Annotated in this window: 64 protein-coding genes and 1 tRNA gene (2 of these 65 cut by a window edge); 42 read left to right on the top strand and 23 right to left on the bottom strand. The window is 29.4% G+C overall.

The annotated features are described in order from the left end of the window. The 6 genes in view from L8V82_RS01830 to mog are tightly spaced (at most 7 nt apart) and all read left to right on the top strand, a layout consistent with a single transcriptional unit that may run on beyond the window. A protein-coding gene (locus L8V82_RS01830; protein ID WP_263690480.1) for a COG3400 family protein crosses the window boundary here: on the top strand, positions 1-753 show its 3' portion. 654 nt of this gene lie to the left of the window's left edge; 753 of the gene's 1,407 nt are visible here — the last part of the coding sequence; the start codon falls outside the window, past its left edge; the stop codon is at positions 751-753. Positions 754-760: 7 nt separating this feature from the next. Next, complete coding sequence (gene aroB / locus L8V82_RS01825) at positions 761-1,819, top strand: 3-dehydroquinate synthase (protein WP_257938721.1); 1,059 nt, start codon at positions 761-763, stop codon at positions 1,817-1,819. Next, complete coding sequence (locus tag L8V82_RS01820; RefSeq protein WP_318529665.1) at positions 1,816-3,345, top strand: mechanosensitive ion channel domain-containing protein; 1,530 nt, start codon at positions 1,816-1,818, stop codon at positions 3,343-3,345. Before aroB ends, L8V82_RS01820 begins: the two co-directional genes overlap by 4 nt. Beyond that, entirely contained in the window at positions 3,342-4,598 is a 1,257-nt protein-coding gene (mtaB, locus tag L8V82_RS01815; RefSeq protein ID WP_263723796.1) for a tRNA (N(6)-L-threonylcarbamoyladenosine(37)-C(2))-methylthiotransferase MtaB, read from the top strand. The genes L8V82_RS01820 and mtaB overlap by 4 nt, the downstream gene beginning before the upstream one ends. After that, a complete protein-coding gene (locus tag L8V82_RS01810) occupies positions 4,588-6,186 on the top strand; it encodes an AAA family ATPase (RefSeq protein ID WP_047208242.1) in 1,599 nt (532 codons plus the stop codon). Before mtaB ends, L8V82_RS01810 begins: the two co-directional genes overlap by 11 nt. Positions 6,187-6,188: 2 nt before the next feature. Further along, positions 6,189-6,716 carry a molybdopterin adenylyltransferase gene (gene mog / locus L8V82_RS01805; protein ID WP_047208243.1) on the top strand — a complete coding sequence of 176 codons (528 nt, stop codon included), beginning with the start codon at positions 6,189-6,191 and terminating at the stop codon, positions 6,714-6,716. 12 nt (positions 6,717-6,728) lie between these two features. Here the strand turns inward: mog and L8V82_RS01800 are convergent, their stop codons facing one another. Genes L8V82_RS01800 through L8V82_RS01755 form a run of 10 tightly spaced genes read right to left on the bottom strand, consistent with a single transcriptional unit; the run spans position 6,729 to position 14,430 of the window. After that, positions 6,729-7,103, bottom strand: a complete 375-nt coding sequence (locus L8V82_RS01800) for a rhodanese-like domain-containing protein (protein WP_039618177.1) — start codon at positions 7,101-7,103, stop codon at positions 6,729-6,731. A 2-nt stretch (positions 7,104-7,105) separates the two neighbouring features. Further along, positions 7,106-7,438, bottom strand: a complete 333-nt coding sequence (locus tag L8V82_RS01795) for a rhodanese-like domain-containing protein (RefSeq protein ID WP_039628276.1) — start codon at positions 7,436-7,438, stop codon at positions 7,106-7,108. After that, positions 7,435-9,264 carry a molecular chaperone HtpG gene (gene htpG / locus L8V82_RS01790; RefSeq protein ID WP_263723795.1) on the bottom strand — a complete coding sequence of 610 codons (1,830 nt, stop codon included), beginning with the start codon at positions 9,262-9,264 and terminating at the stop codon, positions 7,435-7,437. Before htpG ends, L8V82_RS01795 begins: the two co-directional genes overlap by 4 nt. Before the next feature lie 11 nt (positions 9,265-9,275). Next, entirely contained in the window at positions 9,276-9,644 is a 369-nt protein-coding gene (gene crcB, locus L8V82_RS01785; protein WP_263723794.1) for a fluoride efflux transporter CrcB, read from the bottom strand. After that, positions 9,641-10,330, bottom strand: a complete 690-nt coding sequence (locus L8V82_RS01780) for a lysophospholipid acyltransferase family protein (protein WP_263723793.1) — start codon at positions 10,328-10,330, stop codon at positions 9,641-9,643. The genes crcB and L8V82_RS01780 overlap by 4 nt, the downstream gene beginning before the upstream one ends. Continuing rightward, complete coding sequence (locus L8V82_RS01775) at positions 10,308-11,513, bottom strand: hypothetical protein (protein WP_263723792.1); 1,206 nt, start codon at positions 11,511-11,513, stop codon at positions 10,308-10,310. The genes L8V82_RS01780 and L8V82_RS01775 overlap by 23 nt, the downstream gene beginning before the upstream one ends. Further along, positions 11,507-12,157: a phosphoribosylformylglycinamidine synthase subunit PurQ gene (gene purQ, locus L8V82_RS01770; RefSeq protein ID WP_257396888.1), complete on the bottom strand. Its 651-nt coding sequence runs from the start codon at positions 12,155-12,157 to the stop codon at positions 11,507-11,509. The genes L8V82_RS01775 and purQ overlap by 7 nt, the downstream gene beginning before the upstream one ends. Further along, positions 12,154-12,390 carry a phosphoribosylformylglycinamidine synthase subunit PurS gene (gene purS / locus L8V82_RS01765; RefSeq protein ID WP_039618190.1) on the bottom strand — a complete coding sequence of 79 codons (237 nt, stop codon included), beginning with the start codon at positions 12,388-12,390 and terminating at the stop codon, positions 12,154-12,156. The genes purQ and purS overlap by 4 nt, the downstream gene beginning before the upstream one ends. 8 nt (positions 12,391-12,398) lie before the next feature. Beyond that, complete coding sequence (purC, locus tag L8V82_RS01760) at positions 12,399-13,112, bottom strand: phosphoribosylaminoimidazolesuccinocarboxamide synthase (RefSeq protein WP_039618192.1); 714 nt, start codon at positions 13,110-13,112, stop codon at positions 12,399-12,401. A 1-nt stretch (position 13,113) separates the two neighbouring features. Next, positions 13,114-14,430 (bottom strand): S41 family peptidase, encoded by a 1,317-nt coding sequence (locus L8V82_RS01755; RefSeq protein ID WP_047208249.1) that lies wholly within the window; start codon positions 14,428-14,430, stop codon positions 13,114-13,116. A 207-nt stretch (positions 14,431-14,637) separates the two neighbouring features. Between L8V82_RS01755 and L8V82_RS01750 the strand changes: the two genes are divergently transcribed. From L8V82_RS01750 to L8V82_RS01730, 5 genes are all read left to right on the top strand, one after another. Next, positions 14,638-17,211 (top strand): ATP-dependent Clp protease ATP-binding subunit, encoded by a 2,574-nt coding sequence (locus L8V82_RS01750; RefSeq protein WP_263723791.1) that lies wholly within the window; start codon positions 14,638-14,640, stop codon positions 17,209-17,211. A gap of 161 nt (positions 17,212-17,372) precedes the next feature. Then, entirely contained in the window at positions 17,373-18,512 is a 1,140-nt protein-coding gene (locus L8V82_RS01745; protein ID WP_039628286.1) for a [NiFe] hydrogenase, small subunit, read from the top strand. A 2-nt stretch (positions 18,513-18,514) separates the two neighbouring features. After that, complete coding sequence (locus tag L8V82_RS01740) at positions 18,515-20,230, top strand: nickel-dependent hydrogenase large subunit (protein ID WP_263723790.1); 1,716 nt, start codon at positions 18,515-18,517, stop codon at positions 20,228-20,230. Positions 20,231-20,245: 15 nt separating this feature from the next. Further along, on the top strand, positions 20,246-20,938 hold the full coding sequence (gene cybH, locus L8V82_RS01735) for a Ni/Fe-hydrogenase, b-type cytochrome subunit (RefSeq protein ID WP_263723789.1): 693 nt from the start codon (positions 20,246-20,248) through the stop codon (positions 20,936-20,938). Then, positions 20,935-21,468 (top strand): HyaD/HybD family hydrogenase maturation endopeptidase, encoded by a 534-nt coding sequence (locus L8V82_RS01730; protein WP_263723788.1) that lies wholly within the window; start codon positions 20,935-20,937, stop codon positions 21,466-21,468. The genes cybH and L8V82_RS01730 overlap by 4 nt, the downstream gene beginning before the upstream one ends. 21 nt (positions 21,469-21,489) lie before the next feature. On the opposite strand, the gene L8V82_RS01725 is transcribed toward L8V82_RS01730, so the two are convergent. Beyond that, positions 21,490-21,912, bottom strand: coding sequence for a PepSY-like domain-containing protein (locus L8V82_RS01725; protein WP_263723787.1), 423 nt, complete (start codon positions 21,910-21,912; stop codon positions 21,490-21,492). A gap of 133 nt (positions 21,913-22,045) precedes the next feature. Here L8V82_RS01725 and gltX point away from each other — a divergent pair, with 133 nt between their 5' ends. Genes gltX through L8V82_RS01710 form a run of 3 tightly spaced genes read left to right on the top strand, consistent with a single transcriptional unit; the run spans position 22,046 to position 25,268 of the window. Continuing rightward, positions 22,046-23,341, top strand: a complete 1,296-nt coding sequence (gene gltX / locus L8V82_RS01720; RefSeq protein WP_263723786.1) for a glutamate--tRNA ligase — start codon at positions 22,046-22,048, stop codon at positions 23,339-23,341. A 1-nt stretch (position 23,342) separates the two neighbouring features. Further along, positions 23,343-23,630 (top strand): YggT family protein, encoded by a 288-nt coding sequence (locus L8V82_RS01715; protein WP_012661430.1) that lies wholly within the window; start codon positions 23,343-23,345, stop codon positions 23,628-23,630. Continuing rightward, positions 23,631-25,268, top strand: a complete 1,638-nt coding sequence (locus L8V82_RS01710) for a lytic transglycosylase domain-containing protein (RefSeq protein ID WP_263723785.1) — start codon at positions 23,631-23,633, stop codon at positions 25,266-25,268. Here L8V82_RS01710 and L8V82_RS01705 read toward each other — a convergent pair. Continuing rightward, a complete protein-coding gene (locus tag L8V82_RS01705; RefSeq protein ID WP_263723784.1) occupies positions 25,156-25,650 on the bottom strand; it encodes a hypothetical protein in 495 nt (164 codons plus the stop codon). The genes L8V82_RS01710 and L8V82_RS01705 overlap by 113 nt on opposite strands. Before the next feature lie 86 nt (positions 25,651-25,736). Here L8V82_RS01705 and mobB point away from each other — a divergent pair, with 86 nt between their 5' ends. Genes mobB through L8V82_RS01680 form a run of 5 tightly spaced genes read left to right on the top strand, consistent with a single transcriptional unit; the run spans position 25,737 to position 30,110 of the window. Further along, on the top strand, positions 25,737-26,216 hold the full coding sequence (mobB, locus tag L8V82_RS01700) for a molybdopterin-guanine dinucleotide biosynthesis protein B (RefSeq protein ID WP_263723783.1): 480 nt from the start codon (positions 25,737-25,739) through the stop codon (positions 26,214-26,216). A 9-nt stretch (positions 26,217-26,225) separates the two neighbouring features. Then, positions 26,226-27,074, top strand: coding sequence for a class 1 fructose-bisphosphatase (locus L8V82_RS01695; RefSeq protein WP_263723782.1), 849 nt, complete (start codon positions 26,226-26,228; stop codon positions 27,072-27,074). After that, a complete protein-coding gene (locus L8V82_RS01690; protein WP_263723781.1) occupies positions 27,074-27,268 on the top strand; it encodes a hypothetical protein in 195 nt (64 codons plus the stop codon). The genes L8V82_RS01695 and L8V82_RS01690 overlap by 1 nt, the downstream gene beginning before the upstream one ends. A 13-nt stretch (positions 27,269-27,281) precedes the next feature. Further along, positions 27,282-29,168 (top strand): methionine--tRNA ligase, encoded by a 1,887-nt coding sequence (gene metG / locus L8V82_RS01685; RefSeq protein ID WP_263723780.1) that lies wholly within the window; start codon positions 27,282-27,284, stop codon positions 29,166-29,168. Beyond that, complete coding sequence (locus L8V82_RS01680) at positions 29,169-30,110, top strand: hypothetical protein (RefSeq protein ID WP_263723779.1); 942 nt, start codon at positions 29,169-29,171, stop codon at positions 30,108-30,110. Positions 30,111-30,171: 61 nt separating this feature from the next. On the opposite strand, the gene L8V82_RS01675 is transcribed toward L8V82_RS01680, so the two are convergent. Continuing rightward, complete coding sequence (locus L8V82_RS01675) at positions 30,172-30,744, bottom strand: YceI family protein (protein WP_263723778.1); 573 nt, start codon at positions 30,742-30,744, stop codon at positions 30,172-30,174. Positions 30,745-30,807: 63 nt separating this feature from the next. Further along, positions 30,808-31,473, bottom strand: coding sequence for a 7-cyano-7-deazaguanine synthase QueC (gene queC, locus L8V82_RS01670; RefSeq protein ID WP_263723777.1), 666 nt, complete (start codon positions 31,471-31,473; stop codon positions 30,808-30,810). A gap of 52 nt (positions 31,474-31,525) precedes the next feature. On the opposite strand from queC, the gene ybeY reads away from it, so the two are divergent. Together ybeY and L8V82_RS01660 are read left to right on the top strand one after the other, a co-directional pair. Beyond that, complete coding sequence (gene ybeY / locus L8V82_RS01665; protein WP_263723776.1) at positions 31,526-31,936, top strand: rRNA maturation RNase YbeY; 411 nt, start codon at positions 31,526-31,528, stop codon at positions 31,934-31,936. Beyond that, positions 31,937-32,905 carry a DUF3298 and DUF4163 domain-containing protein gene (locus L8V82_RS01660; RefSeq protein ID WP_263723775.1) on the top strand — a complete coding sequence of 323 codons (969 nt, stop codon included), beginning with the start codon at positions 31,937-31,939 and terminating at the stop codon, positions 32,903-32,905. Positions 32,906-32,909: 4 nt separating this feature from the next. Here L8V82_RS01660 and L8V82_RS01655 read toward each other — a convergent pair whose 3' ends face one another. Further along, positions 32,910-33,320 carry a PepSY-like domain-containing protein gene (locus tag L8V82_RS01655; protein WP_074692021.1) on the bottom strand — a complete coding sequence of 137 codons (411 nt, stop codon included), beginning with the start codon at positions 33,318-33,320 and terminating at the stop codon, positions 32,910-32,912. Between the two features lie 114 nt (positions 33,321-33,434). Here L8V82_RS01655 and L8V82_RS01650 point away from each other — a divergent pair, with 114 nt between their 5' ends. Further along, the gene (locus L8V82_RS01650) at positions 33,435-33,965 is read left to right on the top strand and encodes a rhomboid family intramembrane serine protease (RefSeq protein WP_263723774.1); all 531 of its coding nucleotides are present in this window, start codon (positions 33,435-33,437) and stop codon (positions 33,963-33,965) included. Next, positions 33,962-34,453: a SixA phosphatase family protein gene (locus tag L8V82_RS01645; protein ID WP_263723773.1), complete on the top strand. Its 492-nt coding sequence runs from the start codon at positions 33,962-33,964 to the stop codon at positions 34,451-34,453. Before L8V82_RS01650 ends, L8V82_RS01645 begins: the two co-directional genes overlap by 4 nt. A 421-nt stretch (positions 34,454-34,874) precedes the next feature. On the opposite strand, the gene L8V82_RS01640 is transcribed toward L8V82_RS01645, so the two are convergent. Next, the gene (locus L8V82_RS01640; RefSeq protein ID WP_263723772.1) at positions 34,875-35,075 is read right to left on the bottom strand and encodes a molybdenum cofactor biosynthesis protein; all 201 of its coding nucleotides are present in this window, start codon (positions 35,073-35,075) and stop codon (positions 34,875-34,877) included. 100 nt (positions 35,076-35,175) lie between these two features. Between L8V82_RS01640 and L8V82_RS01635 the strand changes: the two genes are divergently transcribed. Together L8V82_RS01635 and L8V82_RS01630 are read left to right on the top strand one after the other, a co-directional pair. Then, positions 35,176-36,243, top strand: a complete 1,068-nt coding sequence (locus L8V82_RS01635; protein WP_263723771.1) for a tyrosine-type recombinase/integrase — start codon at positions 35,176-35,178, stop codon at positions 36,241-36,243. 46 nt (positions 36,244-36,289) lie between these two features. Then, on the top strand, positions 36,290-36,658 hold the full coding sequence (locus L8V82_RS01630; RefSeq protein WP_263723770.1) for a hypothetical protein: 369 nt from the start codon (positions 36,290-36,292) through the stop codon (positions 36,656-36,658). A gap of 2 nt (positions 36,659-36,660) precedes the next feature. Here the strand turns inward: L8V82_RS01630 and L8V82_RS01625 are convergent, their stop codons facing one another. Continuing rightward, positions 36,661-37,518: a DMT family transporter gene (locus L8V82_RS01625; protein ID WP_263723769.1), complete on the bottom strand. Its 858-nt coding sequence runs from the start codon at positions 37,516-37,518 to the stop codon at positions 36,661-36,663. Between the two features lie 84 nt (positions 37,519-37,602). Here L8V82_RS01625 and murA point away from each other — a divergent pair, with 84 nt between their 5' ends. After that, the gene (murA, locus tag L8V82_RS01620; RefSeq protein WP_263661344.1) at positions 37,603-38,859 is read left to right on the top strand and encodes a UDP-N-acetylglucosamine 1-carboxyvinyltransferase; all 1,257 of its coding nucleotides are present in this window, start codon (positions 37,603-37,605) and stop codon (positions 38,857-38,859) included. Next, positions 38,856-40,016 (top strand): molybdopterin molybdotransferase MoeA, encoded by a 1,161-nt coding sequence (locus L8V82_RS01615; RefSeq protein WP_263723768.1) that lies wholly within the window; start codon positions 38,856-38,858, stop codon positions 40,014-40,016. The genes murA and L8V82_RS01615 overlap by 4 nt, the downstream gene beginning before the upstream one ends. 30 nt (positions 40,017-40,046) lie before the next feature. On the opposite strand, the gene L8V82_RS01610 is transcribed toward L8V82_RS01615, so the two are convergent. After that, complete coding sequence (locus L8V82_RS01610; protein WP_039668370.1) at positions 40,047-40,343, bottom strand: invasion antigen C; 297 nt, start codon at positions 40,341-40,343, stop codon at positions 40,047-40,049. Between the two features lie 108 nt (positions 40,344-40,451). On the opposite strand from L8V82_RS01610, the gene L8V82_RS01605 reads away from it, so the two are divergent. The 9 genes from L8V82_RS01605 (at position 40,452) to murG (ending at position 47,570) form a co-directional block, all read left to right on the top strand. Continuing rightward, positions 40,452-40,526, top strand: a tRNA-Gly gene (locus L8V82_RS01605). Between the two features lie 71 nt (positions 40,527-40,597). Then, entirely contained in the window at positions 40,598-41,266 is a 669-nt protein-coding gene (gene flgA / locus L8V82_RS01600; RefSeq protein ID WP_263723767.1) for a flagellar basal body P-ring formation chaperone FlgA, read from the top strand. Next, a complete protein-coding gene (locus L8V82_RS01595) occupies positions 41,263-41,841 on the top strand; it encodes a UbiX family flavin prenyltransferase (protein ID WP_263723766.1) in 579 nt (192 codons plus the stop codon). The genes flgA and L8V82_RS01595 overlap by 4 nt, the downstream gene beginning before the upstream one ends. Beyond that, the gene (coaD, locus tag L8V82_RS01590) at positions 41,841-42,320 is read left to right on the top strand and encodes a pantetheine-phosphate adenylyltransferase (protein ID WP_263676756.1); all 480 of its coding nucleotides are present in this window, start codon (positions 41,841-41,843) and stop codon (positions 42,318-42,320) included. The genes L8V82_RS01595 and coaD overlap by 1 nt, the downstream gene beginning before the upstream one ends. Next, the gene (tmk, locus tag L8V82_RS01585; RefSeq protein ID WP_263723765.1) at positions 42,311-42,895 is read left to right on the top strand and encodes a dTMP kinase; all 585 of its coding nucleotides are present in this window, start codon (positions 42,311-42,313) and stop codon (positions 42,893-42,895) included. Before coaD ends, tmk begins: the two co-directional genes overlap by 10 nt. Beyond that, positions 42,888-44,114: a histidine--tRNA ligase gene (hisS, locus tag L8V82_RS01580; protein WP_263723764.1), complete on the top strand. Its 1,227-nt coding sequence runs from the start codon at positions 42,888-42,890 to the stop codon at positions 44,112-44,114. The genes tmk and hisS overlap by 8 nt, the downstream gene beginning before the upstream one ends. Next, a complete protein-coding gene (gene speA / locus L8V82_RS01575; protein WP_263723763.1) occupies positions 44,111-45,940 on the top strand; it encodes a biosynthetic arginine decarboxylase in 1,830 nt (609 codons plus the stop codon). Before hisS ends, speA begins: the two co-directional genes overlap by 4 nt. Then, positions 45,937-46,542: a serine O-acetyltransferase gene (gene cysE / locus L8V82_RS01570; RefSeq protein ID WP_263723762.1), complete on the top strand. Its 606-nt coding sequence runs from the start codon at positions 45,937-45,939 to the stop codon at positions 46,540-46,542. The genes speA and cysE overlap by 4 nt, the downstream gene beginning before the upstream one ends. Further along, positions 46,539-47,570 (top strand): undecaprenyldiphospho-muramoylpentapeptide beta-N-acetylglucosaminyltransferase, encoded by a 1,032-nt coding sequence (gene murG / locus L8V82_RS01565; protein ID WP_263723761.1) that lies wholly within the window; start codon positions 46,539-46,541, stop codon positions 47,568-47,570. Before cysE ends, murG begins: the two co-directional genes overlap by 4 nt. Here the strand turns inward: murG and L8V82_RS01560 are convergent. The 5 genes from L8V82_RS01560 to L8V82_RS01540 are packed head-to-tail and all read right to left on the bottom strand — an operon-like array spanning position 47,563 to position 50,804. Further along, positions 47,563-48,180 carry a YggS family pyridoxal phosphate-dependent enzyme gene (locus L8V82_RS01560; protein WP_263723760.1) on the bottom strand — a complete coding sequence of 206 codons (618 nt, stop codon included), beginning with the start codon at positions 48,178-48,180 and terminating at the stop codon, positions 47,563-47,565. The genes murG and L8V82_RS01560 overlap by 8 nt on opposite strands. 6 nt (positions 48,181-48,186) lie before the next feature. Then, positions 48,187-49,434: an RNA polymerase factor sigma-54 gene (locus L8V82_RS01555; protein WP_263675274.1), complete on the bottom strand. Its 1,248-nt coding sequence runs from the start codon at positions 49,432-49,434 to the stop codon at positions 48,187-48,189. Beyond that, the gene (gene lptB, locus L8V82_RS01550; RefSeq protein WP_039618272.1) at positions 49,434-50,159 is read right to left on the bottom strand and encodes an LPS export ABC transporter ATP-binding protein; all 726 of its coding nucleotides are present in this window, start codon (positions 50,157-50,159) and stop codon (positions 49,434-49,436) included. The genes L8V82_RS01555 and lptB overlap by 1 nt, the downstream gene beginning before the upstream one ends. Next, complete coding sequence (gene tsaE, locus L8V82_RS01545; RefSeq protein WP_263723759.1) at positions 50,152-50,559, bottom strand: tRNA (adenosine(37)-N6)-threonylcarbamoyltransferase complex ATPase subunit type 1 TsaE; 408 nt, start codon at positions 50,557-50,559, stop codon at positions 50,152-50,154. The genes lptB and tsaE overlap by 8 nt, the downstream gene beginning before the upstream one ends. Continuing rightward, positions 50,556-50,804, bottom strand: coding sequence for an RNA-binding S4 domain-containing protein (locus tag L8V82_RS01540; RefSeq protein WP_039618276.1), 249 nt, complete (start codon positions 50,802-50,804; stop codon positions 50,556-50,558). Before L8V82_RS01540 ends, tsaE begins: the two co-directional genes overlap by 4 nt. 114 nt (positions 50,805-50,918) lie before the next feature. Here L8V82_RS01540 and L8V82_RS01535 point away from each other — a divergent pair, with 114 nt between their 5' ends. The 6 genes in view from L8V82_RS01535 to L8V82_RS01510 are tightly spaced (at most 11 nt apart) and all read left to right on the top strand, a layout consistent with a single transcriptional unit that may run on beyond the window. Continuing rightward, the gene (locus L8V82_RS01535) at positions 50,919-52,139 is read left to right on the top strand and encodes an argininosuccinate synthase (protein ID WP_214100654.1); all 1,221 of its coding nucleotides are present in this window, start codon (positions 50,919-50,921) and stop codon (positions 52,137-52,139) included. A gap of 11 nt (positions 52,140-52,150) precedes the next feature. Then, positions 52,151-52,594: a 50S ribosomal protein L9 gene (gene rplI / locus L8V82_RS01530; protein WP_263723757.1), complete on the top strand. Its 444-nt coding sequence runs from the start codon at positions 52,151-52,153 to the stop codon at positions 52,592-52,594. Continuing rightward, positions 52,594-53,136, top strand: a complete 543-nt coding sequence (gene hslV, locus L8V82_RS01525) for an ATP-dependent protease subunit HslV (protein WP_039618282.1) — start codon at positions 52,594-52,596, stop codon at positions 53,134-53,136. The genes rplI and hslV overlap by 1 nt, the downstream gene beginning before the upstream one ends. Further along, positions 53,133-54,452 (top strand): ATP-dependent protease ATPase subunit HslU, encoded by a 1,320-nt coding sequence (gene hslU, locus L8V82_RS01520; protein ID WP_263663317.1) that lies wholly within the window; start codon positions 53,133-53,135, stop codon positions 54,450-54,452. The genes hslV and hslU overlap by 4 nt, the downstream gene beginning before the upstream one ends. Next, positions 54,449-55,321: a GTPase Era gene (era, locus tag L8V82_RS01515; protein ID WP_263706158.1), complete on the top strand. Its 873-nt coding sequence runs from the start codon at positions 54,449-54,451 to the stop codon at positions 55,319-55,321. The genes hslU and era overlap by 4 nt, the downstream gene beginning before the upstream one ends. Then, positions 55,311-56,102 carry the 5' portion of a hypothetical protein gene (locus L8V82_RS01510; protein ID WP_263723756.1) on the top strand. It continues 219 nt past the right edge of the window, so the window shows 792 of its 1,011 coding nt (coding positions 1-792); its start codon is at positions 55,311-55,313; its stop codon lies off the right edge, out of view. The genes era and L8V82_RS01510 overlap by 11 nt, the downstream gene beginning before the upstream one ends.

The following is a 56,102-nucleotide window of genomic DNA, read 5'->3' as shown; positions in this document are numbered from 1 at the left end:
GGACGCTTTCCATCGCCTTTTGGGGATAATATACTTTGTATTATAGATATGAAAAAAATGAGTGAGTTTGCTATAGAAAAGCTTATTTTTGCAAGCTTGCTTTTGCATATAAGGATTAATAGTAAAAAGCTTTATTTTAAAGTGATTAATCCTACTTTAAATCCTATGTATTATAAACTTAAAGCCTTACATAAAAATAGTACTGAAGTGATATTTGACTTTGAAAGTACAAATATAAAAAACATTAAACCTTTTGTGGAAAATACTAGCATAGGTTTGCTGGTGATGGAGGATTATCTTTTTGAAAAAGAAAAAAGTTTTCTTTTTACTTTAAAAATTCCTGTGTTAAAAGCAGGTAAAGGGGATTTTGCGGACTTAAAATCATCAGTAGTTTTAAGCTCAAATTTTGAAGATGTAGAGGGTATTGCTTCTATTGTGCTTGATTTAAATAAGCAAATTCAACTAGGACTTGCTTTGTATTATTATGCTTTAAAATTAAATAAAGCAGAAATTTTTGAATATCATCAATATTTTGAAAGTCTTTCAAAGCTTCATGATGAAAAATTACTTTTGATAGAAGAAAAAGAACACAATCCTATCAATAAATTTTCTTACAAGCAAAATGTATTGCATTTTGTACCATTTAATGAAAAAATTTTAGGTAGTAATTTTAATAAAATTTTAAAAACAGATTTAAATACGATATATTATAAGATGAATAAAAATTATCAATTATTTATACCATCGCTGTGAGAAAATAATGCAAGTTAAGGTAAATTTAGATAAAAATACAAGTTATAATGTCTATATAAATGAACTAGAAGAGTTGAATTTTGATACTAAAGTAGTGATTTTAACTAATGAATTAGTTGCAAAATTACATTTAGATACACTTTTGAAAAAAATCCATGCTAAAGAGCTTTTTGTTATAAAAATCAAAGATGGTGAAGAGTATAAAAATTTACAAACTATAGAATACATCTTAGATCAAATGTGTACTTATAAGCTAGATAGAAAAAGCTTGCTTATAAGCTTTGGTGGTGGTGTGATCTCTGATATGGGTGGTTTTGTAGCAAGCATATATCAAAGAGGGATAGAATTTATTAATATCCCTACAACTTTACTAGCTTGCGTGGATGCAAGTGTGGGTGGTAAAACCGGAGTAAATAATAAATTTGGCAAAAACTTAATAGGCGCATTTTATCAGCCAAAAGCAGTCTATTGTGAGAGTAAGTTTTTGAAAACTTTACCTTCAAGAGAATTAGCTGCTGGTATGGCTGAATTTATTAAAATGGCTGTGGTTTTTGATGAGGAAATTTTATCTTTTTTGGAAAATTTAGACGAGAATAAATTTTTAAACGCTAAATTAGATGATATTGTCTTGGCTCAAATCATTCAAAAAAGCATAGAACTTAAAGCTAATGTGGTTTCGCAAGATGAAAAAGAAAATGGTTTAAGAATGCTTTTAAATTACGGTCATACCTTTGCTCATGTTATAGAAAATCAAACAGAGTATAAAAAATATTTACATGGTGAAGCCGTGGCTATAGGTATGAATATGGCAAATATTTTAGCATTAAATTTAGGGTTATTAAATGAGCAAGAATATCAAAGGGTGCAAAATTTACTTGTGAGATTTAAATTGCCCGTATCTTATAAAATTCCAAATATACACGATTTTTATAATGCTTTTTTCTTGGATAAAAAAACGCATTATCAAAAGATCAATTTCATTTTAGCTTGCGGCTTGGGAAAAGCTTGCATAAAAAATGATATATCTAAAGAAGATATTTTACACGCTTTAGAGGTGTTTGCATGAAAAAGTTTTTTTTGATTTTATGTTTGCCTTTTGTGTTGCTTTTAGCGCAAGATGATGTAAAACATTTAGAGCAAAAATTAAATGAGCTACATAATAATCTAGCATACAATACTTGGGTGATTAAATATAATAATTTTAATATTTATAAAAAAACCCAAGATGAGATTTTAGCTTTAGAAAAAGAAAGTTTAAAGGCTAATGAACGCAATAAAAGCATTATAGAAAGGCAAATTTTAATCTTAAAAGAAAGATTAGAGCTTTTAAGTGAGTATAAAAGTGCAAATTTTTCTAAGATGGTTTTAGCACCTGAAGAAGTCGATAAGATAGACAAGCTTACCAATCCTTTAGCTATTATTTCAGCATATTCGCACATAAAAAAACTAAGACGTGATAAGGAAGAGTATATTAATCTTTTAAATAGTTTTAAGCAAACCTTAGATGAGCTTATAAAAGAAAATGTTTTGGTAGCTGAGATAGCTAAGTTAGCTCCTAGTAAAGAATATGATGAGTACTTGAAAGCTTCTAATCAAATGGTAAGGGATTTCTCGCAAACCTTACGTTTTGGAGAAATTTCTTATTCTGTGTATGAGAAAAAAATCCAAGAAGAGATTGAAAAAACAACTGCTTCTATTAAAATTCAAGGTGTAAGAGCTTTTAATATAGTTTTGGCTATTATTATTGTTATAGCTATAGCATTTTTACTCAAATTTATAGCTAGAAAATACATAGGCGATAACGATCGTTTTTATACAGCAAATAAAATTATTAATTTTATTAATATTAATGTGATTATTTTAATTTTGCTTTTTGGTTATATTGAAAATATCAGTTATTTGGTTACTGTACTTGGGTTTGCTTCTGCTGGTTTGGCTATTGCTATGAAAGATATGTTTATGTCTATGCTTGGTTGGTGTGTGATAGTTTTTGGTGGGAGTTTTAGAGTAGGTGATAGAGTTAGAGTTTTTCAAAATAACACGCATTATATTGGTGATATAATTGATATTTCATTTTTGAGAATAACTTTATATGAAGATATTTCTTTGCTAACTTATACAGATAATAGAAGAAGTGGTAGGATAATTTTTATACCAAATAATTTTATTTTTACTAATCTCATATCAAATTATACCCATCATGGAATGAAGACAGTTTGGGATGGACTTGATATTACTTTGACTTTTGATTCAAATCATCAAAAAGCTTTAGAGATAGTAGAAGAAATTGTCACAAAAGCTTCTAAAGGCTATACAAAGTTAGCTAAAGAATCCATGAGTAAATTAAGAAATGAATATAGCATTAGAAATCCTAAAGTAGAGCCTAGATTTTTTACATTTTTAGAAGGTTATGGTATGAGAATTTCTGCTTGGTATATGACAAATTCTTATGCGGCTTTGATTTTAAGAAGTAATATTAGCAAAGAAATAATTAATGAATTTAATAAACATCATGATATAAAAATAGCTTATCCATCGCAAAATTTATATATGGCAAAACATGAATTTATAGAAAATAAGGAAGATATTTGAAAAAAAAGGTATTTTTTAAAACTTTTGGTTGTAGAACCAATATTTATGATACGCAATTGTTAAAAACCTACATTAAGGATCATGATATCACACAAAATGAGCAAGAAGCTGATGTGATAGTGATAAATTCTTGCACAGTTACAAATGGTGCTGATAGTGGGCTTAGAAGTTATATTAATGGTGTAAAGAAAAATGGAGTTAAGGTTATACTTACAGGTTGTGGTGCTGTAAGCAAGGGAAAGGATTTTTTTGATAAAAAAGAAATTTTTGGAGTTTTAGGAGCTTCTAATAAAGATAAAATTAACGAGTTAATCTCACAGGATAAAGCCTTTTATGAGCTTGGAAATTTACGCTTTATTGATACAAAAATCGTAAGTAATTATGAAAATCACACTAAAGCTTTTGTAAAAATTCAAGAAGGATGTGACTTTGCTTGTAGTTATTGCATAATCCCAAGTGTTAGGGGTAAATCAAGAAGCATGCCAAGTGAGGAAATAATAAAACAAATCAAACTTTTGGCTCAAAATGGTTATAGTGAAGTAGTTTTAACGGGTACTAATATAGGAAGCTATGGTTTAAAAGATAAAACTACACTTGGAAAATTATTACAAGAAATAGGTAAGATTAATGGCATAAAAAGAGTAAGGCTTGGGAGTTTGGAGCCTGCTCAAATTGATGAGAGTTTTAAAGAAATTTTAGATGAGCCTTGGCTTGAAAAGCATTTACATATTGCTCTGCAACATACTCATGAGAAAATGCTACGTATAATGCGCAGAAGATCACATACACAAAATGATTTAGCATTGTTTAATGAGTTAAGTCAAAAAGGTTTTGCTTTAGGAACAGACTTTATCGTAGCGCACCCTGGAGAAAGTGAATTAATATGGCAAGAAGCTTTAGAAAATTTCAAGCAATTTAAACTCACGCATATTCATGCTTTTATTTTCTCACCGCGTGATGGAACGCATTCTGCTTCTATGAGTGAGCGAATTAATGGTGAAATAGCCAAAGAAAGATTAAATATTTTAAAAGATATAGTCGCACAAAATAATTATGAGTTTAGAAAAAATCAAAAAGGTACTTTAGAAATTTTAGTAGAAAGTAAAAAAGATGATTTTTATGAAGGCTATGATCAATTTTTTAATAAAATCAAAATTACAAGCAAAGAAGATATTGCTAAACAATGGATAAGTATTGAAAAATATGAATGCAAAGAAGATTGTAACTATGTAAGGCTAGAGGATGAAAAATAAAAAGATTATCTTAGCTTCATTTTTATTGCTTTGTGTTTTTGTAATAGTTGCGTTTATAAAAAATCAACCTGATTATATTAGTAAAGCTGCTTATGAAGAGCTTTTAGAGCAAAATTTGATCCAAAAAGCCATAGTAGAAAATAATGAAATATTATTAAAAAGCAAAGAAGGAAATTTTTTAATTGCTAAGGATGTAGTGGATTTAAATGCTTTGTGGCAAAAAATTCCTTTAGAATATGCTAAGGATTATAATTTAAGTGAGTTTTTTTTGATCTTTATTTTGCTTGCTTTTCTTGTAAGTTTTTTGCTCTTTCTTAATAAAAAAAATAAAGATAGACAAAATTTACTTTCTTTAGAAAAAAATATTTTAGAAAAAAATGAACAAAATAACACTATACAAGATGTAGTAAGTGAAGTTAAATTTAAAGATGTAGCAGGGGTTGATGAGGCTAAGGTAGAGCTTTTAGAAATCGTTGATTTTTTAAAAAATCCTCAAAAATATAAAGATTTTGGCGTGAAAATGCCAAAAGGGGTTTTGCTAGTAGGTCCTCCTGGGGTGGGTAAAACATTGATAGCAAAAGCAGTAGCAGGCGAGGCTGGGGTGCCATTTTTTTATCAAAGTGGGGCTAGTTTTGTAGAAATTTATGTAGGTATGGGCGCAAAAAGAGTTAGAGAGCTTTTTTTAAAAGCTAAATCAAAGGCTCCAAGTATCATTTTTATAGATGAAATTGACGCAGTTGGTAAAAGTAGGGGAGATTTTTCTAATGTAGAAAGAGACAATACTCTAAATCAACTTTTAACTCAAATGGATGGATTTGAAGATAATAGTGGAGTTATAGTAATGGCCGCTACAAATAAAATCGATCTTATGGATAATGCGTTATTAAGATCAGGGCGTTTTGATAGAAGAATTTTTATATCTTTGCCTGATTTTAAAGATAGAATGCATATTTTGCAAAATTATATGAAAGAAAAAAAATCTAGTGTAGATTTAGAAAAAATTGCAAAAGCTAGTGTGGGTTTTAGCGGAGCAGCTTTAGAGACTTTAGTTAATGAAGCGGCTATTAATGCTATAAGAAGAAAATCAGATTTAATAGAAGAAAATGATTTTTTTGCAGTGCTTAATAAGGTTTTAATGGGTAAAAAAAAGATTTTCTCTCTAAGTGATAAGGAAAGAAAAATTCAAGCCACATACCAAGCAGCTAAAGCTTTGTGCGCTTTTTATTTTGATGTTAAATTTGAAAAAATTACTTTGATAGAGGATAGATTTAAAGAGTATGAAAATACCATCAAATCAAAATCAGAATTGCTAAACAAAATAAAAGTTTTTCTAGCAGGCTCAGTTGCCATGGAGCTTATTTTTAATGAAAGCTATACTAATGCACAAAGTGATCTTTTAAAGGTTAAAGAATTGCTTACTTTCATGGAAACTTTTGCTATGGCAAATGAGGGTTTATTGCAAGAGCAAAAGCAAGAAGTGAAAGAATTTTTAGAATTAATGAAAGAAAAAGTAGTGAGATTAGCTAACATTCTTTTAGAAAATGAAAAAATAGAAAAACAAGATGTAGAAAAAATCATAATGGAGTAAAAATGGTAAAAATAGGAATTTTAGTACTTTCAGATAGAGCAAGTAGCGGAGTTTATGAAGATAAATCCGGAGTAGAGATAGAAAAAATTTTAGATTCTTATATAAAAAATGAAAAAAGTTTTTATTATGAGCTAATTCCTGATGAGTATGATTTAATCATAGAAAAATTAGCTTATTTGGCTGATGAAGTAAAATGTGATTTGATTTTTACTACAGGAGGTACAGGGCCTGCTTTGCGTGATGTGACACCAGAAGCAACACAAGCAGTGTGTGATAAAATGCTTCCAGGTTTTGGGGAGTTAATGCGTGCAAAAAGCTTAGAATATGTACCAACAGCTATACTTTCAAGACAAAGCGCGGGTATAAAAGGAAAATCATTGATTGTTAACTTACCAGGTAATCCAAAAGCTATAAGAGAATGCATTGAGCCTATATTTCCTGCTATACCTTATTGTGTGGATTTAATAGGTGGAGCTTATATTGAAAATAATGAAGAAGTAATTTCTGTATTTAGACCAAAGAAAAAGTAAGTCTAGCTAGACTTACTTTGAGGTTTTATAACCTTGCGATAAAAGTGCGTTCATACCGCCTTTTAAATTAGTAACTTCTATGCCATTTTGATCTAGTAAAGCAGAAGCTTTAGCGCTTCTTGAACCACTTCTACAAACTATAGCGATAGGTTTGTCACTTGAAATCTTTTTAATTTCCTCGATGAAATTTTCATTTAAGCTACCATCTTCATTGTAAAAGCTAATTTTAATGGCATTTTTTATAGTACCAGTTTGCGCCCATTCGCTAGGTTTTCTAACATCAATTACTTGATAATTTTCTAAAATTCCTGCGTTAATATCAATATTTTTAACTTCTGCTAAAACAAAACTAGCACAAAGTGCCAAAGATAAAAATATTTTTTTCATAATCAACCTTCTTTTGTTGCTTCATAACCTTGTGATAAAAGCGCTACCATGCCACCATCTAAATTAGTGCATTCTATACCTAGAGCATCTTCTATCATCATAGCAGTGTGTTTGCTTCTTGAGCCTGTAGCACATACAAAGGCTATATTTTTATTTTGATAATCTACTTTTTCTTTAAACTCTTGGATGAAATTTTCATTCATAAAGCCATTATCATCGCAAAGTGCGATGAGTATAGCTTCTTTTATAACCCCGCTTTTCCATTCGCTAGGAGTTCTTACATCTATAATGCAAAATTCGTGTAAAATATCTTTAGAAATAGCTATATTTTTCATTTTTCTAAAGCCTTAGAAACGATTTTGCTTAAAGCATTGTTAAATTCACTAGGGTTGTCTATACCCATACCTTCGCTAAGTTTAGCCATATTTAAAAGAATATGTGCCATTTCATTAGCTAAGGTATCATTTTCTTTTAAGGCTTTTAAAATTTCATGATTAGGATTAATTTCAAGTATAGGTTTAACTTGTTGTTCTTGCCCCATTTGTTTAAGAATTTGTTGCATAGCAAAATCAGGTTTATTTTGATCATAAACAATACAACTTGGACTATTTGAAAGTCTTTGGCTAAGTTTTACTTCTTCAACTTCATCTTTTAAAACTTCTTTTATTTTGATGAGTAAGCTTGCAAATTCAGCCTTTTGTTCTTCGCTAGTTTCTTCACTAGCTAGATGGTTAATAGCACTAAATTTTAAGCCTTCAAATTCATTCATCATAGGCATAACTATGGTATCAATTTCCTCATCAAGCAATAAAACATTGATATTTTTTTGTTTATAGCTTTCAAGTAATGGAGAATTTCTTAAAAGTTTTTCATTTTTTCCGCTAATATAAAAAATTTCATTTTGACCTTCAGCTAAGTTTTGTTTATACTCTTCAAGATCAATTAATTCTTCTTTATTTGAGTTTTTAAAGTATAAAAGCTTAGCTATAGCGTCTTTATTTTCACCAAAACCATATAAACCTTCTTTTAAAACTTTTCCAAAGTTTTCATGGAATTTAAGATAGTTTTCTTTATCTTTTTCTTTGAATTTTTTAAGTTCTGCTAGGATTTTTTTAACACTTGCTTCTTGAACGCTTTTTAAGATTTTATTTTCTTGCAAGATTTCGCGACTAACATTAAGCGGTAAATCTTCTACATCAATAATCCCGCGTACAAATCTTAAATAAGTTGGTAATAATTCTTTATCATCATCGCTTATAAAAACTCTTTTAACATAAAGTTTTAAACCACTTTTATAATCTACTCTATATAAATCAAACGGAGCTTGCGCAGGTATAAAGAATAAAGAATTATACTCTATAGAACCTTCAGCTTTTGTGTGGATATAAAGCATAGGTTTGTTTGAGTCATGAAAGTTTTGCTCATAAAATCTTTCATAATCTTCAGCTTTTAAGCTTGCTTTATTTTGTCTCCATAAAGCACTTGCTGTGTTAATTTGAGTGTTTTTTAATTCTTTTTTAGGTTCTTTTTCGCCTTCTTCTAGTGGTAAATACTCTTCTTTTTCCATAAAAATAGGAAATTGTATGTGATTTGAGTATTTTTCTACTATACTTTCAATGCGGTATGAGTTTAAAAATTCTTCATCTTTTAAATGTAAGGTTATGCAAGTGCCTTGCTCATCTTTATTTGCATCTTCTATTTCATAACCACTAGCATCAGAAGTCCAAAGATAAGCTTTATCATCTAATGCCTTTTTGCTTAAAACTTCTATTTTAGAAGCCACCATAAAAGCAGAGTAAAAGCCTACACCAAATTGTCCTATAAGTTGAGAGTCTTTTTTGGCATCACCACTTAAGTTTTCTAAAAAGCTTTTTGTACCACTTTTGGCAATGGTTCCAAGATGATTGATCAAATCTTCTTTATTCATACCTATACCATTATCGCTTATGGTTAGGGTTTTTGTTTCTTGATTGAAGTTGATTTGAATTTTTGGCTCAAATTTTAAATTTTTATAAGCATCATCACTCACGCTTAAATAACTAAGTTTGTCAAGTGCGTCGCTTGCATTAGAAATAAGCTCTCTTAAAAAAATTTCTTTGTTTGAATACAAAGAATGAATCATAAGTTGTAAAAGTTGATTAACTTCAGTTTGAAATTGCATTTATATCTCCTTTATTTAAAAATTAAAAAACCAATCCATACTGCCAAAAGACAAAGGATAATATTTAAAATAATATTTAGAAAAAAGTGAAAATAATCACCACTTTGCAAAAATAGCAAATTTTCATAAGAAAAAGTTGAAAAAGTCGTAAAAGCACTTAAAAAACCCGTACTAATTAAACTTTTAGTAAAAATATGCACGCCTTTAGAGTTTGCATAAGAAAAAAACAAGCCCATTAAAAAAGATCCTATGATATTAACAAGTAAAGTACCATAGGGAAAATCATGTGGAATGATTTTATTAAAAAAGCTACTAGTAAGCATTCTAGATATAGCCCCTAAAAAGCCACCAAAACCTACAGCCAAAACCGTACCAATCAAGCTTTTGACCTTTCGTTATCTAGGATTGCTTGCATTTTTTCTCTAGTTTGCTCAAGCCAATCATCTTTACTTGTATCAACAAGATCAAGAAATACTACTTTTAAAACACCACTCTTTGCGCTAAAGTTTTGCGTGTCCAAAATTTTAGCTGAATCAACAATTACCACAGGTTGGACTTTTAGATTAAGTTTTTCACTTAAAATTTTAGCTCCAACTTTGAATTTTAAAAGTTTTTGTGTTTTAGATCTTGTACCTTCTGGAAAAATAGCCAAAATTCTATCTTCTTTTAGTCTTTCTTTAGCCTCTTTTAAAAGTTTTACTAGACCCTTTGGGCTTCTATCTATACAAATAATTTTAGGTTTTTTAATCAAAGTTTTAAAAACGGGGAGTTCACCAAGTTCTTTTTTTGCTATCCAAGATATATTTTTTGGGCATAAATCTTCCAAAACAACTATATCTAGCAAGCTTTGGTGATTGATTAAAAGTAAATTAGCTTGAGGGTGTATAGAACCTTGGGTTTGGATTTTATAATTTATTACATATTTTTGTAGTTTTGACCATGCTTTTCTGATTTTCCAAATTTTTTCTTGTGATTGTAATAATAAAAAGACAATACATAAAAATATAATAGATAAAATAAATTCAATCCAAAATATTAAAGCTTTAAATCTTTGATAAATCTTCACTTTTTACCCAGCCTATTTTTCCATTATTAAATAAAATTTTTTTATATTCATCTCTTGAATCTAGTACTTCTACTTCTTGTTTATATTTTCCAGAATAAAAATGAGTTGAGTTTAGAGTTGGTAAAATTTGTACTTTACTTTCAGCTTTTAATATAGCTTTATATATGTTATTTTGGGCTAAAAAACTTGCTATTAAAGCTAAAATTGCTAAGCCTAAAGCTACGTAGCTTTTCTTAAATACAAACCATAAAGCAAAAATACCACACAAGCTCCACAAAAACACTTGTTTGTAAAAATTAAAATCATTAGTTTTTGGATTTAAATCACTTTGTGTGCTTATACTATCTTCTTTAAGTTCTATTTTTAAGGAAAAATCTTTTAGTTCTTTAGAATTTAAATTAAAATAAGAAAAATCAAAACGCGTTTTGCTTTTATCTAAAATAGCATAATAAAATCCACTTTGTTTTTCAAAATCGCCTTTAATAGCCTCTACACCTTGTTTTTGAATATCTTTTATATTAAAACTTGCTAGGTTTGTGTTTTCTCCTGCAAGTTCTATAAATAAAATCATATTATCATTATCAAAATGGCTTGCTTTTACTTGTTTTACTTCTAAATTACTTGCAACTATGTGTGAGTATTTGTTAGAAGGAGCGTCGATTTTTTTAAGTCTAATAGGTTTTATAATTAGTGATGAGCTTTGAAAAATATGATCATTTCTGCTTAAAGAAACGACGATTTTATTTAAATTGGCATTTAAACTTTTTGCTTCAAACCATAATTTTGTGTGATATGAATTAGCTTTTTGCTCCCAAATAGGATTAGGATTAATCCAAAGCATATCGTCATTTTTTTCAAAGCTCACATTTAAATCAAAACTTACATTAGTTGTGGTGATAACCTCAAGATCTATAGCAAAAGCTTCATCTATATAAGCTTCATCAGTGTATTCTTTTGCATTTAATACTAAAGAGCCCTGAGGAATAAAATTTTCATCATTGACTTTACTTTCATAATTACTCTCATCGCTTGGAGCGATGGTTTGATAAATTTGCTTAGCTTGATCATCTAATTGATTGTAATTTTTTTCTAAGGTGTTGTAATCTTCAAAAACACTGTTTTCTTGAGCATATAAATTAAGTGCTAGTAAAAAAATACAAAAAACTTTGAAGGTTTTTAGCAATTTAAAAATCCTTCAAACATTTTAAGTCCTACTTTTGAGCCAAGTATATCATCACACATTCTTTCAGGGTGTGGCATAAGTCCAAAGACTTTTTTATTCTCATCACAAATTCCGGCTATATCGTTTAAAGAGCCATTTGGATTATTGATATATCTTAATAAAATCATATCTTTATCTTCTAGCATTTTAATACCATCTTCGCTATTAAAATAATTTCCTTCTCCGTGAGCAATAGGTAATTCTATAATGTCATTTTTTTGGAAATTTTTCAAAAAAGCATTATTGTTTGATACTACTTGCAATGCTTGCATTTTAGAAATAAAACTTAAGCTATTATTATGTTTCATAGCTCCCTTTAAAAGACCAAGCTCTAATAAAATTTGAAAGCCATTGCAAATACCTAGGACATAGCCACCTTTTTGCACATGTTCTTTAAGTGTTTTCATAGCAGGAGCAAGTTTTGCAATAGCTGCACATCTTAAATAATCTCCATAAGAAAATCCACCTGGTAAAACGATTAAATCTGCGCTAAAATCTTGTCTTTCATGCCAAATGATTTCAGTTTTTACGCCTAGTTTTTCAAAAGCATAAGCTGTATCAAACTCGCAATTAGTTCCAGGAAAACGAATAATAGCTACTTTCATAATATTATCTCATAATCTTCTATCACAGTATTTGCAAGTAATTCTTTGCACATTAAATCAACTTGTTTTAAAGCTTCTTCTTTATCATCACAAGCTATATCAAAACTAATTTGTTTTGAGGTTTTAACATTTGCTATGTTATTAAAATCTAAAGAATGCAAAGCCTTTTCTATGGCTTTGCCTTGAGGATCTAAAACCCCATTTTTAAGTGTGATATTTACAGTTACTTTCATTATTTTTCCTAACTTAAAATTCTTTTTAATACTTCTTCATAGGCCATTTTTACATTGCCTAAGTCTTGTCTGAAGCGATCTTTGTCTAATTTTTCATTAGTTTTACTATCCCAAAATCTACAACTATCAGGGCTAATTTCATCAGCTAATATCATATTTCCTTCACTATCAATACCAAATTCTAATTTAAAATCAATCAGTCTTAATCCTTTAGATTCAAAGAATTTAACTAAGATAGAATTAATATGTCTTGCGGTGTTTTTGATTAATTCTAAATCTTTTTCACTTTTTACTAGATTTAAAATTAAACAATGTTCATCATTGATAATAGGATCACCCAAATCATCATTTTTATAACAAAACTCAACTACAGCAAAAGGTAAAATTGTACCTTCTTTAATGCCTAATCTTTTTGTCAAAGATCCCGTAGCTACATTTCTAGTAATAACTTCAATAGGTATAATATTGCATTTTTTAACAATTTGTTCTTTATCGCTGATAGTTTCTACTAAATGTGTTTTAATCCCTTCTTTTTCTAAAAGATGAAAAATTTCAGTACTAATTTTACAATTTAATGCACCTTTTCCTGCTTCATTACCTTTTTTTTCTGCATTAAAAGCAGTTAAATCATCTTTAAATTCTGTGATGAGTAAATTCTCATCATCAGTTTTAAACATTTTTTTACCTTTTCCCTCGTATAAAAGATCTAGTTTTGTTGCCATTTTACTCTCCTTTTGTGATGTTTAAAATTTTGATTGCGTCAATTGCTGTTTTTAGTTGTATATCATTATCAATTTGTTCTTTGGTGATGATATTTTTGTCTTCTTTGTTATCTTTTTTCTTTTCTTGATGTCCGATTTTATCAAGTTCAGCTTGTAGGTGTTTTTTTAGATCGCTTTCTTTGATTTCAAAGCCATGATTTTCTTCTTTACTTACTTTTCCTGGGAATACTTCTATATCAGGACTAACCCCGACAGCTTGTATGGTTCTACCACTTGGTAAATAATATTTTGCTATAGTAAGTCTTAAGCCTTCTTTACCTTTTTCATCCATAGGTAATATAAGTTGCACACTACCTTTTCCAAAGGTTTTTTCACCCACTATAATAGCACGTTTAAAATCTTGTAAAGCCCCACTTACAATCTCACTTGCACTAGCGCTACCACCATTTACAAGCACTACTAAAGGTGCGTTAGTGATTTTTTTACTAGGATTTGCTTTAAATTCTACATTCTCACTTTCTATTTTTCCTTTTTGTGAGACAATGACTCCTTTATCTACGAAAAGATTTACCAAACCTACAGCTTGATTTAAAATACCACCCGGGTTAGTTCTAAGATCTAGTATAATTCCTTTTACATTAGAATGTTTTTTGATAGCTTTACTAGCTTCATCTACGACATTTTTATCAAAATTAGTCACTCTTAAATAAAGCAAGTTTTCATTTTCGATTAATTTTGTATAAACACTATCTACTTTTATAATATCTCTTTTTAAATTAACATCAAATGGTTTTGCATCGCCTTTTCTATAGATAGTTAGAGTAACCTTTGTCTTAGGTTCTCCGCGCATTTTAGAAACAGCTTCATTTAAAGTCATACCTAAGGTTGATTCGTTATTGATTCTTAAAATAATATCATCAGTTTTAATGCCTGCTTTGTCTGCTGGGCTTCCTTCTATAGGGGCTACAACACTAATTGCTCCATCTTTTTGCGTAATAGTAAAGCCAAGTCCTCCAAATTCTCCATTAGTTTGTTCTTTAAGTTCTTTATAGCCTTTTTCATCTAAGAAAGAAGAATGAGCATCTAAATTTGTTAGTAAACCTGCTATGGATTTATCAACTAAATCTGTATAATTAACATCATCAACATAGTATTGTTCTATGATAGACATAGTTCTTGTGAGTTTAGATAAAGCTTCTATTTTCTTTTCTGCTTCACTAGGAGCGGGGTTTTTAGCTTGTAAATTCGTAAAAATAAAAGAAGCAGTTACTAAACTACAAATGCTAGCTGCGATAATAAGATTTCTTTTTGTCTTCAAAGGAAAAACTCCAAAATAAATATGAATTCATAAAATAATTATCTAATTTTAGTTATTTTTGCTTAAAAAATCGTAAATAAAGTAAATATTTTTATGATATTAGTGTGTATATATAAAAAATTATTTATAAATATAACTAAATAAACTTGACAATAATAGACTAAAGTTATATAATACACTTCATATAAAAGTAAAAAAGGAGTAAAAATGGCAAATATACAAGATTTTTTAACAGATTCTATGCTTTCAAATATAGAAAGTGCGATTTCTTTGGCCATTCATTCTAAGAATAGTGAAATAAAACCTTTGCATTTATTATGGGCTTTAAGTGTTGATAGTTCAAGTTTACTAAATCAAGTTTTTAATAAATTAAATGTTTCTAAAGAGGCATTTGAGTTAGAAGTAAAAAGTAAAATTTCATCTTTTCCTACTAGCTCAAATGTAAATAAAGATAATATTAAATTTTCAAATGAATTTATTAATTCTTTAGAAAAAGCAAAAGGCTTGGCTTTAGAAAACAAAGATAGCTATTTGGCTGTGGATATGTGGCTTGTTTCAGAAAGTACGAGTGGGGTTATTAAAGAACTTTTATCTAAATTTGTAGATTTAAATGAGTTTAAAAAAGAATTAGAATTCATTAGAGCAGGAGCTAAAATAGAAACTAAAACAAGCGATGAAACGCTTGATTCTTTGTCTAAATTTGGTATTGATTTGACTATGAAAGCTAAAAACAATGAACTTGATCCTGTCATAGGCAGAGAAGAAGAAATTCAAAGATTAATGCAAATTTTAATCAGAAAAACTAAAAATAATCCTATTTTATTAGGTGAACCAGGAGTAGGAAAAACTGCTGTAGTAGAAGCCTTAGCACAAAGGATAGTTAAAAAAGATGTTCCTACTTCATTGCAAAATAAAAAAGTCATAGCCTTGGATATGAGTGCTTTAATAGCAGGAGCAAAATACAGAGGTGAATTTGAAGATAGATTAAAAGCTGTTGTAAATGAAGTAATAAAACATAAAAATATAATTTTATTTATAGATGAAATTCACACCATTGTAGGTGCGGGTGCAAATGAAGGAAGTATGGATGCGGCAAATATTTTAAAACCTGCTTTAGCAAGAGGTGAGCTTCATACTATAGGTGCTACAACCTTAAAAGAATATAGAAAATATTTTGAAAAAGACGCAGCTTTACAAAGAAGATTTCAACCCGTAAATGTAGCTGAGCCTAGCGTAAATGAAGCTTTGGCTATGCTTAGAGGTATAAAAGAAAAATTAGAAATTCATCATAATGTAACTATTAATGATAGTGCCTTAGTAGCAGCTGCAAAGCTATCTAAGCGTTATATAGCTAATAGATTTTTACCTGATAAGGCGATTGATTTAATTGATGAGGCTGCAGCAGAATTAAAAATGCAAATAGAAAGTGAGCCAAATTCACTAAGAAAGGTTAGAAAGCAAATTGAAAGTTTGGAAGTAGAAAATGAAGCTTTAAAAATGGAAGAAAATGAAGCTAATGAAAAAAGATTAGAAGAGATTAAAAAAGAATTAGCAAATTTAAAAGAAGAGCAAATTAAACTTAATGCCAAATTTGAAAATGAAAAAGCAGTATTTAATGGCATAAGTGCAAAGAAAAAAGAAATCGATACTTTAAAAAATGAAGCTATTTTAGCTAAAAACAAAGGAGATTTTCAAAAGGCTGCTGAAATAGAATATGGCAAAATTTTAGAGTGTGAAAAAGAGGTATTAAATTTAGAAGAAAAATGGAAACAAATGACCCAAGAAGGAGTTTTGCTTAAAAACCAAGTAGATGAGGATTTAGTAGCTGGTATTTTAAGTAAATGGACAGGTATTAGCGTGCAAAAAATGCTTACTTCTGAAAAGCAAAAATATTTACACATTCAAGAGTATTTGCAAGAAAGTGTCATAGGACAAGATGAGGCTTTGAGTGCTTTGGCCAAAGCTATTAAGCGTAATAAAGCAGGGCTAAATCAAGCAACTAAACCTATAGGAAGCTTTTTATTTTTAGGTCCAACTGGAGTAGGTAAAACAGAAAGCGCAAAAGCTTTGGCTAAATTTTTATTTGATGATGAAAAAGCTATGGTGCGTTTTGATATGAGTGAATTTATGGAAAAACATAGCGTATCAAGACTTTTAGGTGCACCTCCAGGATATATAGGGCATGAAGAAGGCGGGGAGCTAACCGAAGCTGTTAGAAGAAAGCCTTATAGTGTGATTTTGTTTGATGAAGTAGAAAAAGCTCATAAAGATGTATTTAATATACTTTTGGGAATTTTAGATGATGGTAGAGCTACAGATAGTAAAGGTGTAACGGTTGATTTTACTAATACCATTATTATATTAACTTCTAATATAGGTGCAAATTTTATCATGGAGTTAAAGGGTGAAGAAAGAGAAAAAGCTATCAAAGAAGCCCTTAGAAGCTTTTTTAGACCTGAGTTTTTAAATCGTTTGGATGATATTATTACTTTTAATCCTTTGGGAGAAAGTGAAGCTGAAAAAATAGTTAAATTGCTTTTTAATACCTTGCAAAAAAGTCTTGAAAATAGAGGTATTAAAGCAAGCTTGAGCGATAATGCTGCTAGGTTAATAGCAAAGGTTGGTTTTGATGTTGATTTTGGTGCAAGACCATTAAAAAGAGCTTTATATGACATGGTAGAAGATAAATTAAGTGATATGATATTATCGGATGAATTAAATGAAAACGATGAGATTATTATAGATTCTAAAGATGATGAGATTATCATTGTTAAACAATAAGCAAGTGCAATACTTGCTTATTTTAGAGTAAAAATCTCCTAATTAGCATTAAATTGTAAATGCTTCGTATATTTGTTTAAAAAATTATTATTTTTTATCTATTCTTAACAATAAATGTTTTAAAATCTTTAATGATATTTCTATTATTTAAGGAACAACAAATGAGTGATTTAGATATTTTTAATCGCCGTTTAGACGCATTAGAAAAACTTCCTCTTTTGAAAAATGAGATTTCTATCTCTAAAGCCTTAGAGCAATCAGGTTTTTCAAGAAGAGATTTTATGAAATGGGCTAGTGCAATGACTGCATTTTTAGCACTACCTGCTAGCTTTACTCCAGTAGTTGCAAGAGCTGCTGAGCTTAGTGATAGACTTCCAGTGATTTGGCTTCATATGGCTGAATGTACAGGATGTTCTGAGAGTTTATTAAGAAGTGATGCTCCTACTATTGATAGTTTAATTTTTGATCATATTTCTTTAGAATATCATGAAACTATAATGGGTGCAGCAGGTTGGCAAGCTGAGCATAATCTTGAAGCTGCTATGGAAAAATACAAAGGTAGATATATCTTAATGGTAGAAGGTGGTATACCAACAGGTGCTACAGAAAACTTTTTAACCATAGGACCACACGGTAAAACAGGAAAACAAATAGCACAACAAGCTTGTGATAATGCTTTGGCTATTTTTGCTATAGGTACCTGTTCAGCTTTTGGTGGTATTCAAGCTGCTAGACCTAATCCAAGTAATGCTGTAAGCTTAAGCAAAGTTACAAATAAAACAGTTATTAATGTTCCAGGCTGTCCTCCAAGTGAGAAAAATATTATAGGTAATGTGATTCATTATATATTGTATCAGACATTACCAGCACTTGATGCTTACAATAGACCAAAATGGGCTTATGCTTTAAGAATTCATGATCTTTGCGAAAGAAGAGGACGCTTTGATGCGGGTGAGTTTGTGCAACAATTTGGTGATGAGGGAGCGAAAAAAGGATATTGTCTTTATAAAGTAGGTTGTAAAGGACCTTATACTTTTAATAACTGTTCAAAAGAAAGATTTAATCAACATACTTCATGGCCGGTACAAGCTGGACATGGTTGTATAGGTTGTTCTGAACCGGATTTTTGGGATACTATGGGACCTTTTGAAGAAGTGATGGCAGGAAGGTTATTTGATACTGTTTATGGCTTGGGTGCGGATAGTATTTCAGATAAAATAGGTATAGGTGTGCTTTGTGTAACAGGTGTTGCTGTTGCTGCGCATGCTGTGATTGCTTCATTAGAAAAGAATAAGGATTAAGAATGTCAAAAAGAATTATTATAGATCCACTTACTAGAATAGAAGGACACTTAAGAGTTGAAGTGGTAGTTGATGAAAATAATGTTATTAAAGAAGCATATTCAGGATCAACTCTATGGAGAGGTTTAGAAACTATTGTAAAAGGTCGTGATCCAAGAGATGCGGGCTTTTTAACTCAAAGAATTTGTGGTGTTTGTACTTTTTCACACTATAGAGCAGGGATTATTGCAGTAGAAAATGCTTTGGGTATTACTCCACCATTAAACGCAGTTTTAACTAGAACTTTAATGAATGCAGCTTTATATATGCATGATCATCCTGTGCATTTTTATCAACTTCATGGGCTTGATTTTGTTGATGTTGTAAGTGCTTTAAGTGCTGATGTAAAAAAAGCAAGTGATGAAGCATTTAAATATACCGATATGCCTTATGCAACAGGTGCAGATAAACTTTTAGAAGTACAACAAAGACTAAAAACCTTTGTAGATAAAGGAAATCTTGGACCATTTGCAAATGCTTATTATGGACACGCAACTTATCGCTTTACTCCTGAGCAAAACCTTATTGCACTTTCGCATTATTTAGAATGTTTAAGAATTCAAAGAACAATAGCTCAAGCTATGGCGATTTTTGGTGCTAAAAATCCTCATCCACAAAGCCTAACAGTAGGTGGTGTGACTTGTGTTATGGATCTTTTAAACCCATCAAGAATGGCTGAATATATGACTAAATTCCAAGAAGTAGCTGATTTTATTAATCGTGCTTATTATCCGGATTTAATCATGGCGGCAAAAGCTTATTCTAAAGAAGCAAGCGTATTAAATGATGTAGGGGTAAATAACTTCTACACTGAGAGAGAATTCCAAGTTTCAAGTGATGAGTGGTTGTTTGAAGGTGGTATTATTAGAAATGGTGATTTGAGTAAGGTTGAAGAAGTAGATGAAGCTAAAATCACTGAAGAAGCTACAAGAGCTTGGTATGAAGACAATGAAGCTTTACATCCTTATGATGGTAAAACCAATCCAAACTATACAGGCTTAATTGATGGTGAAAGTATTGATGATAAAGGCAATATGGTTCATAGTAAGGTATTTGATACCAAAGGTAAATACAGCTGGATTAAAGCTCCAAGATATGAAAATTTACCTATGCAAGTTGGGCCATTAGCAAATATTTTAGTTAATTATGCTAAGGGTAATAAAATCGTAGTAGAAGCGGTTGATTCATTCTTAAAAGCTACAAATTTACCAGTTAAAGCACTTATGAGTACTTTAGGAAGAACTGGTGCTAGAGCAATTGAAGCTAAAATCATTGCTGATCATGGTTTAAAAGCATTTAATTCTTTGGTTGAAAATTTAAAAACAGATGAAAGTACTTGTGCTACTTATGTAATTGATAAAAACAAAGAATACAAAGGTAGATTTATGGGAAGTGCGCCTCGTGGTGCGTTGAGCCATTGGTGTAGAATTAAAAATGGTGTAATTGAAAATTGGCAAGCAGTAGTACCTTCTACTTGGAATGCAAGTCCAAAAGATGCAAATGGAGTAGGTGGTAGCTATGAGCAATGTCTTATCGGTATGAAACTAGCTGATGTTAAACAGCCTTTAGAGGTAATAAGAGCTATTCACTCTTATGATCCTTGTATAGCATGTGCAGTACATGTAATGGATACTAAAGGCAATAATCTTAGCGAGTATAAAGTAAATGTAAATTTATAAGGAAAGGACTTTAGTATGGATTCTAAACATTCCTTAAAATCAAACAGAAAGGCTGAATACGAATTTAGTATCGGCCTTCGTTTTACACATTGGTTAAGAGCGGTTGCAATCGTGATTTTAGTGGGGACTGGATATTATATTTCTTATGTTTTTCAATCTCCATCTATTTCATCTGAACCGACTTTATTTATGCAGGCAAAATACCGCATGGTACACCAAATTTTTGGATTTATCTTAATAGCTTGTGTGCTTTTTAAAACATATTTGTTCTTTTTTGATCCAAAAAGTGCAAATGAAAGAAGAAGTATCAAAGATATTTTTAATGTAAAATTATGGATAGATCAGATTAAATTTTACATTTTCTTAGGAAAGCACCCGCATTTACAAGGTGTATATAATCCTTTGCAATTTGTAACTTATTTTTTCTTTTATCTTGTTATGTTTGGGCTTATTTTAACGGGATTAATCCTTTATATGCATGTATATCATGAAGGCTTGGGTGGATTTTTATACAATATCTTAAGACCTATTGAGGTAATGCTAGGTGGATTAGCTGATGTTAGAACCTACCATAGAATTTTAATGTGGGTTGTGTTGATTTTTGTTCCAGTGCATATTTATATGGCTGTGTTTAACTCAGTTAAAGGTAAAGATGGTGCTTTAGATGCTATCTTTAGTGGTTATAAATTTGTAAGAGAAAATCATTGAAACTTCTAATTTTAGGTATTGGTAATATTATGTTTGCAGATGAGGGCTTAGGCGTTCATCTTTGCAAACTTTTAGAAAAAAATTATAAGTTTTATCACGAAAAAGACTCAGTGAGCTTTGTAGATGGTGGAACTTTGGCTTTGCAACTTAGCTATATTATAGCTGAATATGATGAAATGGTTGTGATTGATTGTATTGCAGCAGATGATGCTAAGATCGGAGATATTTTTTTCTTTCCTTATGATGTAATGCCAAAAAAAGTTAATTGGAGTGGTAGCGCACATGAGGTTGAAATGCTTCAAACTTTACAATATATGGAGCTTATGGGAGATTTACCTAAAACTCAAATTTTAGCCTGTGTGCCAAAACGCATAGAACCATTGAGTTTTGAACTTTCAAAAGAAGTCTTAAATGCTTTAGAAAAAATGGAGAAAATTTTACTTGATTTTTTAGAGAAAAAAGGCTTTGCTTATGAGAGAATTGCTAATTATAATATACAAGAGCTTGCTCTAAATTCTTATAAAAGCTAAGCAAAAAGCTTAGCTTAATTTTTAATCATCAAATTTTTGTCCTAAGAAATTTCCATTTACATCAGTATAAATTTCCATCATATTATTTAGTTTAAATTTATAACCTTGAATTTCTTTTTCAACTTTAATTATACTTGCATTTGGGTGCATTTTCTTAATCGTTGCTAAAACATTTGGACTTAAAAAAGAAGTATCAATTGGTCTGTATTTTGCATCAATTTCTTTCCAATCTCCATTGATAAAAAACTCAAGTTCAGTTCCATTGTCTAAATAAACATCAAAACTATCAATATCTTGTTTAACTAAAGCAATGTTTGAGCCTGTAAAGTGTTTTTGTATAAAATTTTTAGAATTTGTCGGTAAAGCATTTACACCTACAACCATATCTCTTGCAAAAACACAACTTGCTAGAGTTAATGCCACTAAAGCTATTTTTAATTTCATTTTTTATCCTTTAAATTGAATTATTTGTGAAATCATATAAATATTGAGTGAATTTTGTGTGAACTTTGTTTTTTTAAAATAAATAGCAAGTATTTAATTGTATAATGATAAAAAAGTTTTAAAAGGATAAATAATGTATAGGTTTGCACCATCGCCTACTGGAGATATGCATATTGGAAATTTAAGAGCAGCTTTGTTTAATTATATTAAAGCAAGACAAGAAAATACAGATTTTATTTTGCGTATTGAAGATACGGATAATGCTAGAAATATTGCTGGAAAAGAAGAAGAAATAAAAGCTATTTTGAAAGAATTTGGTATAACTTGGCAGCATTATTATGTGCAAAGTGAGAATTTGAAATTTCATCGTCAAATGGCTTTAAAGCTAGTAAATGAAAAAAAAGCTTTTGCTTGTTTTTGTACTGAGGATGAGTTAGCGCATAAAAAAGAATTAGCTAAAAGTAAAAATCAAGCATATAGATATGATGGTACTTGTGAAAAATTAGCAGATATTGATGTGTTAAATTGTGAAAAACCTTTTGTAATTCGTCTTAAAAAACCTCAATCACAAATGCAATTTACTGATTATATTAAAGGCGAGATTAGTTTTAATCCTGAAGATATTGATAGTTTTGTGATTATGAGAGCGGATAAAACCCCAACTTATAATTTTGCTTGTGCGGTTGATGATATGTTAGAAGGCGTTACTTGTATTATAAGGGGAGAAGATCATGTTTCAAATACTCCTAAGCAAGAACATATTAGAGCTAGTTTGGGTTATGATAAAAGTATGACTTATGCACATTTACCTATCATTTTAAATGAAGAGGGTGTTAAAATGAGCAAAAGAGAGGCTCATTCTAGTGTAAAATGGATGCTTGATAATGGATATTTAGCAAGTGCTATTGCAAATTATTTAATCCTTTTAGGCAATAAAACTCCAAAAGAGATTTTTACTTTAGAAGAAGCCATAGAATGGTTTGATTTGAAAAAAGTTTCAAAATCTCCTGCAAGATTTGACACTAAGCGCTTGATGCAAATTAACCGTGAGCATATAAAAATGCTTGATAATGATAAATTAAATTCTTTGTTAAATTTAGGTAAAGATGTAGCGGAGCTTGCAAAATTTTATACTCAAGAAGCTAGCACGCTAAATGAGATAAGAGAAAAAATACAGGCCATTTTTGCAGTTAAAAATTATAATGAATTTGAAAATGAATGTAAGTTGATTAAAGAGATTTTAAAAGATTTGGATTTACCTCAAGAATACGATGAGTTTAAAAAGATTTTGATGGAAAAAACAAATTTAAAAGGTAAAAATTTCTTTATGCCTTTGCGTTTAGTATTAACAGGGGTTACTCATGGACCTGAAATGAGTGAAATTTATACTTTAATTAAGCCTTTTGTTAAAGAAATTATAAAGGAGTAAAATGGGAGTTGGAACAAGTTTGATTGTGTCTTTGGTACAAATTTTTTCTTTAGTGATTGAAATTTATGTTTGGATTATAATCATTGCTGCATTGATTTCTTGGGTAAGACCTGATCCATATAATCCTATAGTACAAATTTTATATCGTTTAACTAATCCTGCTTATGCTTTTGTAAGAAGATTTATCCCTACTACTATAGGAAGTATTGATTTAGCACCTTTGATTATTATTTTAGGGCTTAAATTTATACAAATATTTTTATCAAATTTAATTTTAGGAAGTTTATAAGTGTTGAAAAAAAGTGTGGTATTACTTTTAGCTGGAGTAGTTTTTGCAAATAGTGCGATGTGTTCTTATAAAGAATTAGAGCAAAAACCAAATTCTTTAGCTAAGGATTATTATTTATATCGTTTATTAGAAAAAAATGAATTTAAAAAAGAAGAAGTTGAAGGTTTAAAAGAACATATTTATCGTTATGCAGGGCGTATTAAAAATGCTATTGAAACGATCATTCCACCTTTGGGATATAATAAAGAATATGAAGCTTGTTATAAATTTAATACGCAAAATATCTTAGATGCTAATGCTACTTGTCAGCTTATAAGATTAAACAGTTTAACTTTTATACAAGATCTTAATGCTTCAACGCGTAATGAGATGAAAAAAATTATCCCACAAGATAATCCAAATTTAGTAAAGCTTTTAGAAGCTTTTAATGCTAAAGATCCTCTAAGTTATGCAATTTTAAATTATGATAGTGCAAATTTTTATAAAATTTATGGCTTTTTAAAAGATAAAAAGGATTTTTTCTTAGAAAAAGATTTTGCTGATGAATTGGCAAAAGAAAAAGAATTTACAAATTTTGTAAAAGAAATTATCATTAAGAAAAAAAGTCCATTGATAAGAAAATCTTTGGTCAATGTAGATGCAAATTTAACTTTTCAAGATAATGCATTTTACTTAGGTGTGAATGCTATTTTAGAAAATGATGATAAAAAGGCACTAGAGTTTTTTCAAGTAGCAAAAGATACTTTTAAAAGCAAGCCTTTGGCAGATAATGCAAATTTTTGGATTTATTTAATCACTCAAGATAAAAAGTATCTTGATGAGCTTGCTCAAAGCGATTCTTTAAATATTTATAGTCTTTATGCAAGAGAGTTAAAGGGCTTGCCTTTGCCTAAAATAGAAGAATTAAAACCAAAAAAACAAAAAAATGACTTTGATATGAAAGATCCTTTTGCTTGGCAAAAACTTGCAAAAGAAATTGCAAAAGGTACTCCTAGTGATCTAGAAAAGCTTGCAAAAGATTTTTATACTAAAGAAAATATCGCTATTTATGCTTATATTAAAGAAAGAGCTGAGGGTTTTAAAAAACATTATTTCATTATGCCTTATTTTGAGTATTTAAAAGATTATTCTACACAAAGAAAGGCTATGATTTTAGCTTTAGCTAGACAAGAAAGTCGTTTTATACCAACAGCAATTTCAACTTCTTATGCTTTAGGTATTATGCAATTTATTCCATTTTTAGCTAATCATATAGGTAATAAAGAATTACAAATTCCAAATTTTGACCAAGATATGCTTTTTGATCCAAAAACAGCCTATACTTTTGCAAATCATCATTTAGATTATTTAGAATCTAAACTTAATTCTCCAGTATTTGTGGCATATGCTTATAATGGAGGTATAGGATTTACCACTAGAATGCTCAAAAGAGAAGATATGTTTAGAGCGGGAAAGTACGAGCCGTTTTTATCTATGGAGCTAGTTCCTTATGCAGAAAGTAGGGTGTATGCTAAAAAAGTTTTAGCTAATTATATTGTGTATTTGCATCTTCTGAACGATAATACACCGATTTCGAAATTTTTTGAAACTTTAACTCAAAACACTGATTCTCAAAACACAAATCAAGTTGTAAAATAGGTTTTTGTACCAACTCATCAAGGGTGATTTTGTAATAACTTGCATAATCACTTTTGATGATATACTTAAACAACTCATCATTTTTATCTAAGGCTTTTAAGTTAGTTTTTTCTCCATCTATGAGTATTGAAATTTGCTCTTGTTTGATATTGATATTTGGTAAAAAACTAAGCACAAAAACTTCTTTTTGACTTTTTTCATCTAATACAGGATTTAGATAGCTTAACAAAGCAACTACTCTATTATCTTTATAATTAAAATTGATTTTTTGTGCGTACATGAGAGTTTGGCTTTTTAAATCGATTTCGCCTTGTTTTTGGGTTTTATTTGAGCATGCAGTAAAAATAAGTGTTAAAAAAATAATCATATAAATTTTTTTCATATTTTATTCCTAATTTTTTTATAATTATAAGCTTTTAACTTTTAAAAAGATATAATTTTGTTTATTTTCTTTGATTTAAGGAAGTTATGAAAAGATTAGCAATGGCTTTTAGTGGGCCTTCCAATTCAGGTAAAACAACTTTAATAACTCAAGTTGCTAAATATTTTATGGAGCAAAATTATAAAGTATGTATTATAAAACACGATCCAAAAGATAAAGCAAGTTTTGATATAGCAAAAAAAGATAGTTTTAAATTTTTTCAAAGCGGTGCTGATGTAATGGTTTTAAGTCCTACAAGGACAACTTTATTTACACATTCTCCAAGTACTTTAGATGAAGCTATTTCTAAACTAGGGGAATTTGATTTTTTATTTATAGAGGGCTTAAAAACCTTAGATATGCCAAGAATTAGTGTTTTTTGTAAAGAGATAGATAGGTCATATTTTGCATATTCTAATGCTATAGCTAGTTATGAAAAAATTTCTTGTGAAAATTTAACATGGCTTCATTTAGATGATTTAGAAAGTATTTGTGATTTTATATTAAAAAATTCAAAAAAAGTATAGGGGTAAAATATGCAAGAATTAATTAACGATATACAAAAAGCAGTGATTGAAATTTCAAAAGAACTTAGATATTTAAAAGATTTTGATTATACCACCTCTCAAAACGCAACCGGAGATAATCAATTAAAACTTGATGTAAAAAGCGATGAGATTATCACTAGAATTTTAAAGCAAAGCAAAGGTATAAAAAGCTTAATTAGTGAGGAAAAACAAGAGCAATTATTAATCAATGAAAATGAAAAATATGTCGTTGCTTATGATCCTTTAGATGGTTCATCTTTGGTAGATGTGAATTTTGCTATAGGTTCTATTTTTGCTATTTATGAACAAAAGGCTAGTGCAAAAAATCTAAAAGCAGCAGTTTATGCTATTTATGGTGTGCGTTTAGAGTTTATAGTATGCATAGATACTCCTAAGCTTTATAGGTTAAATGAAAATGATGAATTTGTTTTTGTCAAGGATTTAAAATTAAACGAAAAAGGCAAATTAAATGCAAGCGGTGGGACACAAAAAAATTGGTCAAATACTCATAGAGCTTTTATAAAAGCTTTATTTGATGAAGGATATCGTTTAAGATATTCAGGTGCTATGGTAAGTGATTTGCACCAAATTTTACTCAAAGGTGGAGGATTATTTTCATATCCTGCAACAAGTGATGCACCAAATGGAAAATTAAGAGCATATTTTGAGGTATTTCCTTTTGCTTTTATTTTTGAAAAAGCAGGAGGGCTTTCTACTAATGGAGAAAATGATTCTTTGCTTGATTTGGAATTTGAAAAAATCCATGCAAGTACGCCATGCTTTTTGGGTTCAAAATATGAAATTGAAAAACTAAAACAAGCTTATAAAGGGCTTTAATGGCTGAAGTTAAAGATGAATTTGAACTAGCTTTGGAAGTTAAAAAAAACGAACTTCAAGCTTGTCAAAACGATAAAAGCTTAAAATCTTGTTTACCTTGCTCTATGATTTTTGAGTGCTCTTTAAGAAAAGAGTATATTGATGCAGTTTATAAGAGTATGTCTAAAGGTAAAGAAGGTGGATTTGATTTTTAATTAAAGGTTGAAAATGCGTTATATTACTACTCCAATATATTATGTAAATGATGTGGCACACATAGGTCATGCTTACACTACGATTATAGCAGATACTTTGGCTAGATTTTATCGCTTGCAAGGAGAAAAAACATTCTTTTTAACAGGTACAGATGAACATGGTCAAAAGATAGAGCAAGCTGCTAGTGCTAGAAATTTTACCCCTAAAGAATATGCAGATGAAATTAGTGCTAAATTTAAAAAATTATGGGATGAGTTTGAGATTTCTTATGATTATTTCATTAGAACTACAGATGAAAATCACAAATTAAGCGTACAAAAAGCATTTAAAAAAATGTTTGATAAAGGTGATATTTATAAAGGAACTTATGAAGGCTTTTATTGTGTTTCTTGTGAGAGTTATTTTACCCAAACTCAGCTTGTAAATGAGTGTCATTGTCCAGATTGTGGTAAAAAAACACAGCTTTTAAAAGAAGAAAGTTATTTTTTCAAGCTTTCTAAATATCAAGATCAAATTCTTAAATGGTATAAAGAAAAAGAGCCGATTTTACCTAAAAATAAGGCTAATGAATTAATCCACTTTGTAGAAGGTGGCTTAAAAGATCTTTCTATTACAAGAACGAGTTTTGAGTGGGGTATAAAGCTTCCAAAAGAATTAAATGATGAAAAACATGTGGTGTATGTTTGGCTTGATGCTTTGATGAATTATGTGAGTGCTTTGGGTTATGGACTTGATGATAAAAATATGGATCTATGGCCTGCTCATATTCATTTTGTAGGTAAGGATATCTTGCGTTTTCATGCAGTGTATTGGCCTGCGTTTTTGATGAGTTTAGAACTTCCTTTGCCTAAATTTGTAGCAGCGCATGGCTGGTGGACTAAAGATGGTGAAAAAATGAGCAAATCTAAAGGCAATGTAGTAGCACCTAAAGAAGTAGCAGATACTTTTGGTTTAGAAGCTTTTAGATATTTTTTACTCAGAGAAGTTCCTTTTGGTAATGATGGGGATTTTTCACAAAAAGCATTAATCACTAGAAACAATGCAGAATTAAGCAATGAGCTTGGAAATTTATTAAACAGAATTATCGGCATGAGTGCTAAGTACTCTCAAAATATTATTGATTGTAAAGATGTGAATTTGTATTTTAATCAAGAATTAAATGAATGTAAAGAGTATTTAGATAATGCGATTAATGCTTTAGAAAATATCCAGCCAAATCGCTATTTAGAAGAGCTTTTTAAGGCTTTATCTTTAGCAAATTTAAGTATTAGTAAGTATGAGCCTTGGAATTTAATTAAAAACGATCAAATACAAAAAGCTAATGCCTTAGTGGCTTTATGTGCTAATATTTTAACAAAAGTTACTATTTTACTTTCAGCTGCTATGCCAAAAACAGCTTTAAAAATTGCCAAAGCTTTAAATTTTGAAATTTCAAACGAAAACTATCAAAAACTAATTTTAAATAATCAATTATGCGATTTAAAATCAAGTGCATGTGAAGCTTTATTTCCAAAAGTTGAATTAACTCAAGAAAGCAAAAAAGAAGAAAAAGCAGAAGAGAAGTCAAACTTACCTCAAATTAAAATTGATGATTTTAAAAAAATTGAAATTAAAGTAGCATTAGTAAAAGATTGTCAAAATATAGAAGGCAGTGAAAAGCTTTTAAAATTTCAACTTGAACTTGAAAATGGCGAACTAAGACAAGTGCTTTCAGGTATTGCTAAATTTTATAAAGCTAGTGAGTTAATAGGTAAGCAAGTTTGTGTCATTACCAATCTAAAAAAAGCTAAAATTTTTGGCCATGAAAGCCAAGGCATGATTTTAAGTGCAGAAAAAAATGGTAAATTAGTTTTAATTAGTCCACAAAGCTTTATCGAAAATGGAGCTTTAATAGGCTAAATGAATATTTCTAATTTTATTGAGCTTGTTAATGCCCAAGTTTTAAACTATGGAGCAACTTCTAGTGTTTATGATTTTAGTATAGATTTAAACAAAGTCAAACAAGCAAGTGTTTTTTTTGCTAAGAATAATGAACAAGCTAGTTTTGCTATAAAACTTGGAGCTTATGTCATAGTAAGCGAGGAGAAATTAAATCTTGAAGATAAAGATGTGTTTTATCTTCAAGTTGATGATCTTGAAGAAGCTATTTTTAGGCTTTTTAGATTTTTATGCGAAGAAAAATCTTATGAGTTTATATATTGCAATCATGTAGAATTAAAATTTGCAAAAGCCTTTAATTTTAAAGCCTTAAATTCAAATATTTTATTAGATTTTGATCTTTTAAAAAATTCTAAAGAAAAAACTTTCTTTTGTTCTGATGATGAAAAATTTATTTTAAAATTAAAATCAAATTTTCATACCTTAAAAGCTTGTAAATATGAAATTTTAGGCTCAAAATCTTTATTTCAAACGAGTTTGCTTTGTAAAAATTTGTATTTTAAAGATTTAAAATTTGCATTTTTTTATGCAGATATTTTTGCTAGTTTTATTGAATTTACAGAAAGTCAAAAATTACCCTTTAGTTTTAATGATAAAAAATTAGAACTTTTTAAAGCCTATTTTTTAAACTCAAAAAATGAAATTTGTGCTTTTGGGGGTAGTTCTAGGGTGGTTTTACTTGTAGAAAATGAAAAAGACTTTGATTTCATAGCACAAAAACTTCAATATATCAAGGGCTTTAAAACTGCATTAAAAAATTCTTTATTTTGTGATTTTTCCTATGCAAATTTAAATGAATTAAAGAATTTTTTTGACTTTAAATATTGTCTGATTAAAGAAAATAAAGAAGAGTTTTTGGAATACTTTCTTACTCAAGAAAAAAATATTAGTTTATTTGATTAAAATATTATTTTCATAAGTAATAAAATTAGCATTTTACTTTAGAGTAAAATGCTTTTTAAAATTATTTTTCGTTAATTTCTGCTTCGATGTTGATTTGTACTTCATCACTAAGTGTCAAACTAGAAGTATCTGGAGCAAATTTAAAATCGCTTCTTTTGATTTGTCCTTGTAAAGTAAAGCCTGCTTTTTCTTTACCGCTATCTGTTTTAATAACCCCGCCAATTTCAGTATCTAAAACAATATCTTTGCTTACACCAGCAATGTTTAATGAGCCATACATCTTACCTTTTTCATTAGAAATTTTTTCATATTTGCTCATAGTAAAAGTGATGTTTGGATGAGTTTTTGCTTTGAAAAAATCATCTTGCTGTAAGTGAGCATCTCTTGCTTTATTTTCAGTATTTATAGAAGCAACTTTTACATTTGCTTGAAGTTTGTTAAATTCAAATTTAGCACTATCAAAATCAATTACCGCATCATAGTCTTTAAAATTTCCATTTACATTACTAATTTGCAAATGCTTGATTTTAAAAGCCACATTTGTATGTGATTTGTCTAAGCTAAATTCTTTACTTAAAGCATTGCTTGTTAAAATAGAAGCAGCTAAAAAAGAACCAAGTAGTAATTTTTTCATGTTTTCTCCTTAATATTTAAAAATGTAAATTATACAAATGAAAATAAAATGAAAGTAAATTTTTTAAATATATTCTATAAAATCTTTCACATTAGCTTCTTTAAAACCTTTTAATCTTAATAAACAACTATCACATTTGCCACAAGCTTTATCTTCTCTTTCATAGCAAGACCAAGTATATTCTAAGGCTACCTTTTCTTTTAAGGCTAAATCAACTATTTGTCCTTTACTTAGATGAACTAATGGGGTTTTAATTGCAACATTACAAGTTTTTGTAGTACCTTCATTGATAAACTCACTCGCTTTTTGTATGAAATTTGCACTACAATCAGGATAGCCACTGCTATCTTCTTGCACTACTCCTATGAAAATACTTTCGCATTTTTCTTTTTCAGCTATAGCTCCTGCGATGGATAAAAAAATACCATTTCTGAAAGGAACATAAGTATTTGGAACTTCTTTTTCGTGTAGTTTTTCTTTGGGAATTTCTAAATTTAAATCCGTTAAAGAATTACCACCAATATTTGCTATAAATGAAACATCTAAAATATATTTTGTTTTTATATTAAGTTTTTCACAAATTTTATTAAAACATTCTCTTTCTTTAAACATGGTGCGCTGGTTATAGTCAAAATGTAAAGCAATGATTTCATATCCTTCTTTTTTGGCTAAATACGCACACAAAGTACTATCCATACCACCACTTATAATACAAAGAGCTTTTTTCATACTTTTCCTTAATTTTGATATAATTTGAAATTATAAAATCAAAAGGATAATAATGATTTTTTGCGAAGAAGAAATGGATATTTCTTTTCTTGAAAAAATTGCCCAAAAAATGAGTGATCAAAATATAGAGCTTGTTTTGGTAGATGAAAAAACCATGCATGAAATTAATCTTAATCAAAGGGGAGTAGATAAAACTACAGATGTTTTGTCTTTTCCTTTAGTGCAAAATTGTGAAAATTTACTTGGAAGTATAGTGATAAATTTAGATGAAGTAAGTAAAAAAGCTATGGAATATAAACACAGCAATGAAGAAGAAATGGCATTGCTTTTTATACATGCCATGCTTCATTTACAAGGTTATGATCATGAGATAGATCAAGGACAAATGAGACAAAAAGAACAAGAATGGATTGAATATTTTAAATTGCCAAAAAGTTTGATTATAAGAGTGCAAGGGGATTAAATGTTTAAAAAGATTGCTTTTAGCTTAAGTTTATGTGCGAGTTTGTATGCTTATAATGAAAATACATTTACTTTAAATATTTTAAATGGAAAGGAATTTGATATTTACCTATATAGTTCTAGTAAAAGTAGCACTAGTTATGGATTTGTCCAAGCAAAACAAAAACAATACAGTTTTTGGGGTAGTGTTAAAAATGATGAGTATTATATAGATATAGCAGATTTTGGAACTTGCGTTTTAAAAGATATATACAAAAATAAATTTGAAGCCCTATGTAAAATAGATGGTATAAAAAAAGAATTTAGCTTTTTAGCTAATAAATCCAACGCAAGTATTTATCAATTATCACTTAAAGAACAAAAACAAGTAGAAGACAATAAGAACATTGAGTTTGATTTTAGTGAAGATATATTAAAACTATCAAGTCAAAATAAAAATTTAGAAAAAATTATTGATGATTTTAATGAGAATTTGGATAAAAATTCATTAAAACAAAAAGCAAAAGAAGGTTTTGATAAATGGAATAAAGAAGATATTTCTAATAATGAGTTTTTTTCTCAAGCCTATATATTTTATCAAGATGAGCATATTATCTCTTTGGGAAAAAATATTTATGAGTATAAAGGTGGTGCTCATGGTATGACTAATTTTTTAAGAAAAACTTATAGTATTGATGATATGAAACTTCTTAGATTGAAAAATGAGTTAAAAATAGAAAATGAAGATTTTCAGAATATGATTAAGCAAAAGATTTTAAGTTTATATAATGAAAATGAGTTATTTGATATTAAAGAGCTTAAAATGAGTGAAATTTTTGAAGTGAGAAAAAACGGATTAGTTTTGATATGGGAACCTTATGATATAGCTCCATATTCAACAGGAGTAATTGAAATTTTTATAAGTTATGATGAGTTAAAACCTTTTTGGAAAAATAATTCAAAATTAGCTTATTTGAGTAAAATCAAATAAGCTTTTAATCATCAAATTTTTGCCTTAAAATCGTTCCGTTATCATCTATGTAAAGTTTCATTTGATTATTAAGTTTGATTTTATAATAAGAAATTTTTCTTTCTATTTCTATGATTGCTGTGTTAGGGTAGATATTTTTAATAGTATTTTGTATTGCTAGGGGTAAAATCGCATAATTTAGCGATCTAAAATTTTCAGCCTCTTTAAACTCTCCATTAAGTGAAAACTCAATCTCGCTCCCATCGCTTAAATAAATCTCATAAGAATAACCATCTTGCTCTACTAGACCTATTTCTGCATTAAAATAATCTTTAATAAATTGTTTGATGTTTACCGGCAAAGAATCAGGTGCTATGACTATGCCCGCATTAAGAGTATTTAGAGCGATAAAAAAAGCTAAAGCTAGTTTTTTCATTTTTAACCTTATTTTATTTTTTGACGATATTGTATCTTATTAGTGTGAATTTTATGTGTAAGCTAGAATTTAAATAGCTTTTTGTTATAATTATTAAAAATACAAAGTAGGGCAATGATAGCTTCTTTTTTAATCGCTTTAAATATTGTGATATTTGTCTTTGTGAATTATCTTTATTTTGGATCTTTAAATTTAGATGCTATTTTAGGTTTAAATTTATTTTTCTTTCAAGGATTTTACTGGCAAATTCTAAGCTCAATGTTTATGCATGGAAATTGGCCTCATTTGATTTTAAATATGATAGTGCTTTTTCAATTTGGTTCTATGCTTGAAAAATACTTAAAAAGTTTTAAATTTGCTTTGCTTTACTTAATCGGTGGAATTTTTTGTTCTTTACTTAGTGCTTTTTATGTGTATTTAAGTTTTGATGGTAGTTTTGTAAATGTAGTGGGTGCAAGTGGTGCTATATGTGTTTTAATGGGATATTATGCATATTTGGATAAAACTGCTACTAAAGGGCTTATCGTGGCTATATTATTAATGAGTTTTGTGCCTATTTTTATGGGTGTAAATATAGCTTGGTATGCACATATTTTTGGCTTTATATGTGGATATGCTTTGGGTAAATTTAAGGTTATAAGATGAAATATATTTATTTTATCCGTCATGCTAAAGCTCAAAAAGAAAACTACGATCAAGATTTGCAACGAGAGCTTAGCTCTAGTGGAAAAGATGATTTAAAAACTATGATTTATAGGATTAAAGATTTAGAATTTAAAGCTCAAAGCATTATCTCAAGTCCTGCTAGGCGTTGTATAAAAACAGCGCAAAAACTTTGTAAAAGCTTTTCTTTAAAAGAAAAAGATATCAAGATAGAAAAAAGCTTTTATGATGGTAATTTAGAGGATGTGTTAAATTTTATAAAAGAATTAAAAGAGAGTAGGGTAGTGCTAATTATGCATAATCCTTTATTGCAAGAACTTTGTGAGTATTTAGCCCATATAGACTTAGAAAACTTTCCAACTTCTGCTATTTTATGTATGCAATTTGATATAAAAGAATTTAAAGATATAAAAGAACACAGCGGGGAAGTTGTGTTTTTTGATTATCCTAAAAGTCAAGAAAATAACTAATCTACATTTTTAAACTTCAAATTTATTTAAGCAAAAATATAAACTAAAATTTAGTTGAAATAAAAAATATACGTCTTTAGTCTTTTATAGCTACATAAAATAACTTATAATATTTTTCAAAAAATTATACTTATTTTTTTATGGATAAATTATTTTCACTCAAAAAATAAAATGCTTTAAAATACTATATTATAGGTGTTTTAAAATACATTTTACTTATGAAAGAACAGATAAATATAAAAGTTTGAAAATTATAGTTTTCAATACAAAATATATATAATTTCAATATTTTACTATTTATCATATAATTTTACGTATATATTAAGTTTAAGTTAAAATATTTTTATAGACTAAAAAAGCTAAAATGATGAGTAAAAAGGAAAATAAATATAAAAGTTTAGCTTGTATGGAATTTTTGGTTTTATTTGGATTTTTGGATTAATCTTGAAAGTTGTCTTGCTAAAAGTTTAGCGCTATTTTCATCTTTGCTAAGTTTTTTCATATTTTCTCTAAATTCATAAAGTCTTTTTTCTTGTGCAAAGTCATTGTTTGAAGTATTATTTTGTTTTGAGGTATTACTTTGATTTACTTGCTTTTGCGTAGTTTTTTTCTTAAAAAACATATCATCACCCTATTTTGTTTTTATAATTATAGCTTGATATTTTTTAAGTAAGATTTTTTTATAATTTTTTAAGCTGTTTTAGAAGTTTTGGAGACTAAAAATGAAATATCCTCTAGATTGTGAAGAAAATTTTGAAAAGTCATTTTTATTTTGGCTTTGTAGATATGTGAAATTTAAACTAAATTCTTTATCAAATAAGGAATTAAAAGACCCTCAAGCCTTGGCTGTGGTAAATTTAGCCTTAAGTAAGGGTGTTAAAAATATACAAGAGCTTGATGCTTATGTAAAAAAAGCAAGAAATGCAGGACTTAGCGGTGTAAATACGTATTTTAATCCTTTGAAAAAACTTTATGAGTATTTGTTATTTTACAAGCTTTATTCACTAAAACAAATTGATGAAGAGCTTTTAGTGGAAATTTTAGCAAGTATTAGCGCTTCTTTATCTGATGCGAGTAAAAAAAATTATCGTATAGCTGTGATTAATTTTTTTGCATTTTTAGATAAACAAAACGAAGAAGATCAAAAAGCACATATTTTTGATATTAATCTTAAAAATTGGGCGGGTATAAGTGGTTTTAAGGGAGTTAAGCTACCTGAGTATATGAGCGAAGATGAAGTGAGTAAATTTTTAGATGCTATTGATAATACGGATTTTAAAAGTAATACCATACGCAATCGCTTGATTATTAAAATCATCATTTTTACAGGAATTAGGGTTAGTGAAGCCATTAATATAAAATTAAAAGATATTAGCGAAGAAAATGATCTTTATATTATACGTATTAGAGCCAAAGGTAATAAATACCGCGTTGTGATGATTAAAAAAGAGCTTATAGAACATCTTTTAAAAGATGTAAGGGTAAATTATCTTTCTTGTGATGGACTTTTATTTGTCAATCGCAATGGTAAAGCCCTAACCCAAGCTTATGTTTCTCGTATAGTAGAACAAATTTTATTTAAAGCAGGAATTCGCAAGCAAAAAAATGGAGCTCATATGCTAAGACACACTTTTGCTACCCTACTTTATAAAAAACAAAAAGATTTAGTTTTAGTCCAAGAAGCACTAGGCCATGCAAGCTTAAATACTTCAAGAATTTACACACACTTTGATAATGAAAAGTTAAAATTAGCTGCAGAAGTAGCTAAAAAACTTCACGATAGAACGTAAATTTTTATAAAAAATCCGATATATCCTTTAAAAGAAAGGATATATCATGCTAATAAATGATTATGCTAATAAAATCAATCCTTATGTTTTAAACACTCAAAAAGAAGAAAAAGAAAGCAAAGAGAATAAGAATTTTATAGAATTTAAATTTACGCAAGGTGTGAAAGAGCTTGAAAAAAGCGTTAAAGAAAGTCAAAATGGAGAAAAATCAGAAGATGAGTTAAGTAAACTTTATAAAGAACTTTCTAAAATACAAGCTAAAATAACGGAATTAAATACAAAATTACAATCAAGCCAAGATCCACAAAAAGCTCAGATGATCAATTCTCAAATTCAAAGTTTAAATTCGCAAATGCAAAGCATTTATGCAAGAATAACCCAAATGTTATCTCAAGCCATGCAAGCTATGCAATGACTTTAATGTTTTTTAGCATTTAAAAACACACTAAGAATAATCAAAGCAAAAGCAAAAAGATCAATCACACTATAAATAGTTCCTAAAAATAAAAAACTCATAAAAGCAGCAGCCACAGGTTCTATACAAGCTATCATACTAGCTTTAAAAGCTCCTATTAATTCAACTCCTTTTAAATATAAACAAAAAGCCCCTATTGTGCCTATAAATACAATCCCACTCATAGCCAAAAAGGAATTTAAAGAAAAATCATGTTTTGGGATATTTCCTTGTAATAATACAAAAAGCAAAAAAGAAGCAAATAAACTAGCCAAACCCATGATTAAAAATAAGCCATATTTTGCTATGATAAGCCTAGCACTCAAAGAATAAAATGCCACTCCAAGAGCTCCAAAAAAAGCCCAAATAACACCTCTTATATCAAGTTTTAAATTGTTAATATCTCCATTTGTTATAAGTAAAAATAAGGCAAAAAGTATTAAAAACAAAGCGATTAGCTCTATTTTTTTAGGTAAAATTTTATTTTTAAAACACATAAAAAGCATTATGATTAATGGTGCGTTGTATTGTATCATCGTAGCAGTTCCTGCATCGGTATAATAAATAGCTTTAAAATAACCATATTGAGTTATCAATAAACCAAAGATAGAAAAAATCAAAAGAGAGCTAAGTTCTTGTTTTTGCTTTAGCAATTTTAATTTGAAATTTTTTGCACCCAAAATTATTAAAATAACACCAGTAAAAAGCAAACGATAAAAACTTACCCATTCAGCAGAATAATGATTTTTAAACAAATACTCAGCCAAAACCCCACTTACAGCCCAAAATATCCCACCAAGTATGACTAGAAAAACTCCCAAAAAACACCTTTAATCTTATTAATTTATATAATATTTGTAGTAAAATATTATTATATCATTATGTATATATTTTAAGGAAAATTAATGACTTATTTAGAGATTGATGGTGTTGAAAAATTAAATGGAGAAGTGATAATAAGCGGTGCAAAAAATGCAGCACTTCCTTTGATAGCTTCAAGTATTTTAGCTAAAAATGAAGTGCAAATTTCAAATTTACCAAATGTAGCAGATATTTGTACCCTACTTTCTTTGCTTGAAAATTTAGGAGCAAATTATACTTTTAAAGACAATTTTGCAAAAATAAATACAAAACATTTAAATAAAACCATAGCAAAATACGACATTGTGCGTAAAATGCGAGCTTCTATACTTACCTTAGGGCCTTTACTAGCTAGATTTGGAAATTGCGAAGTTTCTTTACCGGGAGGTTGTGCTATAGGCCAACGCCCTATTGATTTGCACCTTTTAGCTTTAGAAAAAATGGGAGCTAATATTGAGATTAAACAAGGTTATGTGGTAGCTAGTGGAGAGCTTAGGGGCGCTGATGTGATGTTTGATAAAATCACTGTTACAGGCAGTGAAAATATCATTATGGCAGCAGCCTTAGCTCATGGTAAAACTAGACTTTTAAATGTTGCTAAAGAGCCTGAAGTGGTACAACTTTGTGAGGTTTTAGCTAGAGCTGGGCTTGATATACAAGGCATAGGATCTTCTGAGCTTGAAATTTATGGTACAAGTGGAGAGCTTTTAGAATTTAAACCTTTTGAAATCATTCCTGATCGCATTGAAGCAGGAACTTATCTGTGTGCAGGAGCTATCACTAACTCAAAAATCACTCTAAAAAAAGTCAATGCAAGCCATCTTAGCGCAGTTTTGGCAAAGCTAGAGCAAATGGGCTTTAGCTTTGATATTAATGAGGATAGTATTAGTATAAATCCTGCTAAAGAAATCAAACCAGTTGAAATTTTAACTAGCGAATATCCAGGCTTTCCAACGGATATGCAAGCACAATTTATGGCTTTAGCTTTAAAAGCAAATGGCACAAGCATTATTGATGAGAGATTATTTGAAAATCGTTTTATGCATGTAAGTGAGCTTTTAAGAATGGGAGCTGATATAAGATTAAACGGGCATATTGCTACTATAAATGGCACTAAAGAGCTTTTGGGAGCTGATGTTATGGCTACTGATTTGCGTGCGTCTTCTGCTTTGATTTTAGCGGCTTTAGCAGCTAAAGGAACTAGTAAAATTCATAGAATTTATCATCTTGATAGAGGATATGAAAATTTAGAAGAAAAATTTAAAAAACTAGGTGCAAGTATAAGAAGGCTTGAAGAATGAGAGATATTTTTACAACTTTAAATTTTTTAAAAGAACAAATCAAAGCAAAAAATGAATTTCAAAAAGTAAATTTAACACAGGCTTTGGGGTGTATTTTGTATGAAGATGTTTTTGTGAAAAAAAATCTACCCACTTTTGATAATTCTGCCCTAGATGGTTATGCGTTAAATTATGCACATAAGAATGAATTGCTAGAAATTAAAGGAAGTATTTTAGCAGGCGATAAAAATGATTATATTATAGAAAAAAATGAATGCTATAAAATTATGACAGGAGCTAAAATTCCTCAAAATGCAAACACCATTTTAATGTTTGAAGAAGCTTTGCTTGAAGATGAAAAGCTCAATGCTAAAAACGCTAAAGAAAACAATGCCATCCGTTTTAAAGGCGAGGAAGCAAAGCTTGGAGAGCTTTTGTTTAAAAAGGGACAAAAAATCACTTCAGGCATGGTAGCTATGCTTGCTGCTCAAGGAATTTATGAGCTAAAAGTCGTTAAAAAATTGCGTGTTGGGATTTTTTCAAGTGGAGATGAGCTTGTAGAGCCTTGGAAAAATGCTGATGAATACAGCATATATAATGCAAATGCTTTTGGAATTTATGCTATTTTGCAAGATTATGCTGATGTTGAGTATTTAGGGCTTATAAAAGATGATTTAAATGCATATAAAAAGCTTTTAGAAAATAAAGAATTTGATATGCTTATAAGCAGTGGTGGAGCTAGCGTGGGTGAGGCTGATTTTATCAAACAAGCTTTGCTTGAGTGTGATTTTAGCCCTATTTTTGAAAAAGTCAATGCTAAACTTTGTAAGCATGTAAAACTTTTTAGCAAAAGCGATATGCTTTTTCTAGCCCTACCAGGAAATCCTTTGGCTTCTTTAGTTTCAACGCATATTTTTGCAAAAAATATACTCAATTTACTTTATGGTAAAGAACTTTTGGAATTTGATAAAGCAAGGTTGACTAAAGATTTAAATTTCAAAGGCCAAAGAAATGATTTTGCTTTTGGAAAATTAGTCGATGGATATTTTAAACCAAGCGAAGCTAAATTTGGCTCAGGTATGCTAAAACCTTTATGTGAAAACACGCATATTTTAATCACGCAAATTGATGATATAAAATTAGCAAAAGATCAAGAAGTTAAAGTTTTAAAAATTTAATAGGGTGTTACACTACCCTATTTTGAATGATTAACTTCTTGCTTTATCTAAGGTTTTAAAAAGATTGTTTAGGATATTTTCTTCATTTTTTTGGTATTTGCTTTGGCGTAATTTCTCCCAAGCATATACGCTATAATCTTTAGAAATTGAACCTATATTTAAATCTGTATTACTAAAAGCATTGTTGCTATCTTTTTTATACTCTTTTTCTTCTTTGTCTTTAAGTGCATTAAGTGTAGCTTGAAATTCATCTGAAGATGTGTTTTTTTCTTTGATTTTTGTCATATTATTTAGGGCTAGTGGACTATTTTTATCATTTACTTGCATGAGAACTCCTTTTTAAAATTTAATAATCACAAGCAAAAAACATTCCTTAATTTTAAAAACTTGACAATAAAATAAAGTTTTGATAAAATAACACTCTACTTTTAAATCGCGGGAATAGCTCAGGGGTAGAGCACAACCTTGCCAAGGTTGGGGTCGCGAGTTCGAATCTCGTTTCCCGCTCCACTTCTTTTAACTAAAATCAAACTTTTTTAATGTATTATACGATTAATATATTTTTATAAAAGGTCGCTGTATTGTTTTTTAAGCAAATCATTCTAGTTTTATTTTTCTATACTTTTAGTTTTGCTTCGAATTTTGATGAAGTAAAATTAGCTTTGATTAAAGAATTTAAGACAAATTATCCACAACTAGAAATCATTTCTTTAGATCTTAACACTCAATCAAGTTTGCCTGCTGATTTTAATCAATATATTTTTTTAAAGCTGGGTAATCATAATTTTGATAGAGCAGATGGTTTTGTAAAGGCTGAATTTAAAACTCCAGAGCAGTTTAAAAAAAATATATTTTTTAAGTATTTTTTAAAGGCAAAATTAGAAGTTTTACAAACCACGCGCCCTATTGCGCGCAATGAAAATTTAAGTCCTGCTAGTTTTAAAATTTTAAAAATTCCTTTTGATAAAGCTCCCCAAGGTGTATTAAAAAAAGATGAAATCGCAAATTTAATAGCCAAAAGCAATATAAGAGAAAATATGATTTTAAAATATAGTATGTTTAAAACTAAAACCCTTATACAAAGAAATGATTCTGTTTATGGGATTATCAAAGATGGGGATTTAAGCATGATAATAGAGTTAAAAGCCTTGCAAAGTGGAAATTTAAACCAAAGAATTCGCCTTAAAAATAAAGATGGAAAAGTCGTGCATGGTAAAGTCATTAGTAAAAATTATGTGGAGCTAAAATGAGAAAAATTTTAGTAGGTATTAGCGGAGCTAGTTCTTGCGAACTTGGTTTTTTATTATTAAAACATTTAAAAGAAAAAGGACAAATTTATGCCATCGTGAGTAAAAATGCAAAAATAAGCTTTGCAAAAGAAAATTCTCTTTTAGAAAATATAGACTTTTTGCAACACACAAAAGATAAATTTGAACTTGAACATGTAAATTTTTTAGATAATGAAGATATTAGTCAATGCGTAGCAAGCGGATCTTTTGGTATAGAAACGACTTTTATCACACCTTGCTCGATTAACACTTTGGCAAAAATTACTTGTGGTATAAATGATAATTTGCTTACAAGAGCTGCAGGAGTGGCTTTAAAAGAACGCAAAAAACTCATACTTGGAGTAAGGGAAATGCCCTATTCTACTTTAAATTTAGAACAAATGGCTAAACTTTCTAGCTATGGAGTTATCATTGCTCCTCCTGTAATGGCAAGTTATGCTAAGATTGATAATTTGGAAAAACTATATGAATTTATCATAGGAAAATGGCTTGATCTAGCAAATATTGAGCATAATTTATACCAAAGGTGGCAATGATGGCTAGTTGTATATACCCAGGAACATTTGATCCTATCACTAATGGACATTTAGATGTGATCATTCGAGCTAGTAAGATGTTTGAAGAAGTAATCGTTGCTATAGCTAAAAGTGAGAGTAAAAAGCCTATGTTTAGCTTAGAGCATAGAGAAAAAATGGTAAAAATTGCTACAAAAGACTTAAAAAATGTTAAAATTGTAACTTTTGATAACTTACTAGTAGATCTTGCTAAAAATTTGCAAATAAATATCATTATAAGAGGCTTAAGAGCGGTGAGTGATTTTGAGTATGAACTGCAACTTGGTTATGCAAATCACATGCTTTGGGAAGATTTTGAAACCATATATCTTATGCCAAATTTAAAAAATTCTTTTATTTCAAGCTCTATAGTAAGATCAATTTGTGCTCATAATGGTGATGTGAGCAAGCTTGTGCCAAAAGAAATTATACCTTTATTAAAGGAGAGAGATTGTATATAGCTTTTGAAGGGGTTGATTGTGTGGGTAAAAGCACACAGATAGAACTTTTAAAAAAATATTTTCATAATGCATTTTTTACTAAAGAACCAGGTGGAAGTGAGCTTGGAGTGCATTTGAGAAAAATTTTATTAGAAAGTAAAATGCAATTTTCTAAAAAGGCTGAGCTTTTGCTTTTTTTAGCAGATAGAGCAAATTTAATCGACATGCATTTAGCGCAAAATAAAAACAAACTTATCATTTCAGATCGTAGTTTTATTTCTAATATGGCTTATGCAAGATGTGATTTTGATCAAAATATTTTATTTGAGTTAAACTCTTTTGCCACAGGTGGAGTTTTTCCACAAAAGGTTGTATTTTTGCATGGTTCTAAAGAGCTTATCGCACAAAGACTTTCTAAAAAAGATTTAGATAGTATTGAAAAAAGAGGGATTGAGTATTTTTTAAATATACAAAAAGCTTTAGAAGAAACTTTAGAGTTTTTAAAAACTAAGATAGATATAAAAATTTTAAAATTAGATGCTTCTTTAAGCATTGAAAATTTACATGAAAAGATTAAGGAATTTATAGATGATTAATGCTTTAAAAGGAATGAAAGATTTGCAAGATGATCAAGCTGCTCTTTATGAAAAAGTAGTAAAAACTTGTGAAGAAGTAGCTAAAAACTATGGTTTTACTTTTATTAATTGCCCGCATTTAGAACTTACTAAGCTTTTTAAAAGAAGCGTTGGGGAAAGCTCTGATATAGTTGGTAAGGAAATGTATGAATTTGTTGATAAAGCAGGCAATGAAGTGTGTTTGAGGCCTGAAGGGACAGCTGGGGTGGTAAGATCATACATAGAAGCTAAAATGGATAAGGCTCAAAGTGTTAAAAGATGGTTTTATCATGGTTCTATGTTTCGCTATGAAAGGCCACAAAAAGGAAGATTACGTGAATTTCATCAATTTGGAGTAGAAAGCTTTGGTATAGCAAGTGTGTATGAGGATGCGAGTATTATTTTAATGCTAAATGAAATTTTTAAACGCTTAGAAATTCATACAAGTTTGAAGATTAATTCTTTAGGCTGTAAAGAATGTATGGGTGTATATAAAGAAAAACTCATAGCTTTTTTAAATTCTAAAGAAGGTTTTTGTGAGGATTGTTTAAGAAGAAAAGATTTAAACCCTATTAGAGTGCTTGATTGTAAAAATGATCATTGTCAAAGTTTAATCGAAAATGCGCCAAAACTAAGTGAAAATTTATGCCCATGTTGCAAAAAAGATTATGAAAAATTACAAAAACTTTTAAAAGAAAATGATGTTGAGTTTGAATGTGATGAGAAATTAGTGCGCGGGCTTGATTATTATTCTAAAAGTGCATTTGAGTTTGTTAGTGATGAAATCGGTGCAAAAGCTGCCGTAGCAGGTGGTGGAAGATATGATAGATTAATTGAATACTTAGATGGTAAAAGTGGCTATGGCGTGGGTTTTGCTATGGGTATAGAAAGGATTATGGCTATTTTAGAGCAAAAACAAAGTGTAAAATCAAGAGAAGGAATTTATCTTTGTGCTATGGATGAAGCTTATATAGATACTATTTTTAAACTAGCAAATACTTTAAGAAAAAAACATAAAGTATATTTAAGCTATGAAGCAAAAAAACTTGCAAAGCATTTAAACCAAGCAGATAATGCTAATGCTAAAATCTTTTTGTGTATAGGTGAAGATGAAATGCAAAAAGAAGAGATTTTTTATAAAAATTTGGAAAATAAAGATACTAAAAATATAAAATTAGCAAATTTGGAGAATGAGTTATGATTGATTATGGTATTAATATTTGGGGTGCAAATAATTTTATCATCGAAAATGGCAAAGTATGTGTAAATCATGGTAAAAAACCTGCCATTATAGATATAGTAAATACTTTGCGTGATGATGGCTATAAGGGGCCATTATTGCTTCGTTTTCCTCATTTAATCCATAAGCAAATTGAGCAGATTTATGAAAAATTTTCTAAAGCAAAAAAAGAATTTAACTATAAAGGTTCTTTTAATGCTGTATATCCTTTAAAAGTCAATCAATATCCAGGTTTTGTAAAAAATTTAGTTAATCTAGGTAAAGAATATAACTATGGCTTAGAAGCAGGAAGTAAGGCCGAGCTTTTATTAGCTATGGCTTATAATAATGAAGATGCACCTATAACAGTTAATGGCTTTAAAGATAAAGAACTCATAAATATGGGCTTTATAGCGTGTGAAATGGGTCATAATATCACTTTAACTATGGAAGGACTTAATGAGCTTGAAGCGATGATTGAAATTGCTAAAAATCGTTTTAAGCCAAAGCCAAATATAGGTTTAAGGGTGCGTTTGCATTCAGCTGGAGTAGGAATTTGGGCAAAAAGTGGTGGTATAAATTCAAAATTTGGTTTAACATCCACTGAACTGATTGAAGCGGTAAATCTTTTAAAAGCTAATAAACTTTTAGAGCAATTTACTATGATACATTTTCATTTAGGCTCACAAATTACTGAAATTCATCCTTTGAAAAAAGCTCTAAATGAAGCGGGTAATATCTACACCGAGCTTAGAAAAATGGGGGCAAAAAATTTAAAAGCTATTAATCTTGGCGGGGGTTTAGCAGTAGAATACTCTCAGTTTAAAAACGAAACAAGTAGAAATTACACCTTAAGTGAGTATGCAAACGATGTTGTGTTTATTTTAAAAGGTATTGCAGAACAAAAAAAAGATTTAGAGCCTGATATTTTTATAGAAAGTGGGCGTTTTGTAGCAGCTAATCATGCTGTTTTAGTAGCGCCTGTTTTAGAGCTTTTTTCTCAAGAATACACAGAAAGCAAGCTTTTATTAAAAGATAAAAATCCAAAACTTATTGATGAACTTTATGATTTGTATAAAAACATTAAAGCTTCTAATGCGCTTGAGTATCTACATGATAGCATTGATCATATGGAGAGTATTTTAACCTTGTTTGATTTGGGTTATGTGGATTTACAAGATCGCTCTAATAGTGAAATTTTAGTGCATTTGATTATGAGAAAAGCTATTTCTTTAGTGGGTGATCAAGCTGATTTATCGAGTTTGCAAAATGAAGTGCAAGAAAAATATTTAGTGAATTTTTCAGTATTTCAGTCTTTACCTGATTTTTGGGGTTTAGAGCAAAATTTCCCTATCATGCCACTTGATAGGCTTAATAAAAAGCCAACTAGAAGCGCAAGCATATGGGATATAACTTGTGATAGTGATGGAGAAATTTCTTATTCTAAAGATAATCCTTTGTTTTTACATGATATTGATGTAGAAGCTGAAGATTATTTTTTGGGATTTTTCCTAGTGGGAGCTTATCAAGAAGTGCTTGGTATGAAGCATAATCTTTTTACACATCCAACCGAAGCTTGTATAAGTATTAATGAAAAGGGTTTTGAAGTAGAAAGCGTACTAGAGGCTCAATCTATTTTAGATACCTTAGAAGATCTTGACTATGATATTCATGCAATTATGGATAATATTAATGAAAAAATTTATGCTTCAAAACTTGTTAATGAAAATCAAAAAAAGCATATTTTGGGTGAAATTTATTTATTCTTAAACGATAATGGATATTTAAAAAGTATAGGTTCTAAATGAGTATTTTTAAACTAATCAAAGAAGATTTTTCTATGCCAAAACAAAAAGATCCTGCATATAGATCTTGGGTGGAATTAGTTTTTAACTATCCTGGTGTTTGGGCTGTGGTAAATTATCGTTTTGCGCATTTTTTTTACCAAAAAGGTTTTAAAAAAATAGCAAGGATTATTAGTGGAATTTCTCAGTTTCTTACTGGAGTTGATTTACACCCTGGGGCTACGCTAGGTAGAAGGATATTTATGGATCATGCAAGTGGGGTTGTGATTGGTGAGACTTCTATTATAGGTAATGATGTTTTGATTTATCAAGGTGTTACTTTGGGTGGAACGAGTTTAGATAAAAATACCAAAAGACACCCCACTATAGAAGATGGCGTGATTATAGGTTCTGGTGCTAAAATTTTAGGCAATATTACCATAGGTAAAAATGCAAAAATAGGCTCAAATGCAGTTGTATTAAAAGATGTTGGACCAAATTTAACAGCTATTGGCATACCTGCTTATATTAAAGAACATGGCAAGATTGATTATGAAGAAAAAATCGCTAAACTAGAAGCAAGGCTTGCTATTTTAGAAGAAAAGCTAAATAAAGAGGATAAATGATAGCAATTACAGGTGGAGGCACGGGAGGGCATTTAGCTATAGCTAGATGTTTATTGCAAAGTGCAAGAAAACAAGGCATAGAATGCATTTACATAGGAAGTGAAAATGGCCAAGATAGACTTTGGTTTGAAAACGAAAATGGCTTTTATAAAAAATACTTTCTAAGCTCTCAAGGCGTTGTTAATAAAAAAGGCTTAGCTAAGGTTCAATCGTTTTTGCATATTGTAAAACTTGCAAGAAAAACAAAACAAATTTTAAAAGAACATAATGTTAAAGTAGTTTTTAGTGTGGGTGGATATAGCAGTGCTCCAGGCGCTTTTGGTGCTTTAATGGCAAATATCCCACTTTTAATCCATGAGCAAAATTCAAAAATGGGAAGTTTAAATTCACTTTTAAAGCCTTTTTCTAAAGTTTTTTTTACTGCTTTTGATGATCAAATTAATAAAGCAAATACTTTCTTTTGTCCTTATCCTATTAATGAAATTTTTTCACAAAAAGCAAGAGTGAGAAAAGAATTAAAAAATATTATTTTTCTTGGCGGCTCTCAAGGGGCTAAATTTATAAACGATCTTGCTTTAGAAAATGCTTTATACTTTAAAGAAAAAGGTATAAATATCATTCATCAATGCGGTAAGAATGATTATGAAAGATGTAAAAAAGCTTATGAGGATTTAAATGTCAATGCAGAGCTTTTTGACTTTGATAAAAACATTATAGATAAAATTTCTAAAGCAGATTTAGCCATATCAAGATCAGGCGCAAGCAGTCTTTTTGAGCTTAGTGCAAATTTACTTCCTTGTATTTTTATTCCTTATCCATATGCGGCTAAAAATCATCAGTATTTTAATGCTTTGTATTTAAAAGAGCGTAATTTATGTGAAATTTTAACCCAAGAAGAAAAACATCAATTTTTAAATTTGGTAGAAAATTTCTCACTAGAAGAAAAATCTTTAGCCTTGCAAGAATTAAAAAGTGAAAATGGTGCAGATTTTATGATAGAAAAAGCAAAACAAATGGGGTTTATTTAAATAAAATACTCCCCAAACGCACCATATTTGAGCCACATTTTATAGCTAGCTCAAAATCCCCACTCATACCCATAGAGCAAATTTTTGCCCCGTGTTTTTGTAAATTTTCATAGATTTTAAAAGTTTGCTCAAAACTTTCTTGAACTTTTTCCTCATCCATAGAGCCTATGCACATAACCCCTACTAGATTTAAATTTTTACACTCTTCTTGTATTTGCAAATACTCTTCTATTGCTTTATTTTGCTCTATACCACTTTTAGAACTTTCATTAGCAGTATTTATTTCTAATAAAGTATCTAATTTATAATCAAGTCTTTTATCTACAGCTTTGGCGCTTTTTAAACCATTGCAAGATTGCCAAAGTAATGGGTTTTGTTTGATTAAAAGATTGATTTTATTACTTTGAAGATTACCTATAAAATGCCACTTGATTTCTAAGTCTTGAAGTTTTTCTTTTTTTAAAGCTAAAGCTTGGACTTGATTTTCTCCAAACTCTACAATACCTTGCTTAAAAAGCTCTCGAATTTGTTCATCTTGAACATACTTGCTAGCTGCTACTAAACGCACATTTTGTTTTATGGTTTTTTCAAAAATACTTTCTAAATTCATCTTTTCCTACATCAATTCATATAATTTTTTACGCTCACTTGAGCTTCCTATACCAAGTTGCATACGATATTTAGTGATAGTTCTACGCCCTAGTTGTACACTTGGGAATTCTTTTTGAGTGAGTTCAAGAATTTTTAAATCACTCAAAGGTTTTTTAGGATTTTCTTTTTTAATTAAATTACTAAGAAAATCTTTGATTGTAGCATTAGAAGTTTCACCATCATCAACTGCAGTGGTAAAGAAAGATTTTAAGGGTATTAAGCCTCTATCGCAACTTAAGTATTTATTTGCAATTGCTCTTGAGATGGTAGAAGCATTTCTTTCAAGATCTTGTGCTAAGTCTTTAAGCTGCATAGGTTTAATATCCCCGCCCATGAAAAAATCATATTGATATTCTATAATCATAAGCCCTAGTTTATAAAGGGTAGCTTTACGCATAGCTAATGCATCGATTAAATTTTTAGCATCTTTTAAATAAGCACTTAAAAACTCATGATCTAAGCCATCTGCTTCAAAAGCAATTTCAGGGTAATAATCATCATTGATTTTAATTTTAATTTCACCATTTTCTTGATAAATAAATATATCAGGAATGATTTCCATACTCTCTTCAAAATACTCTAAAAAAGGCGGAATAGAGATTTTTTTAATTATCGCTATAGCCTTTTTATACAAAGGATCTTTGATAAAATCTTTTGCATTTTCTAAATTTAAAATCAACATTTTGCAAAACTCATAAAGCTCATCATCTAAGTCAAAATGTTCTAGTGCAAAAATAAAAGCTTCTTGATTATCTTTTGCCCCTACTCCAACGGGATCAAGATATTTAAATCTTTGCCTGATTTTTTCCACTTCTAAAGGATCAAATTCACCTAAAATCTCCTCATCATACTCAAAATAACCTTCATGATTTAAACATTCTATGATTTTTTCAGCAATGGTTTGGGATTTTTTAGTAGGAAAAAATGGTGGTATGATTTGCTCGCTTAAAAGTTCATACACATTTTTTACTTCCAAGCTTTTTGCGTCAATCATTTGCGTGGTGGTATTTTTACTAAAATATTCTTGATAATACTTGTTTTGATTGCTTGTAATACTTGAGTTTTCTTTGATCTCTATAAAAGGATTTTCTTTAGCAAATTCATCTAAGCTTTCTTTTAGATCTTCAATATTAGCTTGCAATATAGGAAGCCAAGATCTTAAGGTTTGTGATAGTTTTGCTTTTTGCGTTATAGAGGTTTTTTGTTTAAGCATTATTCAAGTCTAAACTCACTTCCAAGATAGTATTTTTTAACATCTTCATTATGTGCAATTTCATTAGCATTGCCACTAGCTAGCAACCTTCCACTTCTAATCACATAAGCTCTATCGCAAATTGCTAAAGTTTCTCTTACATTATGATCAGTGATTAAAACACCTATATTCATAGCTTTTAAGTCATTAATCAAGCTTTGAATTTCACTCACTGCGATAGGATCAACCCCAGCAAATGGTTCATCTAAAAGTAAAAATTTAGGATCACACATAAGCGATCTTGCTATCTCACAACGCCTTCTTTCACCCCCACTTAAACTCATACCTTTTCTGTGTCTAATAGGTTCTATGCTAAGTAATTCTAGCATTTGTTCTATCTTTTGTTCTAATAAATTTTTATCCTTATATATTACTTGGGCGGCTAAAAGTAAATTTTCTTCCACACTTAAATCTTTAAAAACACTACTTTCTTGAGGTAAATACCCAATGCCAAGTTTTGCTCTTTTATTAAGCGGTTCTTTTGTGATATCTTGTGAGTCTAAAAACACCTGCCCACTTGTTGGTAAAATAAGCCCACATATCATATAAAAACTTGTAGTTTTTCCTGCCCCATTAGGCCCTAAAAGTCCAACAACTTCCCCGCTTTGCACTTCTAGTGAAACATCGTGTATGATTTTTGTTTTTTTAATGATTTTTTCTAAATTTCTAGCTTCTAGCTTACTCATGTATTATATACTTTCTTTTATTTTCATAAGGAATGATTTGTAAAATTATATTAAAAATTTGATATTTATCTAAGTATTTTTTTAATTTTTCATCACCCCACTCTACCAAATGCAAACCCTCTTCAAAAAAATTTTCAATCAAACCATTTTTTAAAAGTCCATCAAAACCTTCTTGATAAATATCATAATGATACATTTTACCTTGTTGAAAATCATACTCTTGCATGATGGAAAATGTAGGAGAATTAAGTGTTTTTTCTACTCCAAGAAATTGAGCATAATTTTGCACCAAAGTAGTTTTACCGCTTGCTAAATCCCCTTGAAGTAAAATAACTCCATTTTTAGGCAAAATTTCACAAAGCCTATAAAGCTCATTTTGGCTTAAAATCATTTCTTTCATTGAATTTTTACCACATATTTTTCTTGCATAGCTTTTGGTATGCTTTTGGTTGTTGGTATATCTAAGACTTTATAAATATTAGTATATTCTATAAATTTAATGCTTATTTCATCGCCAATTTTTACTTCTTTACTAGCTTTAACCACTTGATTGTTTATACTTACTACACCACTTTTGCACATATCCTCTGAAATAGCACGGCGTTTAGTGATGTTAACTACATTTAAAAACTTATCTATTCTCATAAAAATATTTTATCAAAAAATACAAGAAAATGTTATAAAATGTTTAAATATTTTACATTATATTAAGCTAAATTCGTTAAATTTTACAATCATTTTTTACAAAGAGGAAAGACAATGAAAAAAGATATCAAAAAAGTGGTTTTGGCATATTCTGGTGGACTTGATACAAGTATAATTTTAAAATGGCTACAAGATGAGTATAAATGTGAAGTAGTAACTTTCACAGCAGATATTGGGCAGGGTGAAGAGCTTGAGCCTGCTAGAAAAAAAGCACTTTCTTTGGGCGTAAAAGAAGAAAATATTTTTATTCAAGATTTAAAAGATGAATTTGTAAAAGATTATGTGTTTCCTATGTTTAGAGCAAATGCTATTTATGAGGGAGAATATTTACTAGGTACAAGTATAGCAAGACCTTTGATAACAAAAGCTTTAGTAGAAATAGCAAATAAAACAAAAGCAGATGCTATTAGCCATGGGGCAACTGGTAAAGGGAATGATCAAGTGCGTTTTGAATTAGGTGCTTTGGCACTAAATCCAAATTTAGCCATCATTGCTCCTTGGAGAGAATGGGATTTAAATAGCCGTGAAAAACTCTTAGCCTATGCGCAAAAACATGGTATTGATATAGCTAAAAAACCAGGTAAATCACCTTATTCTATGGATGCAAATTTATTGCATATTTCTTATGAAGGTTTAGTGCTTGAAGATCCTGCGGCTAAACCCGAAGCAGATATGTGGCGCTGGGTGAAAGATTTAAAAGAAACTCCAAATGAAAGTGAAGTGATAGAGCTTGAGTTTAGTAAAGGCGATTTATGTGCTATTAATGGAGAAAAAATGTCTCCTGCGCAGCTTTTAGCAAAACTTAATGAGCTTGGTGCAAAACATGGTATAGGTCGTCTTGATATTGTTGAAAATCGCTATGTGGGTATGAAAAGTAGAGGTTGTTATGAAACCCCAGGTGGAAGCATACTTTTAAAAGCACACCGCGCTATAGAAAGTATCACTCTTGATAGAGAAGCAGCGCATTTAAAAGATGAATTAATGCCAAAATATGCAAGTTTAATTTATAATGGCTATTGGTTCTCACCTGAAAGATTAATGCTTCAAGCCTTAATTGATGAGTCACAAAAATATGTAAATGGTAAAGTTAAACTTGAATTATATAAAGGTAATGTAATGGTAATAGGCAGAGAAAGTGCGAATGATAGTTTATTTAGTGAGGCTTATTGTACTTTTGAAGAAGATGCTGTGTATGATCAAAAAGATGCAGCAGGTTTTATAAGATTAAATGCTTTGAGATTTATCATCGCAGGTAAAAATGGAAGAAAATTTTAAAAAGGAAAACAATGAAAGTATTATTGATTAAAGATGTAAAAAGCTTAGGAAAAGCAGGAGAAGTTAAAGAAGTAAAAGATGGATATGGACAAAATTTTTTAATTGCCAAAGGTTTTGCTAAGGTTGCTACACACGAAGTTTTAAAACAATATGAAGCAGAGCAAAAGAAAAAGGCAGAAAATTTAAGATTTGAGCTTGCAAATTTGGAAAAATTAAAAGAAGAATTATCTAAAATCACTATTTGCATAGCTAAGCCTGTAGGAGCTAATGGAAGCTTGTTTGGTGGGGTTACTAAAGATGAAATCGCACATGCGCTAAAGGATCAAAAAGGCATAGAGCTTGATAAAAAAAGCTTAGAATGTGATACTATAAAAGAACTTGGCATGCATGAAATTTCAGCAAAATTAGGCCATGCGATTCATGCTGTATTTAAGCTAGAAGTTAAAGGAGAATAATGTTTCACGCAACTACAATTTTAGCTTATAAAGGTAAAAATAAGTCTGTAATTGGCGGAGATGGACAAGTAAGTTTTGGAAATACTGTTTTAAAAAACAATGCAGTTAAAATTAGAAAATTAAACAATGGAAAAGTATTAGCAGGCTTTGCAGGAAGCACTGCTGATGCTTTTAATCTTTTTGATATGTTTGAAAAACTACTTTCTAGTTCGAAGGGTGATTTATTAAAGGCTGCAATAGATTTTTCAAAAGAATGGCGTAAGGATAAATATCTAAGAAAACTTGAAGCAATGATGTTAGTATTAGATAGAAATCATATATTTTTACTTTCAGGAACTGGAGATGTAGTTGAGCCTGAAGATGGCGCTATAGCTGCTATTGGTAGTGGGGGTAATTATGCACTTTCTGCAGCAAGAGCTTTAGCTAAACACTCAAGTTTAGATGAAGAAGAATTAGTCAAAGAAAGCTTGCAAATAGCTGGTGAAATTTGCATTTATACTAATACAAATATTAAAACTTATGTAATTGAGGATGATAAATGAATTTAACTCCAAAAGAGATTGTGAAATTTTTAGATGATTATGTAATTGGACAAAAAAATGCTAAAAAAATCATAGCAATTGCTTTAAGAAATCGTTATAGAAGAATGCAGCTTAGTCCTGAACTTCAAGATGATATCATGCCAAAAAATATTTTAATGATAGGATCAACTGGAGTTGGTAAAACAGAGATTGCAAGACGCCTTGCTAAGATGATGGGACTTCCTTTTGTAAAAGTTGAAGCAAGTAAATATACTGAAGTTGGTTTTGTTGGGCGTGATGTAGAAAGCATGGTTAGAGATTTAGCTAATGCTGCTTTAAATTTGGTAAAAAATGAAGAAAAAGAAAAAAATAAAGAAAAGATTAATGAATTTATAGAAAATAAGATTTTAGAAAAACTTTTACCGCCTTTACCAAAGGGTGTTAGCGAAGAAAAACAAGAAGAGTATCAAAATTCTTTAGAAAAAATGCGCGTGAAATTAAAAGCTGGTGATTTAGATGATAGTACAATAGAAGTTGAAATTTCACAAAGCGTGTTTGATGCTAATCCAAATTTACCACCTGAAATGGGTGCTATGCAAGATATAGTAAAAGTTATTGGTGTGGGTAATAAAAAAGTTAAAAAAGAAATGAAAGTAAAAGATGCAAGAATAGCTCTAGCTCAAGAAGCAAGTGAGAAAATTCTTGATATGGAAAGTATTAAAGGCGAGGCTTTAAGAAGAGCTGAAAATGAAGGGATTATTTTTATCGATGAGATAGATAAAGTAGCAGTTTCAAGCTCCAATTCAAACCGCCAAGATCCAAGTAAAGAAGGGGTGCAAAGAGATTTACTTCCTATAGTTGAAGGTAGTACTATACAAACTAAATTTGGACCTTTAAAAACTGATCATATTTTATTTATCGCTGCAGGTGCTTTTCATCTAAGTAAGCCAAGTGATTTAATCCCTGAACTTCAAGGGCGTTTTCCTTTAAGAGTTGAGCTTGATTCATTAGATGAGGATGCTTTATATGCTATTTTAACAAGACCTAAAAATTCATTACTAACACAATACATTGAGCTTTTAAAAACTGAAAATGTAGAGCTTGTTTTTGAAGATGAGGCCATTAGAGAAATAGCAAAAATAGCAAGCAAGGCCAATGAAGAAATGCAAGATATTGGTGCAAGACGTTTACATACAGTAGTGGAAAAACTTTTAGAAGATATTAGTTTTGAAGCAGATGAATATGCTGGAAAAGTTTATAAAATAGATGATTTTAAAGTGCAAGTTAAGCTTGGAGATATCATAGAAAATAAAGATTTAGCTAGGTATATCTTGTGAAAAGTGGCTTTATAAGCATAGTGGGTAGAACTAATGCGGGAAAAAGTTCTATCCTAAATTCTTTATTAGAAGAAAAAGTTGCTATGGTTTCTCATAAGCAAAACGCTACAAGAAGAAAGATTAATGCGATCATAATGCATGAAAATCATCAGCTTATTTTTATAGATACACCAGGTTTGCATGCAAGCTCTAAGGCTATGAATCAGCTTATGATTGATTTGGCGATTAAAAGCATTGCGGATTGTGATGTGATTTTATTTGTAGCTAGTATTTATGATGATATTAAAGATTATGAAAATTTTTTAAGTTTAAACCCTAAAGTGCCACATATTGTATTAATCAATAAGGTTGATTTAGTAAAAAAAGAGGTTTTGCTTAAAAAATTAAGCGAGTATTCTCAGTTTAGCTCACATTTTAGTGCTATTATCCCCTATTCTGCTAAGCAAAAATTTTATAAAAAAATTCTTTTAGATGAGATGATTAAGTATTTGCCTGAACATCCGTATTATTTTGATCCTGAGTTTATTACTACCACAAATGAAAAGGATATTTATAGAGATTTTATCTTAGAAGCTATATATGAAAATTTAAGTGATGAAATTCCTTATAGCACTGAAGTAAAAATAGAAAAAATCAAAGAACTAGAGCAAATTTATTATATCAATGCTATTATCATTACAGATAGTAATTCTCACAAAGGAATGATACTAGGTAAAGATGGAGCTACAATTAAGCGTATAGGCAAAGAAGCTAGGGTTAAAATAGAAAAATTAGCACAAAAAAAGGTAATGCTAAAATTATTCGTTCAACTTGAGAAAAATTGGCACAAAAACGAGCAAAACCTTAAGAAAATCCTTTATGATGAGTAAAAAAGTCATCAAAAAAGATTTTCTTGCTTATGAAAAACTTTTATATATTAAATTTGTAAATCCTATTAGTGAAGATGAAATTTTAAAAAAGAGCTTTGAAGAGCTTGGTCTTAAAGATGATTTTTCTTATGAGCTAAAGTATTTTCAAGATAAATCTTTTACTCATGTATTTTTGTGCAAGTATGAAGATATTTTAGATATTGATTATATAATCCCAGAACCCCTACTTTTTGAAGTGTATTTTAAGAATGATGTAAATAGTGAAAATCTTGCATTATTATTTAAAGAAAAATACATAGTTTTAGTGGAGTATTTGGGGTGTGATTTTCAAAATTGTAAAGTTATACCATTAAATGTTTATGATAAAATATATAATGAAAAATTAAAAAATACTTATAAGCACATTATAAGCATAGATGATACTCAAAATCTTAGCAGTTTTGATAAATTTAATAGTAAAATTTTTTATCAAAAATTGTTAAAAAATTGCGTTCAAGTCAAGATTAATTTTACTAACAAAGAAAAAATAAATCATTTAAAATCTTTTAGTTTTAAGATTTTATTAGCTTTTGCTTGTGGAGTTTTGCTAGCTTTAGCTTATCCTTTGTATTTGTATACACAAAAATCATTTTACGAAAATGAAAAAATAAAATATGAAAATTTAATAAAAAAGCAAGATGATATTTTAGAGCAAGCAAAAATAAATCAAAAACAAAATCAAGAGTTTAAAAAACTACAAGAAGAAAATGAGTTAAAGGTTGATTTGTTGCAAAAATTTTAT

The sequence above is a fragment of the Campylobacter sp. IFREMER_LSEM_CL2151 genome, from assembly GCF_025771725.1.
Lineage (GTDB): Bacteria > Campylobacterota > Campylobacteria > Campylobacterales > Campylobacteraceae > Campylobacter_D > Campylobacter_D lari_C.
This window is presented reverse-complemented; position numbering and strand designations above follow the sequence as displayed.

What these genes read in the sequence shown, in the direction of transcription:
- ybeY (WP_263723776.1), top strand. Translation starts at nt 31,526, where the DNA reads ATGATTTTTTGCGAAGAAGAAATGGATATTTCTTTTCTTGAAAAAATT.
- hslU (WP_263663317.1), top strand. Translation starts at nt 53,133, where the DNA reads ATGAATTTAACTCCAAAAGAGATTGTGAAATTTTTAGATGATTATGTA.
- L8V82_RS01745 (WP_039628286.1), top strand. Translation starts at nt 17,373, where the DNA reads ATGAGTGATTTAGATATTTTTAATCGCCGTTTAGACGCATTAGAAAAA.
- L8V82_RS01695 (WP_263723782.1), top strand. Translation starts at nt 26,226, where the DNA reads ATGCAAGAATTAATTAACGATATACAAAAAGCAGTGATTGAAATTTCA.
- L8V82_RS01705 (WP_263723784.1), bottom strand. Translation starts at nt 25,650, where the DNA reads ATGAAAAAAATTTATATGATTATTTTTTTAACACTTATTTTTACTGCA.
- cybH (WP_263723789.1), top strand. Translation starts at nt 20,246, where the DNA reads ATGGATTCTAAACATTCCTTAAAATCAAACAGAAAGGCTGAATACGAA.
- metG (WP_263723780.1), top strand. Translation starts at nt 27,282, where the DNA reads ATGCGTTATATTACTACTCCAATATATTATGTAAATGATGTGGCACAC.
- cysE (WP_263723762.1), top strand. Translation starts at nt 45,937, where the DNA reads ATGAGTATTTTTAAACTAATCAAAGAAGATTTTTCTATGCCAAAACAA.
- L8V82_RS01725 (WP_263723787.1), bottom strand. Translation starts at nt 21,912, where the DNA reads ATGAAATTAAAAATAGCTTTAGTGGCATTAACTCTAGCAAGTTGTGTT.
- L8V82_RS01675 (WP_263723778.1), bottom strand. Translation starts at nt 30,744, where the DNA reads ATGAAAAAATTACTACTTGGTTCTTTTTTAGCTGCTTCTATTTTAACA.
- hslV (WP_039618282.1), top strand. Translation starts at nt 52,594, where the DNA reads ATGTTTCACGCAACTACAATTTTAGCTTATAAAGGTAAAAATAAGTCT.
- purQ (WP_257396888.1), bottom strand. Translation starts at nt 12,157, where the DNA reads ATGAAAGTAGCTATTATTCGTTTTCCTGGAACTAATTGCGAGTTTGAT.
- purS (WP_039618190.1), bottom strand. Translation starts at nt 12,390, where the DNA reads ATGAAAGTAACTGTAAATATCACACTTAAAAATGGGGTTTTAGATCCT.
- L8V82_RS01715 (WP_012661430.1), top strand. Translation starts at nt 23,343, where the DNA reads ATGGGAGTTGGAACAAGTTTGATTGTGTCTTTGGTACAAATTTTTTCT.
- L8V82_RS01595 (WP_263723766.1), top strand. Translation starts at nt 41,263, where the DNA reads ATGAGAAAAATTTTAGTAGGTATTAGCGGAGCTAGTTCTTGCGAACTT.
- L8V82_RS01540 (WP_039618276.1), bottom strand. Translation starts at nt 50,804, where the DNA reads ATGAGAATAGATAAGTTTTTAAATGTAGTTAACATCACTAAACGCCGT.
- tsaE (WP_263723759.1), bottom strand. Translation starts at nt 50,559, where the DNA reads ATGAAAGAAATGATTTTAAGCCAAAATGAGCTTTATAGGCTTTGTGAA.
- L8V82_RS01650 (WP_263723774.1), top strand. Translation starts at nt 33,435, where the DNA reads ATGATAGCTTCTTTTTTAATCGCTTTAAATATTGTGATATTTGTCTTT.
- L8V82_RS01820 (WP_318529665.1), top strand. Translation starts at nt 1,816, where the DNA reads ATGAAAAAGTTTTTTTTGATTTTATGTTTGCCTTTTGTGTTGCTTTTA.
- L8V82_RS01690 (WP_263723781.1), top strand. Translation starts at nt 27,074, where the DNA reads ATGGCTGAAGTTAAAGATGAATTTGAACTAGCTTTGGAAGTTAAAAAA.
- L8V82_RS01645 (WP_263723773.1), top strand. Translation starts at nt 33,962, where the DNA reads ATGAAATATATTTATTTTATCCGTCATGCTAAAGCTCAAAAAGAAAAC.
- L8V82_RS01560 (WP_263723760.1), bottom strand. Translation starts at nt 48,180, where the DNA reads ATGAATTTAGAAAGTATTTTTGAAAAAACCATAAAACAAAATGTGCGT.
- L8V82_RS01555 (WP_263675274.1), bottom strand. Translation starts at nt 49,434, where the DNA reads ATGCTTAAACAAAAAACCTCTATAACGCAAAAAGCAAAACTATCACAA.
- L8V82_RS01740 (WP_263723790.1), top strand. Translation starts at nt 18,515, where the DNA reads ATGTCAAAAAGAATTATTATAGATCCACTTACTAGAATAGAAGGACAC.
- L8V82_RS01615 (WP_263723768.1), top strand. Translation starts at nt 38,856, where the DNA reads ATGAGAGATATTTTTACAACTTTAAATTTTTTAAAAGAACAAATCAAA.
- purC (WP_039618192.1), bottom strand. Translation starts at nt 13,112, where the DNA reads ATGGCAACAAAACTAGATCTTTTATACGAGGGAAAAGGTAAAAAAATG.
- L8V82_RS01630 (WP_263723770.1), top strand. Translation starts at nt 36,290, where the DNA reads ATGCTAATAAATGATTATGCTAATAAAATCAATCCTTATGTTTTAAAC.
- lptB (WP_039618272.1), bottom strand. Translation starts at nt 50,159, where the DNA reads ATGAGTAAGCTAGAAGCTAGAAATTTAGAAAAAATCATTAAAAAAACA.
- hisS (WP_263723764.1), top strand. Translation starts at nt 42,888, where the DNA reads ATGATTAATGCTTTAAAAGGAATGAAAGATTTGCAAGATGATCAAGCT.
- L8V82_RS01655 (WP_074692021.1), bottom strand. Translation starts at nt 33,320, where the DNA reads ATGAAAAAACTAGCTTTAGCTTTTTTTATCGCTCTAAATACTCTTAAT.
- queC (WP_263723777.1), bottom strand. Translation starts at nt 31,473, where the DNA reads ATGAAAAAAGCTCTTTGTATTATAAGTGGTGGTATGGATAGTACTTTG.
- L8V82_RS01800 (WP_039618177.1), bottom strand. Translation starts at nt 7,103, where the DNA reads ATGAAAAAAATATTTTTATCTTTGGCACTTTGTGCTAGTTTTGTTTTA.
- L8V82_RS01535 (WP_214100654.1), top strand. Translation starts at nt 50,919, where the DNA reads ATGAAAAAAGATATCAAAAAAGTGGTTTTGGCATATTCTGGTGGACTT.
- L8V82_RS01640 (WP_263723772.1), bottom strand. Translation starts at nt 35,075, where the DNA reads ATGTTTTTTAAGAAAAAAACTACGCAAAAGCAAGTAAATCAAAGTAAT.
- L8V82_RS01795 (WP_039628276.1), bottom strand. Translation starts at nt 7,438, where the DNA reads ATGAAAAATATAGCTATTTCTAAAGATATTTTACACGAATTTTGCATT.
- mog (WP_047208243.1), top strand. Translation starts at nt 6,189, where the DNA reads ATGGTAAAAATAGGAATTTTAGTACTTTCAGATAGAGCAAGTAGCGGA.
- htpG (WP_263723795.1), bottom strand. Translation starts at nt 9,264, where the DNA reads ATGCAATTTCAAACTGAAGTTAATCAACTTTTACAACTTATGATTCAT.
- coaD (WP_263676756.1), top strand. Translation starts at nt 41,841, where the DNA reads ATGGCTAGTTGTATATACCCAGGAACATTTGATCCTATCACTAATGGA.
- L8V82_RS01660 (WP_263723775.1), top strand. Translation starts at nt 31,937, where the DNA reads ATGTTTAAAAAGATTGCTTTTAGCTTAAGTTTATGTGCGAGTTTGTAT.
- L8V82_RS01810 (WP_047208242.1), top strand. Translation starts at nt 4,588, where the DNA reads ATGAAAAATAAAAAGATTATCTTAGCTTCATTTTTATTGCTTTGTGTT.
- L8V82_RS01635 (WP_263723771.1), top strand. Translation starts at nt 35,176, where the DNA reads ATGAAATATCCTCTAGATTGTGAAGAAAATTTTGAAAAGTCATTTTTA.
- aroB (WP_257938721.1), top strand. Translation starts at nt 761, where the DNA reads ATGCAAGTTAAGGTAAATTTAGATAAAAATACAAGTTATAATGTCTAT.
- L8V82_RS01750 (WP_263723791.1), top strand. Translation starts at nt 14,638, where the DNA reads ATGGCAAATATACAAGATTTTTTAACAGATTCTATGCTTTCAAATATA.
- murA (WP_263661344.1), top strand. Translation starts at nt 37,603, where the DNA reads ATGACTTATTTAGAGATTGATGGTGTTGAAAAATTAAATGGAGAAGTG.
- rplI (WP_263723757.1), top strand. Translation starts at nt 52,151, where the DNA reads ATGAAAGTATTATTGATTAAAGATGTAAAAAGCTTAGGAAAAGCAGGA.
- murG (WP_263723761.1), top strand. Translation starts at nt 46,539, where the DNA reads ATGATAGCAATTACAGGTGGAGGCACGGGAGGGCATTTAGCTATAGCT.
- L8V82_RS01680 (WP_263723779.1), top strand. Translation starts at nt 29,169, where the DNA reads ATGAATATTTCTAATTTTATTGAGCTTGTTAATGCCCAAGTTTTAAAC.
- mobB (WP_263723783.1), top strand. Translation starts at nt 25,737, where the DNA reads ATGAAAAGATTAGCAATGGCTTTTAGTGGGCCTTCCAATTCAGGTAAA.
- gltX (WP_263723786.1), top strand. Translation starts at nt 22,046, where the DNA reads ATGTATAGGTTTGCACCATCGCCTACTGGAGATATGCATATTGGAAAT.
- L8V82_RS01610 (WP_039668370.1), bottom strand. Translation starts at nt 40,343, where the DNA reads ATGCAAGTAAATGATAAAAATAGTCCACTAGCCCTAAATAATATGACA.
- speA (WP_263723763.1), top strand. Translation starts at nt 44,111, where the DNA reads ATGATTGATTATGGTATTAATATTTGGGGTGCAAATAATTTTATCATC.